Origin of the sequence: Mesorhizobium sp. 1M-11, from assembly GCF_001303895.1 — a bacterium.
Taxonomy (GTDB): Bacteria; Pseudomonadota; Alphaproteobacteria; order Rhizobiales; family Rhizobiaceae; genus Mesorhizobium.
The window spans coordinates 1-54,264 of record NZ_LJSD01000019.1; the positions used below are offsets into that span (position 1 = coordinate 1).

A 54,264-nucleotide genomic window follows, 5' to 3' on the forward strand; every position below is an offset into this window, starting at 1 on the left:
GCCAAGTTCGCGCAGTACGGCGATGCCTTGCGCGGCGAACGCCTCGTTGAGTTCGACGACATCGAAGTCCTGCGGCGTCAGGTTGAGCCGGGCGCAGAGCTTTTGGGTGGCCGGCACCGGACCGATGCCCATGATGCGGGGCTCGACACCGGCCGTGGCAGCACCCAGGACACGCGCGATCGGGGTCAGCCCGTATTTGGCGACAGCAGCTTCCGACGCCACGATCAGCGCCGCCGCGCCATCATTGACGCCCGACGCGTTGCCCGCCGTCACCGTGCCGCCCTCCTTGCGGAACGGCGTTCCGAGCTTCGCCAGCGTCTCCACCGTGGTGCCGGCACGTGGGTGCTCGTCCTTGGAGACCACGATCGCATCGCCCTTCCTCTGCGGGATGGTGACGGGGACGATCTCCCTGGCCAGCCGGCCATTGGCCTGTGCGGCAACCGCCTTCTCCTGGCTGCGCACCGCAAAGGCATCCTGGTCGGCCCGGCTGACGCCGAACTGTTCGGCGACGTTCTCGCCGGTCTCCGGCATGGAATCGATGCCGTACTGCTTCTTCATCAGCGGATTGACGAAACGCCAGCCGATGGTGGTGTCGTGGATTTCGGCATGGCGCGAGAAGGCCGTCTCGGCCTTGGGCATGACGAAGGGGGCGCGGCTCATCGATTCCACACCGCCGGCAATCATCAGTTCGGCTTCGCCGGCCTTGATGGCGCGCGCGGCAATGGCCACCGCATCCATGCCCGAGCCGCACAGCCGGTTGATCGTCGAGCCCGGCACCGAGACCGGCAGGCCGGCCAGAAGCAGCGCCATGCGGGCGACATTGCGGTTGTCCTCGCCGGCCTGGTTGGCGCAGCCATAATAGACATCGTCGACCGCATCCCAGTCGACACCGGCATTGCGGGCCACCAGCGCCCTGATCGGCTCCGCGCCGAGGTCATCCGCACGCACCGAGGCAAGCACCCCGCCGAACCGGCCGATCGGCGTGCGAACATAGTCGCAGATATACGCTTCGCTCATGTCGTGATTCCTTCCCTCGCCCGCGCCGGCCGGCGCAGAGCCATCCGATTGCGTCGGATTGTCTTGGTTTCAGCCCACCAGACGGCGAGCAGCGGTTTCGGCCATGGCCTCGGCTAGGCTCATCGACCACTGCGCGCGACAATAGGCGCGGAAATCGAAACAGGGCAAGCCGGGGCAGACCTCGAATTCGATCAGATGAACCGTATCGTCGGCATCGACACGCAGATCGATGGAAAAGACGTCGCGCAGGCCAAGGCCATTTATCAGCTTCGCGGCGATGCGGCGAATCTCGGCGTCCGCCGCGGGTTGGGTTGCAGCGAGCGGAACAAGCGCCGGCTCGACATAGGCGCCGGTCGCCCTGGCGTCGGCGCCGGTGTCGCCGTAAAGCGCCAGACTGTCGGCCATGGTCTGGAAATCACCGCCGGAATCGACCAGGAAAACCCCCAGCGACGACATATCGGCGTGTCCCGTCACGTCGAGAAAGCTGGCCCGCACATTGCGGCCGGCGACATAGGGCTGCACGACGACATCGTCACGGTAATGCGAGAAGACGCGGCGGCTCAACTCCAGGGCATGGCCGAGGTCGCGAGAGTGCGAATCCGGCCAGATGCCTATCTTGGCGCCGAGCCGGTTCGGTTTCACGAACCAGCCGTTCTCGCAGGCCGGCGGTTCGACCAGCCAGCGGCCGTCGCGCGCCAGGCCGGCTTGCGGTACAGGCAGACCCAGAGCCGCAAGCACCGCGCCGGAGCGGAACTTGTCCTGGCAGAGCGCAAAGAGGGAATCGTCTGCGCCGAGTGTTCTTGAGTTCGCGAGCCGGGCCAGGGCAGGGGCGCTCCCGCCCCGGAAATAGGCGATGCCATCCGTCAGCGTCCAGACGAGCGAGGTGGCAGGATCCGCGCTGGTGATCGCAGCGGCTGCCTGGTCCAACTCCAGGGGCGTGAAGGTGATGCCGCGCTTTGCCGCCTCGCGCCAGATCTCGGCAAATTCAGGCGCGAGATCGGTCGATTGGGCGAGATAGGATGAAATCTCCGCCGCTCGCTCCGTCGGATATCCTTGGCTCACCAGCCGGTCAAGGCAGGCTTTTTCCGGTTCGTAGACGAGGAAGAGACGCGGCTGCGGCATGGTGGCTGAGACCAGTGAGTTTGGTGCCAGTCTCGCTGCCGGACTGTCGCTCGGGTCTGACGAAACCGACCTGTGCCGCGACGCCAGCGACCAGAGCGGAATGCGGCCGAGATGTTGGCCGTTCAGATCAGCACACGTGGCTCAAACCGACCTCTGACCGGGAAATCGATCAGGAAGGTCTTGCCGGCGTCGGGGTCGGCGGCACGCTGCGCTTCATCCTGGTCTGCCCATGCCGAAGTCACAGCCAACCGGTCGGCATCCGCACCGATAAAGGCCGGGCAGGATGGCTGGGTGACTGGCATCGGTATTGAGCGCACCAGCTTGCCGTCAGGTGCAAAGGCGTTGACGGCCGAAGCACCCCAGCACGCATTCCAGAGGATACCGTCGCGATCGACGACTGAGCCATCGACATTGCCGACATTCTGCCGATGATCGCCGAAAAGCTTGGGCTCACCCGTCGGCAGGCCTGTAGCCGGATCGCAGTCGACCCGCATCAGCAGCTTTTCCTCGCTGTCGACGTAATAGGCGACAGTTCCATCTTCGCTGAAGGCAATGGAGTTGGGCACGGTGATGCCATCATAGAGTTTGCGCAGCTCACCCCTGAAGAACCAGTAGATGGCGCCCGCTTTCTTCTCGTGTGTCTTGCTCATGGTGCCCAGCCAGAAGGCGCCGCACGGATGCACGCGCGCATCGTTGGAGCGGGTGCCTTTGTTCTCAGCCTCGACCGGCGTGTGAAGCGTGAGTTTGCCGGTCGCGGCATCCCGTACATGCAGGCCGGTTTCCGTGAAGACCAGCTGCCGCTTGTCGTCGATGGTTGCGATGGCGCTCGCCATCTGGCCGAGGTCGTGGGCTTTGGTGGCGCCGCTGCGGCCGCGCTCCAGCAACTGACCATGCACGATGTTGAACCAGTAGAGCGTTCCGGTCGCCTGATCGTAGCTCGGGCCCTCGCCGAGTTCGCAGACGTAGTCGGACAGGACCGAGACGATGCCAGTCATTTCTGCTCTCCAAAAACCTGATCCCAGACCGCGACAGCAGCTTCGGCGCGCGTGGCGACGTCGGTCACCGTCATGCCCGGCTTGAACAGGCTGGAACCCAGCCCGAAGACACTGACGCCTGCCGTCTTGTAGCCGGCGAAGTCCTTTTCGGAGACGCCGCCCACCGCTCCCACCGGCGTATCGGCCGGCAGGACCGCGCGCATCGCGGCAATGCCGCCCGGACCGAGCACGCTGGCCGGAAAGAACTTGAGCGCCGAGGCGCCGAGCCGGATCGCCTGGAAGGCCTCTGTCGGCGTGAAAACCCCCGGCATGGTGACCATGCCGTGATGCGCGGCGCGGCGCATGACGTCGGCATCGATGTTCGGACTGACCAGAAGCCGCCCATCTGCAAGCTTCAACGCGTCGACATCCTCGGCGGTCAGCACCGTGCCGGCGCCAACCAATGCTTCATCGGGCAATGCCTTCACGATCGCCGCGATGGACACGAACGGATCGGGCGAGTTCAGCGGCACCTCGATGGCCTCGATGCCGGCCCGGTAAATCGCCTCGGCAACGGCCACCGCTTCGTTCGGACGCAAGCCGCGCAGAATGGCGACGAGACCGCGCTTCAGTTTCGGAAACGGTGCGGTGAGGCTCATGTGGTTCCTTTCTCGCCGGCAATCATGCCGTTTTCTCGCGCAGCGGCAAACAGACCGGCGCGCACGGCGGCTTCCGCATCGACGGATCGAACCTGAAGTCCGGCCAGTTCCAATGCCTCGGCATAAAGTGCGCCGAGTGCCCCCGATCCCACCAGCACCACCGATCCACCGCCAGTTCCGTAGCGGCGCTGGGCCGAAGCGATCTCGCCGCCGATGAGCAGTCCGGACAGGCGCGCGGCGGCATTGTCCGGCTTCAGATCCTGCAGCAGCCCTGCGGCGCGGATCGCAAACAGCCGCGACGAGACGTCGCCACCATCTTTTAGCGCCTGCTGGCACCAATGGCGGAACTGCTCGTTTCCGGCAGCGACCGCGGCCGGATGCTCGCCGAGCGAATGGCGCAGGATCGAATGCGTCGCCAGTATCGAAAACAGTTCACCGGTCGGCCAGGTGCCGAAGCCGGTCACCGCACGGTCTTCCACCACGACCCACTTCGAATGCGTGCCGGGCATGCAGACGATATGCCGTCCTTTGGCCGGAAGATCCGCGCCGGCCAACTGTGTCTCCTCGCCACGCATCACATCCGGCGCATCCGCCAGCCGCTGTGCCAGGCCAGGGACGATACGCACGTCCCGCGCTGTATCGGGCACGCGGATGGCGCCCCGCAGGATGGCGTCGATGGGTGCCGCTACATCGACATAGGGTGCCTCGATCCAGCCCTGGCGCGAGCCGGCCATACCGCAGATGACAACCGGCAAGGTTGCAGGAGCGCCCATGGCGGCGAGGTGCCGCTCAAGCACGTTTGAAAAGCCGGTTTCACGCGCCGTGATCAGGCCGTCATCGCCACGCCGCTCGGCCAGCACCTTGCCGTCGCCGGCAAGCAGCCAGGCACGCAATCGGGTTGTGCCCCAGTCGATGGCGGCAATCGCAGGTGTCGTGCTCACAGCAGCCCTCCGTCGACGATCAGCGTCTGCGCCGTCAGCATGGCCGAGGCGTCCGAGGCCAGGAACAGGCACGGCCCAACCATGTCATCCGGATGCATTTCGCGCGGGATTGCCTGGCGGGCGATATGGGCTTCGAGCTTGCCGGGTGCGACCCAAAGTTGCCGTTGGCGCTCGGTGATGACCCAGCCGGGCGCGATTGCGTTCACCCGGATGCCGTCCTTGCCGTAGCGGCCCGCAAGCCCCTTGGTCAGGCCGATGATGCCGGCTTTCGCGGCCGTATAGGCCGGCATGTCGCCGATGTTCAGCATGAAGGACGTCGAGGTGAAGTTGACGATGGCGCCGCGACCCAATTTCTGCATTCCGGGCACGACCGCCTGGACAGTGAAGAAGTGCGGCCGGAGGTTGATCGACAGATTGTCGTCCCATTCGTCGACGGTCACCGTCTCGGCGGCATGGCGGATGTCGTTGGCGGCGTTGTTGACCAGTATGCTGACCGGCCCATGCGCCTGTTCGGCGGTCTTCACCGCCGCCCGGAGGGCCTCGATGTCGCGCAGATCGGCGTTGAGGAACAGCGGCTTCCGGCCAGTCAGGCTTGCGATCTCATCACACAGCGCCCGGCTCTGTGATTCAGCGATATCGACAAAGGCTACTTTCGCACCCTGGCGGGCAAAGCCTTCCGTCAACCTGGCGCCGATGCCCGTGCCGCCGCCGGTGATCAACACCGACGCACCTTCCAGATCGGCGAACCGCGCCGATGGCATCATTGTGGTTTCCTCCCTCGCGCATCGGCCCGAAAATCGGGATCGATTTCGGAAAGCACGACGCGCAGCTTCAAAAAATGTCAGAGCGTCCTTTGCGCGTCCGAAAGGACGCGCGGCGCTCTGGTCCGACGGCGCCGCATCCTAGCCAGCGGCTTGGCCGGGGCAAGCGCGAAAATGCTTATCGCATCATTTTGTCAGACAAATGGGAAAACCAGAAGAAATGCCGCCATTCTGTGCAGACCGGCGGCCTGGCAACGTTTCAGATTTCAGATCGCCCTGGCACGCAATGCGCCGCGAAAGGAATCCCGCAGATAGCCGAGCGTGGCATCGGCATTGGCCGGCTTGCCGAACAGATAGCCCTGGCCTCCGGCACAGCCGAACTGCACGAGGCGGTCGGCCTGTGCCTCCTGCTCGATGCCCTCTGCCACGACATCCATGCCAAGACCCTCGCACATGGCAAGAATGGCGCGGATGATATGTTCGGACGGCCGATCTTCCAGGATGGAGGAGACGAAGGCGCGATCGATCTTGAGCTTGTCGAAATTGAATTCGCGCAAGCGACCGAGCGATGACTGGCCGGTGCCGAAATCGTCCAGCGAAACGCGGATCCCGACCCGGCGCAGGTCCTCGACGATCTTCTCGGCAGAGATCGGATCGTTCATCAGACCCGTCTCGGTGATCTCGATCTCCAGCCGGCGCGGATCAAAACCGGTGCGCTCCAGGATCGACAGGATGTGCAACCCGGTATTCTGGTCGACGAGTTGTGACGGCGACAGGTTGAAAGACAGGAAGAGATCGCCTGGCCAGCCGCGCGCCGCTTCGGTGGCCTTGCGCAACACCAGTTGCGAGAGCGGACCGATGATGCCGCGCTCTTCTGCAATGGGAATGAAAACGGAGGGGGAGACGGGGCCGAGATCCGGATCCGACCAGCGCGCCAGGGCCTCGAAACCAATGGTGCGACGGGTACCGAGATCGACGATCGGCTGGAAATGTGGCTCGACTTCGCCGGCCGACACCGCGCGGCGCAAAGCCTGTTCGATGCGGGTGACGCGCTTGGCAGCCTCTTCCATCTCGCGGGTATAGACGACGACCTTGCCGCGGCCGGAGCGTTTGGCGTGGTAAAGCGCAGTCTCGGCTTTGTTGATCAGGATGTCGGTCGTCTCCTCGCCGGAATAAAACAGCGAGCAACCGGTGGAAGCCGAGAGCCTGGCGGTGCGTTCGCCGACATCGTAAGGCGCCGACAGGATCTCGATCAGCATACGCGCCCGCTCGGTGGCGGCCTCTTCGCTGAACACCATCGGATAGAGGAAGGCAAATTCATCGGCGCCGATGCGGCAGACGGTGGAATGGCTGTCCATCGAAGCGCGCAGACGCATTGCCACCTGGATCAGGATGTCGTCGCCGGCCTTGTGGCCGAACAGGTCGTTGATGGGTTTGAAGCCGTCGAGATCGAGTATGCCGACGGCAAAGGGGGCTGGGTCGTCCGAGCGGTCCGCGATGAGGCGCTCCACCTTGTCGAAGAAACGACGGTGGTTGCCGAGGCCGGTCAACGGATCGGTGAAGGCCAGATCCGTGTTTTCCCTGTTCGTCTGCCCGGTGCCAAACGACGTTTGCATCGGCGTCCCTGTTCTTATTCTGGAATTTCCTGCCAGAGTGACAGCAAACCGTTTAAGAAAGGTATCTCGAATATAAGCCGGCGCTTTCGCATCAGGCCAAGATGATGGCGCCGAAGGTTAGCCGGATTTGACCCGATAAAGTTCGAGCGGTTCACCTGCGGTCTCCGGGATCGGTTCCAACCAGGTTGGCGGTTGGCCCTTGATCAGGGAGGCCAGGAAGCCGTCCGGCGCTCGCGTTGCGAGTAGCTTGGTCTCGGCGTTACCCGGGCAGAGTGCGACAATACCGACCCTGTTTGCCTTGATTATCGCCTTGGCGTCGGCCTCCGATCCGAGGAACGCGTCGAGTGCGAGCAAATTGCCCACGACGTTGCGATGATACAGCGACGCGAGAGCACGATGATCCGTATACATCACGATCGGCGACCCGAGGTTGGAAACAGCGAGAACAGTGGTCGCCGGCTCTGTTGCAAGCCTGAGAAACTGCTGCCTGCCATCGCAGCTTGCTGCGGAGGCGGCATCGAGTTGCGGTTCCATCCTATCTTCAATGGAGACCGCTGCTGCAGCTGCGACCGTCCAGCTGAAGTTGAAAGAAATGATCCAGGCTGCGGCCATGCGCAATGAAGCAAGCCCGGAAGGATGTTTTTGAGCGTGTTGGCGCCAGACCCCGATCCAGGCCGAAAGCGGTATTACGGCAAAAGCAATCGAGAAGGGTGATCCCCGCACCTGCCAGGCGCTCACGACGAAGGCGACAATCAGCAACGCCGCAACCAGCGTATCCTCACGCCGCCAGTCGTCGCGGCGGCGGCGCAGTGCCATCAGTATTAGAGCCGCAGCGGGTGTCGCGTAGCGTCCCGCCACCGAAATCCAGTCGTCCGCCAACAGTTGCCAGAGCGACCGTGCCTCGGTGATGTGAGCGAACCAGAATTCCCTCAGTCTCGGGTCAAGGTCACCATACGGCGCTGCCAGGCATTGCGGGAAGAAGACGAGCATGACGGCACCGAGCGTGATCGCCATGCAAACGATCGAAATGGAGCGTCGCCAGATTGTACCGCTCAGCATTTCCAGGCTGCATAGAGTGGCGAGGCCACCACCTGCAAGCACAGCGAGGGTGAACTGGAAGCTGGAAAAAGCATCACATCTCGCATCCCCTGTACCCCAAGAGGAGGTCGGAACGGTGAGGATGAAGACGAGCGCCGAGGTGCCAGCAAAACCCAGGCCAAAATTACGGGCGATCGGCCGTTCGTGATCGCCGTCGATGAGAAACATCACCGTCAGCGTGAGACCTAACGTTGCCACGTAGGGCGTGGTTTCCATACCCACCGCCAACATCAAGGCGGCACATATACCGGATCCGATTGCCGCTCGGCTCTTTCCTGGCGCTATCATCGCCAGATAAAGGGCACCACAAGCCAGCGTGAGCTGTACATTGTGATGATCGAACGAATTCGGCGAAAAAGTGCCGATGAAATAAAGCGCTGTGCCACCAATCACTATTGCCGGAAGCACCGCGCCCGCTCCACCGTAGAAACGAGCGGCTCGAATCAGGATGAAAATGCAAGCGAAATAGAGCAGGAGCGGCCAGATGCTCCCCGCGAGAATCTCCGCCGTGGATTCGCTGGCGCCGAATGCACTGGCGGCCAGAATGATAGCGGCTATTGGCGCGTCGACCAATCGCGACCAATGCATCACAAAACCGCCTTCCGGCCCCATACGATACTGATGCAGGTCGAACCAACCTTGGCCACCAAGAAAATCCCGCACCTCGACCAGCCTGAGCAGGCTGTCATTGTCACCGTGAGCGTTGGAAAGAGATGGAAAGCCGATAAGCGCCGTTGTCATCAGAAAGAAAAGCATCGCGCAAGCCGCGAGTAGAAGATGATGCCGGCTTTCGGGGTGAACCTGAGATTTCACGAGTCATTCGCAATCGGTGAACTGCTTTCCTAAAGGAAAGGGTACACCAGCAGCCTTCAATAAACTGTAAAGTGGCTTCCTGGTTGGCCGGGTCTCCATGGCTGGCTCCGTGCTGTCACAGCCGGCCCTTCCATGCGAACCGAGCGAACTTGGTCTTAACGCATTTGGAATAGGTCTTGGTGCGATCGCACGGCCGAAGACGTGATGTGGAGCCTCGACATGGAAGGTCAGATATCCCAGGTGAGCATGCTGAAGACCGCGGAGAAGAGGCTTCTCAATGCGGTGCATGGTCGGGCCGTGTTCCGGCGCCGTGTTCGGATTCTGGCAGCACGCCTGGCGGAAGAACTCGGCAGCTCGGGCAGTGTTCTCGATCTCGGCTGCGGCGACGGATCAATTGCGCGCGCGATCATGGACATCAAGCCGGGGCTGACCTTTCGTGGCATCGACGTGATGTTACGGCCGCAAACGCATATTCCGGTCGAGCGCTTTGACGGCGAAATCATCCCTGCCGGCGAAAACACCTTTGATTGGGTGACGATTGTCGATGTCCTGCACCACACCGACAACCCAGGCCGACTTCTCGCGGAGGCCGCGCGCGTGGCGCGCAAGGGCGTGGTCGTCAAGGATCATCTGCGCGAAGGTTTCGCCGCATACACGACGCTGCGTGTCATGGATTGGGTGGGCAACAAGGGACACGATGTCCGCCTGCCCTACAATTATCTCAGCCGTGCCGAGTGGGACGAGGCATTCCATGGCGCCGGCCTCGAGATACAAAGCTGGCAGCAGAGCCTCCGGCTCTATCCCATGCCGGTAGGGCTCGTCTGTGATCGGAATCTGCATTTCATCTCGACACTGCGATAGTCAGCTCTCGCTGCTGACGAAGACCCAGTATTTGGAGAAGGCATAACTCATGATGGCTGCCGTGGCCGTAACGGCCATCGAGGTCTCCAGGGGCGCCCAGGCCAGGGTACTTCCGCACAGCTTCCCGACAAGACCCGCCGCGGTGGCGCAAACGACTTGCGCGACAGCGTAGCGCGACAAGGTCGAGCCGCCGCTGCTGATGTCTGAAAAAGTCCAGTCTCGTTGTGCCAGATAGGCTGCGCCGAATGCGACTGCGTAGCCGACCACGCTTGCCGTAAGAGCGGGTACGCCGAAATGCAGCAGCGTGTAGGTCAGCATGAGCAGCAGGAGATTGGCTCCCGCACCGACAACAAGGAAACGCAACAACCGGCCTTTGACCGGTCGCCGCCCGGTTGCGATGGTTTCTCTACCCTTGGCCAACGAGCGCCTCGTCGCTCTCTGTTATCCTGCGTTTTAGCGGGATCTCCAGTACCCCAAGCAGGAAGGCGGAAAAGAAAAGCTGGAGCGAGATGACCACAAGGCTGAGGCCGAGCACCACGATGCGCGGAATTTCCGAATCGTTCAGTGGGCCGAAGCTCAGAAGCGCCCAGCGAACGGTTGCGTAACCAAAGAATAACGCCCCAGCGGTGAACAATATGCCTGCGTTGACCGCCAGCCTGTCGGTGCTGAGATAAGCCAGCAGCCAGTCGGACCGACGGTTCTTGGGCAGGATACCGGTCAGATCAGCGTAGCGGCGGGAAATGGCACCGCAGGTGATCAATTGAACACCGGTGACGACCGCGAAACAGGCAGCGACGAAGGTGTTGAGGTCGAGTGACAGATTGTCGATGACCCTGAGCGGCCCGAACGCAAGAAGCGCCGCGAACATCAGGCCGATGCCGGTAAGGAACATGCCGGGAATAAAGAATAGCCAACGCGGATTGTACATCAGCAGGAATTTCAGATGTCGCCAGCCATCCCGCCACGTGCGCAGGTGTGGAGGCCTGCTGCGCCCGTCGGGCTTCAGCGTGGTTGGCACTTCCTCGATGCGCAGCTTTGCCAATGCTGCGCGCACCACCATCTCGCTGGCGAACTCCATACCCGTCGTCTGCAGATTCAGTTTGCGGACAGAGTCCGTGCAGAAGCCACGAAGCCCGCAGTGGAAATCGCCTATTCGCAATCTGAAGAATAGCCTTCCAAGAAAAGACAGCACAGGATTGCCGAGGTAGCGATGCAACTTTGGCATGGCTCCCGGTGCGATGCCGCCCTTGAAACGATTGCCCATGACGACATCGGCGCCGCCGCGCAAGTGTTCTACAAAAAGGTCGAGCCGTTCGAAATCGTAGGAATCGTCTGCGTCGCCCATGATGATGAAGCGGCCACGCGCGGCGGCTATACCGCCGATCAGTGCGGCACCATAGCCTTTCTCCGCGACGGGAACCACGCGGGCACCGAAGGTCGTTGCAATATGTTGTGAGCCGTCGGTACTGCCATTGTCCGCGATCAGCACCTCACCCACTATCCCCGACCGGCCGAGAAAATTTTTCGCCTTGAGAATGCACGTCGCCAGCGTCTCGGCCTCGTTGAGGCAAGGCATGAGGATGGTTAGTTCAACTGTCTCCAACGTCGGTTCGACAGCGAGAGATCTATCGGTCTCGCGAAACTTCTTTGCTTGCACGCCCATTTTACTACCCCACCAGACCAAGCGGGGAGGACTATGCGTGGCAATGCCTTAAGATTTCGATGAAAGGTCGGTTGGGGCCGACGGATTGGCAGCCTGTGCGCTAGACGCTACATCATTGGCCATCGACAACAATGCGCTCAGCGGAGTCTCTGCATGTCCCTCAAAGTCGCCGTCCAGATGGATCATGTCTCGACCGTCAGCATCGCCGGCGACACATCTTTCGCGCTCTCTCTGGAAGCGCAGCGGCGCGGCCACCGATTGTATCACTATACGCCGGACCGGCTGTCGCTGCGCGACGGCAAGGTCTTCGCCCGCATCGAGGAGATGCAGGTGCGGGATGTGAAGGGCGATCATTTCACGCTGGGCGAGGCTGTGTGCACGGACCTGTCGGAAATGGACGTGGTCCTGCTGCGCCAGGACCCGCCCTTCGACATGAACTACATCACCACCACCCATATGCTGGAGCGCATCCACCCGCAGACACTGGTGGTGAACGACCCGGCCTGGGTGCGCAACAGCCCCGAGAAGATCTTCGTCACCGAATTTGCGGACCTGATGCCGGAAACGCTGATCACCAAGGATCCGCTGGAAGTGGCCGCGTTCCGCAAGGAGTTTGGCGACATCATCGTCAAGCCGCTCTACGGCAATGGCGGCGCCGGCATCTTCCATCTGCATGAGGCCGACCGCAATCTGGCCTCGCTGCTGGAAATGTTCGGCCAGCTGTTCCGCGAGCCCTATATCGTCCAGCGTTACCTGAAGGACGTGCGCAAGGGCGACAAGCGCATCATCCTGATCGACGGCGAGCCGGTCGGCGCCATCAACCGCGTGCCTGCTGAATTCGAGTCGCGGTCCAACATGCATGTCGGCGGCCGCGCCGAAAAGACCGAGCTGACCGCGCGCGAGCGTGAGATCTGTGCCCGCATCGGTCCATCGCTGAAGGAGCGCGGCTTCATCCTCGTCGGCATCGACGTCATCGGCGACTACATGACCGAGATCAACGTCACCTCACCGACAGGCATCCGCGAAGTGAAGCGCTTCGGCGGTGCCGACATCGCCGCCCTGTTCTGGGACGCGGTGGAAGCCAAGCGCGGCTAGAGCTTTCGCCGTTTCACGGAAACAACGACTTTGCCTGCAAAATCGGCAGCAACCCGGTTGCATCTCATATGGTTGTTTGTTCCCGTATTGTTCTTGATCTGACCTGAAAACCATGCTTTTCTTGACCCGTGGCCGCTCCGGCCATGCGGGTAGGGTGCCCGCCTGGGGGCTCAGATGGTTTCGCGCGTTCGCACGGTGGCGTTCCAGGGCATAGAGGCCGTGCCGGTCGACGTCCAGGTGATGATTGCGCCCGGCAAGGTCGGCATGTCGATCGTCGGCCTGCCGGACAAGGCCGTGGCCGAAAGCCGCGAACGCGTCCAGGCGGCTCTTCATGCCTCCGGCCTGTCGATGCCGGCACGCAAGGTCACGGTCAATCTCGCGCCGGCCGATCTGCCGAAGGAAGGCAGCCACTACGACCTGCCGATCGCGCTCGGCCTGATGGCCGCCCTCGGCGCCATTCCCGGCGATATGCTGGCATCCTATGTCGTTCTTGGTGAACTTTCGCTGGACGGTACGATCGCTGCGGTCGCCGGTGCCCTGCCGGCGGCGGTCGGCGCCAATGCCGACGGGCGCGGGCTGATCTGTCCGCACGCCTGCGGTCCCGAAGCGGCCTGGGCCGGTCCCGACATCGATATCGTCGCGCCGCGCAGCCTGATTGCCATGGCCAATCATTTTCGGGGCACGCAGGTGCTGTCACGCCCGCAGCCCGGCGTGCATCAGAGCGCGCGCAATCTGCCGGACCTTGCCGATATCAAAGGTCAGGAAAGTGCCAAGCGTGCGCTGGAGGTGGCAGCGGCCGGTGGGCACAATCTGCTGATGGTCGGCCCGCCGGGTTCCGGCAAGTCTATGCTGGCGCAGCGCCTCCCCTCGATCCTGCCGCCGCTGGCGCCGAAGGAGTTGCTGGAGGTCTCGATGATCGCTTCGGTCGCCGGCGAACTTGCCGGAGGCAAGCTGACCGACCGGCGGCCATTTCGCGCACCGCATCACTCGGCCTCGATGGCGGCAATGGTTGGCGGCGGCGTGAGGGCGCGTCCGGGAGAGGTCTCGCTCGCCCATCACGGTGTGCTTTTCCTCGACGAATTCCCGGAGTTCTCGCCGCAAACGCTCGATGCGCTGCGCCAGCCATTGGAAACCGGCGACTGCATGATCGCCCGCGCCAATCATCGCGTCACTTATCCGGCGCGCATCCAGCTGATCGCGGCGATGAACCCATGCCGTTGCGGCATGGCTGGCGAGCCCGGCTATCGCTGCCTGCGCGGCGATCGTTGCCGTGTCGACTATCAGGCGCGGATCTCGGGTCCGCTGCTCGACCGGATCGATCTCAGGGTCGATGTACCGGCCGTCTCGGCCAGCGATCTGATCCGGCCGGATCGGACGGAGCCGAGTGCCACGGTTGCCGAGCGCGTGGCGCTGGCGCGAAACATCCAGCTCAAGCGTTTCGAGGCTCAAGGCGTCACCGGAATTGCGCTCAACGCCCATTGTTCGCCAGCCATGATCGAGGCGATTGCGGCACCGGATGCGGCAGGGCTCGCACTGCTCAGCGAGGCCAGCGAAAAACTCGGCTTTTCCGCGCGCGCCTATCACCGCGTGCTGAAAGTGGCGCGCACCCTGGCCGATCTCGACGATTGCGAAACGGTCGGGCGCATCCATCTCGCCGAGGCGATCTCGTACCGCATGGCATCGGGACGCTTGTCGCAAGCGGCTTGAAACAGCAACCGCGTACGGAGTTGTGAATTATTGAACAGCGCCGACCAGCACCTGCTGGCCATCGCGGATCGAGACCCAGCGGCCGGTGTTGTCGATGGCCTGGCGCTTCAGGAAGCGATAGCCGCTCTGATCCCAGGGCTTGACCTTGTCGGTCAGGTTGTCGAGCACGAAATCGCCCTTGTCGGTGCGCACGGTCAACACCGCATGGCCTTCGCCGTCCGGCTTGCGGACCACCGTCACCAGCAGGTTCGCCAGCGAAACGCCCTGCCTGGCCAGCCGGCGGCGCTTTTCAAGCACATAATCCTCGCAATCGCCGACACCCTTGTCCGGGTAGGCCCAGACCTCGTCCTTGCCGTAGATTTCCAGGTCGCTCAGCGGCTTGACCGCGGCATTCACTGCAGCCGTGACCCTGCCAAGTTTGTTCAAGAGCGCTGTGGTCAACCTGGCCGGCGCCAGGTCCTTGGGACGAACGGAACATTCGGCAGGACGTGTCTTGCAGAATTCGTAGTGTCCGATCGGCTGCGTGGTCGCTCCGCCCGTGGCCATCGCGCCGGCGGCCGACGCGGATGGCATCGCCCAGATCGCTGCAGCCAGCCCAATCGCCGCCGCCGCAAAGACACGCAAACCTTGCGTCGCTGGTGAGGAGTTCATCGTCCCCCGCTCGCCCCTGTTATTAACGAAACGTTAATGAGGATTTACATGTCGTGTCAATTCATCCTGATGGCGGATTCGCCGAAAGGGTTAATCGCGGCCCGGTCATTGCGGTGATTGCGCAACAGTCAGCGCCGTCAATTTCGTCTGGATGGCAGGCCAGGGACAAAATGGGAGCGTGGCGGCTCGTTTCTTGAAACAAACCGTTCGCCACGCGGGTCTAAAAGATCGCGTTCAAAAATACGTGATCAGGATCGTGCCTCAAGCCTGAGTCGGCTTGGTGGCCTTCCGCTTCACCACCACCTTCTCGGTGCGGCCGTAGCTGGTGATGAAATCGACGATGCGCGGCACGATCTCGGCGCGGAAGCGTGAGCCGTTGAAGACGCCATAATGGCCGACCGCCGGCTGCATGTAGTGTGCCTTCATGTCGGCGGGAACATTGACGCACAGGCGATGAGCGGCTTCTGTCTGGCCGAGACCCGAAATATCGTCGTTCTCGCCCTCGACCGTAAACAGCGCGACATTGCGAATGGCGCCTGGATCGACCTTCGTGCCGCGATGCTTCATCTGACCCTTCGGCAGGGCATGGCGCACGAACACCGTTTCCACGGTCTGCAGGTAGAACTCGGCGGTCAGGTCCATCACCGCCAGATATTCGTCGTAGAACTCGCGGTGCTTCTCGGCGCTGTCGCCGTCGTTCTTCACGAGGTGCATGAAGAAGTCCTTGTGGGCGATGATATGCCGGTCAAGGTTCATGCTCATGAAGCCGGAAAGCTGCAGGAAGCCCGGATAGACGTCACGGCCGAAACCCGGCACCGGCCATGGCGCTTGCATGACGACGTTGTCGCGGAACCAGTCGATGCCCTTTTCCTCGGCAAGGAGGTTGACCGCGGTCGGGTTGCAGCGCGTGTCGATCGGTCCGCCCATCAGCGTCATGGTGGCTGGCGCGAAGCGATCGCCGCGCGCTTCCATCAGCGCCACGGCAGCCAGCACCGGCACCGAAGGCTGGCATACCGCCATCACATGGGTGTCCGGCCCAAGCGCATGCAGCATGTCGACCACGTAGTCGATGTAGTCATCGAGATCGAAACGACCGGCCGAGACAGGCACCATGCGCGCATCGACCCAGTCGGTGATGTAGACATCGGCATGAGGCAGCATCGCCTCCACCGTGCCGCGCAACAGCGTTGCGTAGTGGCCCGACATCGGCGCCACGATGAGAAGCTTAGGGTCGGTGCGGCGGCCGGCGGGCACCTCGCGCTGGAAATGGATGAGGTTGCAGAACGGTTTCGACCAGACGACGCGCTCCGTGACCGGCACGGTCTTCCAGTCGACCACGGTCTTGTCGAGGCCGAAGGCCGGCTTGCCGTAACGGCGTGTGGTGCGCTCGAACAATTCCGCAGTCGCGGCCACCGAACGGCCCCAGGGCGTGTGCGAAAACGGATTCAGCGGATTGGTGTAGAGAACCCGCACCGCCTCGGCATAGGCGCGCGCCGGCTGCAGGGCAGCATGGTTCATCTCGTAGAACTGGTAGAACATCAAATGGTCTCCGCTGCCCTCGGAACGAAGGGCTAAGAGCAATTCCAGGAAAAGTGTGTAACGGTTTTCCGTCCGGAATTGCGCAAAAACAAAGAGTTAGGGCGTTTCCGCGTTTCCGTGAAACGCTCTAGAAGCGACCCAGTCACTTCACTCTGTCGCAACGAAGTTAACAAGAAATTGTTGCGGCGCAATAGATCACGTTGGGTGAGTTATCCCCATACTTTAGGCCAAAGCCTTGAAAAAGGCCGGTCAGCAGGCCCAGTCGGCTATGGGTGCAGGTGCGAAGGCGTCTCATTGGCAAGTGAGCCGGCGGTGAATGCCGGCCTCAAGCGAATCAAAGAAAAAGCGCCGCAACGAGGCGGCGCTTTTCATTTCATCCATTGCCAATGACCGGATCAGACCCTGGCCATGCAAACAGCGGCGTGGCCGGAGCTGACGAAGCCCAGCTGGCGGGCGGCCCCGCGCGACAGATCGAGCACCCGACCCTTGATGAAGGGGCCACGGTCATTGATGCGTACGACGACGGTCTTGCCGTTGTTTTTGTTGGTAACCTTGAGCCGGGTGCCGAAAGGCAGGCTGCGATGAGCGGCAGTCAGGGCTGAAGGGTTCATGCGCTCGCCCGACGCAGTCTTTGAATGCAGGGCATACCAGGAAGCGCGACCGCATTGTGCAGCGGCGGAGGAGGTGGACGCGCCGGCGACAAGGCCGACCGCGACAGTGACCGCGGCAAGCGCGGCCTTCTTGTTGTTGATTGTCATTCCGAGGGAACGGCTCCGTTGATCGATAGGAGGCCGTTAGGGTGAAATGCGGCGGCAAATCTGGCGCGTTTCGGGCGATTCTGTGGCGAACGGACACGTTTTGAAACGCCGGGAAACAGTCTGTCAGAATATTGTCCGACAATCGCGCAGTTCAGATTACGAATCACACCGCCAGGAGACAGAATCGCTTTAGCCCGCGTGATTCTGATCTCCAAGTACAATTCCGGAATTTGTCAGTGTAATCTCAGCCATCACGCAATCATGCTATGGCCAGCGCAAGGCGAATTGTCCGCTAGCATAAAACGCGCTGCACTCTTCAGTCGCCGGATAAATTCAACTGATGCCATGGGGTCCACCACTCGGCAGCGGCACGTGGCGCGTGTGGGAAAGAGGACAAATAAAAAAGCCCGGCAATGCCGGGCTTTTTTGAAATGCTCACCACTTCATGTCGAAGCAGTGCGGAAACTTGGTGCCCAGAAGAGGACTCGAACCTCCACGCCTCGCGGCACACGGACCTGAACCGTGCGCGTCTACCAATTCCGCCATCTGGGCTGGTGGGCGCTCATGTAAGCGGGCAGGCCGACCCTGTCAACGCGCTTTTTTCAAGCAATGCAAAGGCTCGGCATAAATGTCGCTTGCTGGCGCCGGCAAAATGTCCCACCGCATCGTGCCCGCCGAAAGCCGGAAGCGATTTTCGGCAAGCGCGACACACGGATTCCCAATTCAGCCGGCCAGAACTTCCTTCGAAGCGACGCTCGAATCGGCGTTGAGCTTGTAGATGACCGGCACGCCGGTGCCGAGCTCCAGCTTGACGATCTCCTCGCCAGTCAGCCCGTCCAGCGCCATGATCAGCGCCCGCAGCGAATTGCCGTGGGCCGCGACCAGAACGGTGCCGCCAGCCAGCACGTGCGGCTGCAGCGTGTGCAGGTAGTAGGGCCACACACGTGCGCCGGTGTCCTTCAGGCTCTCGCCGCCGGGTGGCGGCACGTCATAGGAGCGGCGCCAGACATGCACCTGGTCTTCGCCCCATTTCTGGCGGGCGTCATCCTTGTTGAGGCCGGACAGTTCGCCGTAGTCGCGCTCGTTCAGCGCCTGGTCACGCACCGTCTTCAGGTCGCTCTGGCCGACGGCATCCAGGATGTGCTGGCAGGTCTTCTGGGCGCGCTGCAGGGCCGAGGTGAAGGCGATGTCGAACTTCAGTCCGCGTGCCTTCAGCTTCGCCCCGGCGGCCTTGGCTTCGGCATGCCCCTGTTCGGTCAGGTCGACGTCGCGCCAGCCGGTGAACAGGTTCTTCAGGTTCCAATCGCTCTGGCCGTGGCGCACGAGCACGAGAGTTCGCGACATGTTTTCTCCTTTACTGGAGCGTTTCCGGCAAAAGCGGAAACGCTCTAACGACGTTCTGATCTTCGTTCAGGCGTCCCGGCTAAGGCCGAGCACGTCCCGCATGGAGTAGAGACCTGGCTTGCGCCCATGCGCCCAGAGCGCCGCCTTGACGGCGCCACGGGCGAAGATGGCGCGGTCCTCGGCGTGGTGGCTGAGCGTGACGCGCTCTCCGGGGCCGGCAAGGAATACCGAGTGTTCGCCGACAACCGAGCCGCCGCGCAGCGTGGCGAAGCCGATGGTCTTCGTCTTGCGTGCGCCGGTGTGGCCGTCTCGGCTCCGCACGCTGTTTTCGGCAAGCGCGATCTCTCGGCCCGCCGCCGCGGCCTCGCCGAGCAGCAGGGCGGTTCCGGAGGGAGCATCGACTTTCTGGCGATGATGCATTTCGAGGATCTCGATGTCGAAATCCTCCGGATCAAGCGCCCTGGCTGCCTGCTCGACAAGAACCGCGAGCAGATTGACGCCGAGGCTCATATTGCCTGACTTGACGATGGTGGCGTGTCGCGCTGCGGCGGCGATTGCCGCGTCATCCTCGTCCGAGCAGCCGGTTGTGCCGATGATGTGCGCAATGCGCGCCTGGGCCGCATAGCCGGCGAATTCGACGGTGGCGGCGGGCGACGTGAAGTCGAGCACGCCGTCGGCCTTGGCGAAGGCCGGCAGCGGATCGTCGCCGATCGCCACGCCGATCGGACCGATGCCGGCAATCTGTCCGACATCCTTGCCGACATGAGGCGAGCCCTTTCGCTCGATCGCGGCGGCGACGGTTGCTCCGGGTATGGTGGTGATGGCGCGGATCAGGGCCTGGCCCATGCGGCCCGCGGCACCCACCACCACCAGCTTCATTTCGCTCATGCGCTATCCTCCGGTCGTTCCATCGGCTCTATTCGCCATCGCTTCTGCCTCACCGTCATCGACAAGGCCAAGCCCCTGTCCGCCTTGCAGGTTGTGGAAGCGTGCATAGGCGCCGCCCGGCCTTGCGATCAGCTCGGCATGCGTGCCTTCTTCCACCAGCTGGCCCTGTTCCAGAACGACGATATGATCGGCATTGACCACTGTCGACAGCCGGTGCGCGATGACGATGGTGGTGCGCCCCTGCACGATGGTGGTGAGCGCCTGCTGGACACGCGCCTCCGATTCATTGTCGAGTGCCGATGTCGCCTCATCGAGAAGCAGGATCGGCGCCTGGCGCACGATGGCGCGTGCAATCGACAGGCGCTGGCGCTGTCCGCCGGAAAGCGTCACGCCGTTTTCGCCGACCGGCGTGTCATAACCCTGCGGCTGCTGGCGGATGAAATCGTCCGCGGCGGCCTGGCTTGCCGCGAACTGGATGTCGCTGTCGTTGGCGTTCGGCCTGCCGTAGCGGATGTTGTCGCTGATCGTGCCTTCGAACAGATAGGGCTGTTGCGAAACGAAGGCGATCGACTGGCGCAGCGACTGCTTGGTGACCTTGGAGATATCCTGGCCGTCGATTTCGATCGAACCGTCGTTCACGTCGTAGAAGCGCTGCAGCAAGGCAACCAGCGTCGACTTGCCGGCGCCGGAGGCGCCGACGATCGCGGTCGTCTTGCCGGCCGAGGCCGTGAAGGTGAGGTTGCGGATAACCGGCAGGTCGGGGACGTAGCCGAAGGTCACATTCTTGAAGCGGATCTCACCAGCCTCGATTCTGGCATCCTTGGCATCCTGCGCATCGCCCTGGCGCGGCTCGAGGTCGAGCAGTTCGTAGATCATGCGCGCATTGACCATGGCACGCTCGACATTGACCTGGGTGCGGGCGAGGCGCCGTACCGGATCATAGGCCAGCATGAAGGCGGTGATGAACGACATGATGTTGCCGGGCGGTTGGCTGCTATAGGCCGAACGGTACATCGAATAGGCAACGACACCGGCAATGGCGAAACCGGCAAGCATCTCGGTGACCGGGGCGAGGCGTTCCGAAACGCGGGCGATCTTGTTGTAGCGGGATTCCGCCCTGTCGACCAAATCGCCGATCTTGCGGGTCAACTGCTCTTCCATGGTGAAGGCCTTCACCACGGCGATGCCCTGCACGGATTCCTGCATGGCGCCGATCAGATGCGAGTTGATCTCGACCGATTCACGCGTCACGCGGCGTACGCGCCGCATGATGTAGCTGACTGCCCAGACCAGCGGCGGACCGATCAGGAAGATGCTCGCAGCCAGAAATGGCGCCTGGTAGACCATGACGACCACTAGGCCGATCAGGGCCACGAGGTCGCCGGCGATCGATTTCAGCGTCATCGAGAACAGATCACGGATGCCGGCGACGTTTTCGTTGATACGCGCCGCAAGCTGGCCTGAGCGCGTTTCGCTGTAGAAATCGACGCCCAGCTTCATCAAATGGGCGAAGACGCGCTTTTGATAGTAGGCAACGATGCTGTTGCCGATCTTGGCCAGCGTCACGCCGGCGCCGTAGGTGGCAAGGCCACGAACCAGGAAAATGCCGACGATGGCGCCGCAAATGACAGGCACCAGATCATAGCGGTGCTTGTAATAGAGCTCATCGACCATCGGCTGCATGATGTACGCCGCGCCGCCGGTGGTTGCGGCCAGGGCGATCAGACAGAATGCCGCCATCCAGTAGGATTTCAGGTGCCCGCGGCCGGCCTCGTCATAGATGCGCCGCAACACAGCGAAGACTTCGCTGGGGTCAGCCTTTCTTTTTGGTTCGTTGGAGGCCAAATTTCAGTCCGCTACACTGCGTTCATCGGTCGCCCGTTGGCGTCCGGCACCTATTAGCCTCATCGGCTGTCCTTGCCTATGGCCAATGGGCAACGCGCGAAAAATGCTTGGACGTAACTCCAGGAAAAGTGTGTGGCGGTTTTCCGCCCGGAATTGCGTGAAGACAAAGAGCTGGAGCGTTTCCGTTAAGACGGAAGCGCTCCAGCGCGCTCAAGCGCTCCAGCGCCGGCCATCGGTCTCGACGCCGAACAGGGATGGTGCCCGCGCATAGGCGGCAAGTCCGGCCAGCGCTGCCAGCGGATGCGTAATGACATAGACGGGCATGGACCGCATCATCTCGCTGTGCGGCGCCTTGTCTTCGAAGGCGGCGCGGAAATTGCCTGCCTGCAGCGCCGGTACGATCTTCTGCGCAATGCCGCCGGTGAGGAAGACGCCGCCGCGGCTCTTGAAAACCAGCGCGAGATCGCCGGCGGTGCGGCCAAGGCAGGTGACGAAGAGCGAGAGCGCTTCTTCCGCCACCGGATCGGATTTCGCCAGCGCCGCCGCCGTGATTTCAGCCGGCTTGACGAAGGGAGCGGTCTTGCCGTCGGCTTCGGCGACGGCGCGGTAGACATTGACCAGTCCGCGCCCGCACAGGATCTGCTCTCCGGAAATACGGCCCTCGATCTTTTCGATGTGCGGAAATACCTGGAAGTCGCGTGGCGTGCGCGGGCCGATGTCCATATGCCCGCCTTCGCCCGGTACCGGGATCCAGTGCCCAAGCGCGTGGATCAGCCCGGCGACGCCAAGACCGGTGCCCGGGCCCAGTACGACGCGGCTGGCATTCGGCTCGGGCTCGCCGCCGCCGATCTTTTCCATATGCTCTTCGCCGAGCGCCACCACGGCAAGGGCCTGCGCCTCGAAATCGTTCAGAACGACGACCTCGCTGAAGCCGAGGTCCCGCAGCATCACCTTGGGCCGGATCACCCAGGGACAGTTGGTGAGCGGAATTTCATCGCCGTTGACCGGGCCGGCAATGGCCAGCACCGCTGAATTCGGCCGCACCGCGGAGCGGTCGAGAACGGCAGCCTGGATGGCGGCATCGATCGTCTCGAAGTCGGCGGTCTGGACGATATGGGGCTCGCCGGCTTCGGCATTCGCGTCGAGCACGACGGAGAAGCGCGCATTGGTGCCGCCGATGTCGCCGATCAGGATCGGGAATCTCAGCACGCCGCTTCCGTCAGTCATTCCCATCCCCGGTCCGATGTGGCGATGGCTCGCCTCGTGTTCTCAACAGTGCGGCCAGGGCATTGCGCATTCATTCGGACGCGCAAGGACGCTCTGACCGTTTTAAGGCTGCGCATCGTGCAGTCTTCACGCCGATTCGGTCGCCTGCAACCTTCTCAATCGATTGAATGCTATAAACAAACAAAAGCGCCCCTGAAAGGGCACTTTTCAGGCCACAGCCTAGAACCGAAGGTTTTCGCAATCGATCTGAAAAGCGCCCGGGAAAGGGCACTTTTCAGGCAGGAATCGAAGGGCTTGCAACTGATCTGAAAAGCACCCTCTCGCGGGTGCTTTTCGTGTCCGCTTGCTACCGGCGTCAGTTGCCGGGGCGCGGACGCGGCAGCGGAATGCCTATCTTCGGCGTCGGCGCGAAGGCATTGGCTGTCACCGGCGTGAGCGGCGCTTCGCCGATTGTCGCCGGGGGGGTTGGAGCCGCTTCCGGCGATGCGGCCACCGCGACCGGCGGCCGGCCGTTGCCATAATAGGTCGCTGCCTCCGCCGACACCGGTCCCGGCGCCTGCAGCACCAGCCGGCATTCCTTCGGCAGGCTCGCCATGGTCATGATGTCGCGCGCCTTGGGGGCGTCCGGATTCTTGTTCGGGCGCCATGGCTCCTCGGTGAACCACCAGGCCAGCGACTTGTCGCAGCCGTCGCCCGGCGCCGTTGCCGCCTGTTCCTTGCAGCCGTGCGATCCCGGCTGGCAGCCGATGCGGACATGGAAATGATAGTCGTGGCCCCAGAACGGCCTGATCTTGCGCAGCCAGCTGCGGTCGCCGGTCACGGTATCGCAGAGCTTCTTCTTGATGCCGGGATTGACCAGGATGCGCTCGACTTCCGGGTAGCTCGCCGCGCGGCGCAGGAGCTGGGTATGCTGGGGGGTCCACCGCTGGTCGTAGACGAGATGCGTCTTCGGGTCGACCATCAGCCTGGCGCTCTTGTTCTCGCGCTCAGCCATGGTCAGGTCGCGGCTCGGTTTTGGCGTCAGCCAGATGTCGGCATCGAGGCCGATCTGGTGCGAGGCGTGGCCGGTCAGCATCGGGCCGCCGCGCGGTTGCGAGATGTCGCCGAGCAAAAGGCCCGGCCAGCCATCAGCCTCGGCGTCGCGCGAGAATTTCTCGAGCAGCGCGATCATCGTCGGATGGCCCCAGCGACGATTGCGCGAAGGGCGCATCACCGTCCAGGTGTCGCCCTCCAGCGGAATGGCAACGCCACCCGTGAAACAGCCTTTCGAATAAAAGCCGAAGGATTGCGGCTCGGTCGCAGCCGGCAGTTTTTCGGCGCCGAACAGGTTCTTGGCCAGTTCCTCGGCCATAGCCGGACGCGCCTCGAATTCGAGGGCGCCAAGAAGCGTGGCCAATCCCGCCAGAACAAAGGTCGCCTTGCGGGCAATGGTTCGCAGCCGTTTCGTCACTTACCCTCTCCCTGCTTTCGCAGTCCCTTCAATCCGACGCAGGCCGAATCATACCATGCCTCGGCCGTCTCCTGCGATCACGAGCGCTTCATCGGGCTGCGCGCCGCTCCCTTGTCCCAGTCTCCACTCGCCCACATCTGGTCGAAGGCGGCGTGGTAGTCGGGAAAGCGGAACGCATAACCCGTAGCCTTGATCTCCGCGTTGGAGACGCGCTTGTTCTCGCCATAAAAGGACCGCGCCATGGGCGAAAGTTGGGCGGTGGCGAAATCGGTCTCCGGCGGAGGCGGTACATTCATCAACGTGGCGGCATAGGTCACGACGTCCTGCGGCGGTGCGGGCAGGTCGTCGGTGATGTTGAAAATGCCGCCGAGATCGCCCTCTGCGAGATGTAGAAGAGCGCCGGAAATGTCATCGCGATGAATGCGGTTGAACACCTGATCCGGCTTGATCAGCCGTTTGGCGGTGCCGTCGGCGAGATTGACGAAGGCGTTGCGGCCTGGGCCGTAAATGCCGGAAAGGCGCAGCACGGCGACAGGCCGCCCGATCTCGTGGCCGAGAGCCTGCCAGGCCTGTTCCGCCTTGAGTCTCAAGGTGGAGCGTTCCGACACCGGGCGGCATTCGGCTTTTTCATCGACCCAGGCGCCGCCATGATCGCCATAGACGCCGACCGTCGACAGATAGCCGATCCAGCGTAGCGCCGGCATCCGGGTCACGATCGTGTCGTGAGCCGCTCGCAGCACCGGGTCGCCAGCCGTCTCTGGCGCGATCGAGATCAACAGATGGGTGGTTTCGTTGAGTGCGGCTTCGATTTGCGGTGTGAGCGTTCCGTCGAAGATCAAGGGCTCGATGTCGGCCTGCCTGAGGGCTTCGAATTTTCCCTGCGAGCGCGTCGTGCCGGTAAAGCGACCGAAATCATGGTTCTGGCCGGCGAAAGCCTGGGCGGAGTAGCCGGCTCCGAAAATGAAAATCCTGTTGCCGCTCATGCTGCCCTTCCGTTGTTTTCCGCCTCGTCGATGGCCCGGCGCCACTCGTCCCGAACGGCCGTGTCATCTTCGTGCGGCAACGCCGTTGCCGCCAGCTCGCGCACTGTATCGCCTGCAATCAGCCGCGACAGTGCCCACACCGCCGCACCCCGAACCAGCGGCGAAGCATCGTCGAGCAGCTCTCGCACCGGCGTGACAAGGCTCTGATCGCAGGAATTGCCGGCAGCGATCAGCACGTTGCGGATGAAACGGTCGCGGCCGATTCGCTTGACCGGCGAGCCGGAGAAGAGAGTGCGGAACCCTGCGTCGTCGAGCTTGAGCAGATCGGCCAGCGCCGGCTCGCGCAGATCGGCTCTCGCAACGAGCTTCGCTTCGGAGGCAGCCTGCGCAAACTTGTTCCAGGGGCAGGCCGCCAGGCAATCGTCACAGCCATAGATGCGGTTGCCGATGGCGGCGCGGAATTCGCGTGGGATCGGCCCTTTATTCTCGATGGTGAGGTAGGAGATGCAACGGCGGGCATCGAGCCGGTAAGGGGCGGGGAACGCATCGGTCGGGCAGGCGTCGAGGCAGGCGCGGCAGGAGCCGCAATGATCCTCTTCGGCTGCATCGGGCTCGAGTTCCGCGGTCGCGAAGATGGTGCCGAGAAACAGCCACGAGCCGTGCTCGCGACTGACAAGGTTGGTGTGCTTGCCTTGCCAGCCGAGCCCCGCCGCCTCGGCCAGGGGCTTTTCCATCACCGGCGCGGTGTCGACGAACACCTTCACGTCGCCGCCGGCCGCAGCCGCGATCTTGCCGGCGATTTCCTTCAGCCGACCCTTGATGACGTCGTGATAGTCACGGTTCCGGGCATAAACGGAGATCGCGCCCCGATCAGGCTGCTGCTGAAGTGCCCGCGGATCGTGATCGGGGCCGTAGTTCATCGCCAGCACGACGATGGAACGGACATCCGGCCACAAGACGGAAGGATCCGCGCGGCGCTCCAGCGTCTCCGCCATCCATCCCATCGAGCCGTGAAAGCCGGCCGACAGGAATTCCGCCAGACGCACCGGCGCCTGCGGAATGGCGTCCGGCGTGGTGATGGCGACCGCGTCGAAACCAGCGCGCCGCGCTTCACGGTCGATCAGCCCACGCAGCTTGGTCGGGTCAGAAATCGAGGTCCGCATAATGCGACACCGGCGACAGGCCACGTACGCGGTCGGCCAGCAAGGGGCGGAAAGAAGGCCGCGACTTCACGCGCGTGTACCATTCGCGCGCCGCGCCATGTTCGCGCCATTCGATCTCGCCCAGATAATCGAGGACGGAGAGGGTGGCTGCGGCAGCCAGATCCGCGTAGGTGATGCGGCTGCCGGCCAGCCAATGACGCGTGCCGGCCAGCCAGTTGGTGTATTTCATATGCTGGCGGATGTTCGCACGCGCCGCGCGGATGGCAGTCGAGTCCGGGGAGCCGCCGCCGGCATCCGACGGCATCTGCGGCTTCAGCACCCGCTCGCGCACCAGATGGCGCGTCACTTCGCTCTCCGCCTTGATGAGATACCAGTCCGTGAGGCGGCGGATTTCCGCACGCTCCATCGGCCCTTCCACGAACAGGCGCTTGTCGCGCTTCAACACGCCACGTGTCTCGTCCAGATATTCGGCAATCACGCCGGCGCCGATGATCGGCACGTCGCCTTCCGCAAGCAGGATCGGCAGCGTCCCGGCCGGGTTGAGCGCCAGGAACTCCTTGCGCCTGGTCCAGGGCTTCTCCTCGATCAGCGCAAGCTCCTCGCCATATTCGCCGAAAGCGAGGCGTACGAAGCGGCAACTGGCGAACATGGGGTGGTGGAAAAGCGTCAGCATCGTCCCGGATGATATATGCGCTGGCGAATCGCTGGCCGCGCCGATAAGTCTTTCTTGCCCGATTCCACGGGTTGGTCAGGGTGCTGCGAGCTATAGGAGCAGTTGAGCACGCTGACAAGCAAGCCCCGACGCTGCATTCGTCACAGTTTTGCAACTTTGACAGTGTGTCTAAGCGCCGGTTCGACAGATTCGAACGCGAGCGGACGCAAAAGATCGGGTCCCGCTTTGCCGATCGCACTGCCCGTGAGGTACTTATGAATTTCCAGACATTGGTGGAAGCGCTGTTGCTCGGCCTGCTTGAGGGGCTGACCGAATTCCTCCCCGTCTCCTCCACTGGCCATATCCTGCTGGCCGGTCATTTTCTCGGTTTCGAATCCACCGGCAAGGTTTTCGAGGTGCTGATCCAACTCGGTGCCATTCTCGCCATCCTCAGCCTCTATGCCGGCAAGATCTGGGCCTTCCTGCGCCGCCCGGGCGCCTTCGGCCTGCTGATCGAGGCTGCGATCGGCGCCATCGCTTCGCTGATCTGGCTCGCCGGCTGCGCCTTCGAACTGGTTGCGGCGACGGTCAGGCGCCGGCGCGTCAACATGTTCGTTCCCCCGGAAATCTCGAACGACCACAGCGTGCGCCTGCTGGTCGGCGTGTTCCTGGCCTTCATGCCCGCTGCCGTCATCGGCATGCTGGCGCATGACTTCATCAAGACGGTGCTGTTCGAAACGCCGAAGCTGATCTGCATCATGCTGATCCTGGGCGGCATCGTGCTTTTGTGGCTCGACCGGCTGGACCTGAAACCGAAATATCACGACGCCTCGGAGCTACCGCTGTCGATGTGCCTGAAGATCGGCCTGTTCCAGTGCCTGGCGATGATTCCCGGCACCTCACGCTCGGGTGCCACCATCGTCGGGTCGCTTTTGATGGGTGTCGACAAGCGGGCAGCTGCCGAATTTTCCTTCTTTCTCGCCATTCCGACCATGCTCGGCGCCTTTACGCTCGACCTGATCAAGAACCGCCACCTGCTTTCAGGCGGCGATTTCCCGATCATCGCGGTCGGCTTCCTCGCCGCCTTCTTCACCGCCGTCATCGTGGTGCGCAGCCTGCTCGGCTACATTTCGCGGCACGGCTATTCGCTGTTCGGCTGGTGGCGGCTGATCGTCGGCGCCCTTGGGCTCGTTGCGCTGTTCATCTGGGGCTGACGGCAAGAGCAGTTCCAGAAAAAAGTGTAGCGGTTTTTCCTTCGGAATTGCGCCAGACAAAGAAAAAGAGGCCGGATTTCTCCGGCCTCCAATTGGCAAATCGATGAGAAAAGATCAGGCAGCCGGCCTGCGCTGATTGAATTGGCCGGTGGCCCGGAAGCGCCAGAGGTAGCTCGGCAGGATGGCCCCAAGTGTCCGAGGCGTGATGCCGGTCGCGGCAAAGGTGCGGCCTTCCTTGACCGCCTCTTCGGAAACAACGTTGTCGGACTGCAACTGCGTGACCTGGTCGTTGGTGAGCAGCGGCTTCGGCAGCAGGCCCAGGATCGAGGCCTGGAGCCTGGCCATCCACCACGGCACCGGAACCAGCATGCGCTTGCGTTCGATCACCGCCAGCATTTCCTGCATGCATTCCTTGAAGGTCAGCACCTTCGGTCCGCCAAGCTCGTAGATCTTGCCGCCCTCGACAGCACCATCGACCGAACGCGCGATCGCCTCCGCGACATCGCCGACATAGACCGGCTGCAGGCGTGTCTCGCCACCGCCGAGCAGCGGCAGGGCCGGCGAAAAGCGCGCCATGGCGGCGAAACGGTTGAAGAACCCATCCTCCGGACCGAAATTGATCGAAGGCCGATAGATGACGGCATTCGGCACGGTCTCGAGAACCGCCTTTTCGCCGAGCGCCTTGGTGCGGGCATAGGCGGATTCGGAATCGACGCTGGCGCCGAGTGCCGAGACATGGGTCAGACCGGCACCAGCCGAACGGGCAGCCTCGGCGATGGCGCGGGCGCCGAAATCCTGCACGGCGCCGAAACGCTGGCGGCCGCTTTCATAGAGAATGCCGACAAGGTTGACGACATGGTCGGCGCCCTGAACGGCATGGTCGACCGACCAGCGCACGCGCACATTGGCCTGGACAGGCTGGATCTGGCCGACATTGCCGAGCGGCTGCAGATGGCCGGCAAGGTCGGGACGGCGGCAGGCGACCCGGATGCGATAGCCGCGCTTGGCCAGCGCACGCACGACATGCCGCCCGACAAAGCCGGAACCGCCGAAAACGACGACAAGCTTGGGGGTCTGCAGGATTTCGGTCATGGCTGGCTCCGGCGCTCTAAAGCCGTTTCATAGTCGGTTTCTCGCCAAAGGCAAAGGGCGACAGGAGGTCGCCGCGACTTGGTCTACGCGAGCTCGGCGGCATTCGCCATCTGCCGGCGATAACCGGGCCCAGACCCTGGGCTTCAGCGCTTGTGCCGTTCGGCGAAATCGGCGATGCGCTCGACGATTTCCTTGGAAACGGTGATGCCGCGCGCGCTGGCTTTTTCAGTTGCCGCCGCCTTCGAAAGCCCCGGTATATGAACGCCGTAATGGTGGTTCAGCCGGTGGAGTTGATCCTTCATGCGCTTCTCGAAATCGGGATCGAGCAGCTTGGGCTCGATCGCCAGCACGAACAGGCCGGTACCGGGGCTGTCGGATCCGCCATCGAACCAGGGTGCGTCGAGCGACCAGTTCGCGCCGGAAAGCCCTGCCGCCAGCACCTCGACCATCAAGGCGATGTTGGCGCCGCGCGAGCCGCCAAAGGCCAGCAGCGCGCCCTTCATGGCCGCTGTCGCGTCGGTCGTCGGATTGCCGCTGGCATCGAGCGCCCAGCCTTCGGGGATAGCCTTGCCGTCGGCGGCCGCCGTGCGGATGTTGAGGAAAGCGGTTGCGCTGGACGATTGGTCGACGATCAGCGGCCCGCCGTCGGCCTGCGGGCAGGCGAAGGACATCGGATTGGTGCAGTAGACCGGTTTTGTCGAACCGGAACCGGCAAGCAGGGCCGGGCCATTGGTGGCGGCGAAGGAAACGAGACCCTGCTCTGCGAGGCGGCCGGTGAAATAGCCGAGCGCGCCGGCGGTGTAGGCATTTTTCTGCGAGAAGATCGTCACGCCGAAGAGCCGCGCCGTCTTGGCGATATCTTCAAAGACGCGGTCGAAGCCGGTATGGGCGGCTCCGCCTTGCGCGTCTGAGAGATAGACGGCGAGCGCCGGTCGGGTGATCACCGGTTCCGCCTTGCCACGGATGCGGCCGGCCTCCAGCGCTTCCAGATAGTCGATGTAGTGGGACAGGCCGACGGCCGTGTTGCCCTCGGCTTCGGCGGCAATCGCTGCGGCTGCAATGGAGCGCGCGGTTTCGTCGCTGGCGCCGGCGCCCAGTGCCGCCATCCGGCAAAGCGCTGCGGCCTGTTCGAGACTGAGCTGCATTTCCTTTCACCCCTAGAGCGTTTCCGTTTCCACGGAAACGCGGAAACACTCTATCTCTTTGTTTTTACACATGATCTCTATCCGAAAAGTCTGCAACTTTTCGGGATCATGCTCAAGCTGCGTCCGTAGCTCATATCTACGTCGCGATCCGGGCCGGAATTCGGCTAGCCTAGCCTTGCCGGGATGCGCGCTTCGATCTTGCGGAACGCAAATACGATAACCCCGGTAATGGCCATATAGACCAGCGCGAGCAGCAGCAAGGGTTCATAGGTGACGAAGGTCTCCTGGCGTACCCGCGAGGCGACGGAATAGATGTCGACCATGGTGATGGTCGCCACCAGCGGCGTCGCCTTGAGCTGCAGGACCGTCTCGCCGGCCAGCGTCGGCAGAGCCCGCCTCAGCGCCTGCGGCAGCCAGATGCGGCGGAAAGCGGTCCAGCGCCGCATGCCGAAGGCGCGGGCCGCTTCAAGCTGCCCCTTTGGCACGCCGGCGAAGGCGCCGCGCATCACCTCGCCTTCATAACCGGCGTAGGAAAGCGTGAGCGCCAGCACACCGTAAGGCCAGGCCTGCCTGAGATAGGGCCAAAGGAACGATTCCCGGATCCAGGGGAATTGCGGGAACAGCGAGCCCAGCCCGTAATAAAGTAGCCACAGCTGCAGCAGCAGCGGCGTGCCGCGGATGACCGTGCAGAACACGCGCGCCGGCACCGCCAGGAAAGCGGGACCTGCGGCTTGCGCGAAGCCGATCGGGATCGCCAGCGTGATGCCGAGCGCGGCGGTTACGACGAGCAGCCAGATGGTGCGCCATATGCCTTGCAGGGCGAGCGGCAGATAAGCCGGCAGCCAGTCCCATCGCATGAGGAACGCACAAGCCAGGACGATCGCCGCCGCGACGATGATCAGCACGATGCGGTGCGGTTGCAGCCATTCCGATGTACGGGCAATGGTCCTCGTCATGGCCATCAGCGCGTCTCCATCACCGATGGCATGCCGCGCCGCGAGTAACGCTCGAAACGGGAAATGATGATGTTCGATACCAGCGTCAGCGCCAGATAAAGCACGCCGGCGGCGAAGAAGAAGGTGAAATACGCCTTGGTGGCGCCGGCGGCGAGCCGCGTGGTCTGGGTCAGCTCGTTGAAGCCGACGACGGCAAGCAGCGCCGTATCCTTGGTGGCGATCAGCCAGAGATTGGCGAGGCCGGGGATGGCGTAAGGCGCCATGGCCGGCAAGGTAATGCGCCTCAGCTGCAATATAGGCGACATGCCGTAGGCGCGCGCGGCCTCGATCTGGCCCTGAGGAATGGCAAGGATGGCGCCGCGCAGCACTTCCGTCGAATAGGCGCCCTGGACGACGCCGAGCACGCAGATGCCGGCGATCAGGCCGTTGATGTCGACCGGTGCATAGCCGAGCAGCGTCAGAAGCCTGTTCACCAGGTCGGTGCCGGCGAAATAGAGCAGCAGGATCAGCACCAGCTCCGGAACCGCGCGCACGATGGTGGTGTAGAGGCCGAAGAGGTCGCGCGCCATCGGGCTGCCATAGAGCTTGCCGTAGGCGCCGCAGATGCCGATCAGCAAGCCGAGCCCAAACGAGCCGCAGGCAATTCCGACGGAAGCAAGCAGGCCACGCAGCAGGTTTCCGCCCCAGCCGGGTGGATCGAATGCCAGAAGTTCGGCGAGACCGGCCGCCGAGGCCGAAAGGAAGATGTCTGTCAGCGTCCTCACTCCGACTGAGGCGATTTCGAAGAATTACAGCGCCGCGTACCGCCGCTGGAGGGCTACGCAGATTCAAAGGGTTGGAGCGTCCTTGCGCGTCCGAGGAACGCGTGGCGCTCTGTCTCGAATGAGCCGGCGCGCCCCCCGACGTGCCGGCTCACGATCCGGCCTGGCGCGGAACGCCGGCCGGATGGCGCGTCGCCTCTCGGGGGCGCCGCGCGTGACCCGTTACATCGGGATGCTAGTTCGACTGCACCTCGTCGCCATAGACGTCGAAGTCGAAGTACTTCTTGGTGATCTCGCCATATTTGCCATTGGCGCGGATGCCCTTGATGGCGGCGCTGATCTTGTCCTTGAGTTCGGTGTCGCCCTTGCGCACGCCGGCGCCGACGCCGGGCCCGAGCACTTCGAGATCGGGTGCCACGGTGCCCTTCATGTCGCAACAGCCCTTGCCCTGGTCGGATTTCAGGAACGCGTCCAGTGCGATCTGGTCGGCCTGGGTGGCGTCGATGCGGCCGGCGGCGAGGTCCTGATTGGCCTCATCCTGTGTCTGGTATTCCTTGATCTCGGCCGCGGTCGAAGCGAAGTGCTTCTTGGCGTAGGCGGCATGGACAGTCGACACCTGCACGCCAAGCACCTTGCCCTTGAGCCCTTCCGGCGAGGCGTCGAACTTCTGGTCCTTGGCACCGACGATCGAGGTCGGGGTGTTGTAGTACTTGTCCGAGAAGTCGATCTCCTTCTGGCGTTCCGCGGTGATCGACATCGAGTTCATGATCGCGTCGATCTTCTTGGTCTTCAGACCGGGAATGAGGCCATCCCAGGGAATCGGTGTCAGCACGCAGTCGAGCTTGGCCTCGGCGCAGATCGCCATGGCGATGTCGACTTCCCAGCCACCCCATTTGCCGGACGAATCCTGCGAATAGAAAGGTGGATAGGCTTCCGGCGAAAAGCCCACCTTCACCTGCTCGGCACTGGCCGAGAAGGTTCCCGCCAGCGCGATCGCGGCAGCGGCAACCGCTGTCTTCAGAAATGTTTTCATGCCCTGTTCTCCCGTTGTTTTTGACTGTCCCGTTGTCTTCTTCCTGCTTTCGCCGGCCCCTCACCAGTCAGCCGACATTGCGCAGAAACTGTTTCAGCCGTTCGGATTTCGGTGCGCCGAACACCCGTTCCGGCGGTCCTTCTTCCTCGACCAGCCCGTTGTGGAGGTAGATGACGTGTGTCGCGACCTCGCGGGCGAATTTCATTTCATGCGTGACCAGCACCATGGTGCGGCCCTCGCGCGCCAGATCGCCGATCACCTTCAGCACTTCGCCCACCAGTTCAGGGTCGAGTGCAGAAGTCGGCTCGTCAAACAGCATGACCCTCGGCTGGATGGCAAGCGCCCTGGCGATCGCCGCGCGTTGCTGCTGGCCGCCGGACAGGAAGTGCGGGTAGACGTCGCGCTTTTCGGCGAGCCCGACACGCGCGAGCAGCTTTTCGGCGGTGGCGATGGCCTCCTCGCGCTTCACGCCGAGGACATGCACGGGCACTTCGATGACGTTCTGCAGAAGCGTCATATGGCTCCACAGGTTGAAGCTCTGGAATACCATGCCCAGCCGCGAGCGGATGCGTTCGATCTGGCGGCGGTCGGCGGGAACCGTGTGGCCATGGCTGTCGGCCTTCAGCTTGATCTCCTCGCCATTGACGCGAATGATGCCGCTGGTCGGGTTTTCCAGACAGTTGATGCAACGAAGCAGCGTCGACTTGCCCGAGCCGCTGCCGCCGATGATGGCCACGACCTCGCCGTCGCGCGCAGACAGCGACACGCCCTTCAAGACGTGAAGGTCACCAAATTTCTTGTGCAGGTTTTCGACATGGATGGCTTCGGCGGCGCTCTTCCGCGCCTCGCCGGATGGGATTGCGGCAGCTCCAGCCGCGCTCACCGGGTGACCTCTGTGCGGTCGACGGCAGTTCGTCGAACGACTATCCGGCTAATCAACATACGCTGTACTGTCCCGCTCCTGACTTCAGCATGGACCCGGCAGCGCGAGCCCGTCAATCCCGCTCATTACGGCACTTGCGGCCTTGTTGTGCAAGTGTATAAATAGCCCCCGATGAAATTTTCTCGATTTTTTTCAGCTTAAAAGGGCATCGATGAGCGCTTTCGGATCACAGTCCATGGCGGCGCCGCTGCGGCGGGTGCTGATGCGGTCGGCGGCCAACGCGATGCGTGGCGCTGACAGAGCCGCCTGGCACTATGGCCCGGGTTTCGACCCGGCGAAAGCAGCGGTACAGCACGCGGCTCTCGCCGAGCTCGTGGCAGCTTCCGGCGCCGAAATCGAATGGATCGAAGACAAGGCCGACGGGCTTTCGGATTCGGTGTTCACGCACGATCCGTCGCTGATGACGGACCGTGGCGCGTTGATCCTGTCCATGGGCAAGCCGCTGCGTGCGGGGGAGCCCTCCCTGCACGAGGAAACCTACAAGCGGCTGGGCATTCCGATCCTCGGCCGCGTCGAGGCTCCCGGCCAGGTCGAGGGCGGCGATTGCGTATGGGTGGATGCCCGTACGCTGGCGATCGGGCGCGGCGTCCGCTCAAACCAGGAAGGCATCCAGCAGGTTTCCAACCTGCTGACACCACTTGGCATCTCCGTCTACGGCTTCGACCTGCCGCTGTGGCAAGGCGAAGAGGCCTGCCTGCATCTGATGTCGGTGATCAGCCCGCTGGCCGACGATCTCGCACTGGTCTATTCGCCCCTGCTGCCGGCGCCGTTCTATCAGATGCTCAGGGCGCGAGGCATCCGGCTGGTCGAGGGCGATGCCGAAGAGTTCGCCGCTTCCAATGGTCTCAGCCTGAACGTTCTGCCGACCAGCCCGCATAATGTCATTGCGGTTGCCGGCTTCCCCAGGACAAAGGCTGCGATGGAGGCCGCTGGCTGCGCCGTCGAAATTTTCGAAGCGGATGCGCTCTGCATCGCTTGCGAAGGCGGGCCGACATGCCTGACGCGGCCGATCTTGCGTCAATGAATGTGCCGTCCCGTCGCAAGTTCCGCCGCGAGGGCGAGGAGCGGCGGCGACAGGATCTGATCGAGGCAACCCTGGACAGTGTGGCCGAACATGGCCTGCAGGGTGCCACCTTGCGCGCCATCGCATTGCGCGCCGGCGTCACCGCCGGGCTGATCCGGCACTATTTCCCGGGCAAGGAAGAGTTGCTGCAGGAGGCCTATGCAACGTTGGTTGGCCGCATGACCGAGCAGGCGAAAGCCGCACTGGTCATGGAGGATGCCTTGCCGCGTCAGCGCCTCGCGGCTTTCGTCACCGCCAATCTCAACGCGCCGATCATCGATGCGCGGGTGTTTTCACTGTGGGCAACCTTCATCGGCCGCGCCAGTGCGGATCCAGCTTTGGCCCATGCCCACCGCGAAGGCTATCTCGGCTTTCGCAACGAGGTGGAAGCGGTCGTCGCCGAAGTGCTCGCTGCCGAACGGCGCAAGGCGGACGCAAGCCAGCTGCGCCACCATGCCATCGCGATCAACGCAATCATCGATGGGCTCTGGATCGAAGGCAGTCTGGCCGGCGAGATGTTCTCGCCCGGCGAACTGGCGGCGATCGGCATCAGGGCTGTCGAGGCCGAGCTCGGCCTTGCGCCGGAAGAAGGAGGAAGCCAATGACCACCGTCGGCGAGGCGTTGATTTCGCTGCTCGAAGCGCATGGCGTGGATACCGTCTTCGGTATTCCCGGCGTGCACACTGTCGAGCTTTATCGCGGCCTTGCCGGCTCGCGCATCCGCCACATCACGCCGCGCCACGAACAGGGCGCCGGTTTCATGGCCGACGGCTATGCACGTGCTTGCGGAAAACCAGGCGTCGCCTTCGTCATCACCGGGCCGGGGCTCACCAACACCATCACCGCCATGGGCCAGGCCCGTGCCGATTCCGTGCCGATGCTTGTCATCTCAGGCGTCAACGCGACGCCCACTCTTGGTCTAGGCCTGGGTTATCTGCACGAATTGCCGGACCAGCAGGGTATGATGGCCAAGGTGGCGGCGTTCTCGGAGCGCATCACCGACCCTGCCCGACTGCCCGCCGTTCTCGGTCGTGCTTTCGATCTTTTCCGCTCGGCCCGACCCGGTCCTGTTCATATCGAAATTCCTCTGGATGTCATGGGCCTGCCGGTGGAGGCATTGAAGGCCGTGTCCTCCGCAGCGCAGCCCCGGACGCCCGATCCCGCCACGATCCAGAAAGCAGCGGCGCTTCTCGCCGGTGCCGGGAAGCCCCTGCTTCTCGCCGGCGGCGGCGCCCGCCACGCCGAGGCGCCGCTGCGGCAGTTGGCTGAACGCCTCGATGCGCCGGTTGTCCAGACCGCCAACGCGCGCGGCCTCATGCACGGTCATGCGCTGACCGTTCCCGCCAGTCCCAGCCTCAAGGCGGTGCGCGCACTGATTGCGGACAGCGATGTCATACTGGCCGCCGGCACCGAGTTCGGCCCGACCGACTATGACATGTATGGCGACGGCGGTTTCGCGGTACCGGCCCAACTGGTGCGCATCGATATCGATGCAGGCCAGCTCCAGCGTCACCCGGCCACGATCGCCATCGAAGCCGATTGCGGGGAGGCGCTCGAAGTGCTGGCGGCTGCAATCGATCGGTCGAAAGGCCCGGCCAGCGGCGCCGAGCGTGCCGCGGCAGCACGATTGGCTGCCTTTGCCGAGATCGGTCCCGCCATGCAGGCGCAGGTGGCGGCCGTCGAGACCATCCGCGCGAGCCTGCCTGGCGCCATCATCGTCGGGGATTCGACGCAGCCGATCTACGCCGCCAATCTCTATTATGATCACGACCGTCCGTCCGGGTGGTTCAATGCGGCCACCGGCTTCGGTGCGCTGGGCTATGGCCCGCCCGCGGCGATCGGCGCAGCCCTGGCTGTCCCGAGCGCACCGGTGGTATGCCTTACCGGCGACGGCGGCTTCCAGTTCACCTTGCCGGAAATCGCCGCTGCGCTCGACTCGGAAGCGCCGGTAACCTTCGTGGTCTGGAACAATCGTGGCTATCGCGAGATCGAAACCTCGATGCGCGATGTCGGCGTTGAACCAGTCGGCGTCTCGCCTGCACCGCCGGATTTCTGCAAGCTGGCTGATGCTTATGGCATCGGTTCGCAGAAGTTGCAGGGCCCTGCCGGTCTTGCGCAGGCACTCGGCAAGGCGCGGGCGACAAAAAAGCCTTTCCTTATCGAGATTTCGGTTGAGTGAGAGCGCGAAAGGCGCGACTTTCAGGTATCCTACAAATGACTGAGCAGGAGTTGTCGCGGATGGCGGCTACGCTGGACCAAAAACATGTCGTCGTCACCGGTGGAACCGGCGCACTGGGCAGTGCCGTGGTGGCGCAGCTTCTGCAGGAAGGCGCCATCTGTCACGTGCCGAACAGCCATGCCGCGGCGCCTGCCCATTTCCCCTTCACCAAACACGAGCGCGTGCATCTGGTGAACAACGTCTATCTGGAAGACACCGAAGCCGTTACCGCCTTCTATGCCGGCGTGCCGGACTTGTGGGCCTCGATCCATCTGGCCGGCGGTTTCGCCATGGCGCCCGTCGATAAGACCGAATCGGCCGCCTATAACGAGATGATGGACACCAACGCCCGTACTGCCTTCCTGTGCAGCCGGGCTGCCGTGCGTGCCATGCTTGCCTCCGGCACGCGGGGGCGCATCGTCAACGTTTCGGCGCGCGCCGGGCTCGACCCCCGGCGGGGTGCCGGCATGGTTGCTTATGCCGCCAGCAAGGCGGCCGTGGCAGCGATGACTGTAGCCCTTGCCGAGGAATTGAAGAGCAAGGGTATCCTGGTCAATGCGATTGCTCCTTCCACGCTCGACACCCCGGCCAATCGAACCGACATGCCCGACGCCGATTTCACGAAATGGGTAAGCCCGGAGGCCGCGGCCGAGACGATCGTCTATCTCGCCTCGCCGCGCAACGAGGCGATGAGCGGAACCCTGGTGCCGCTCTACGGACGCGCCTGAACGGCATTCCGCTGGCGCGGTGACTGTTTCCGGGCATTTGCCGACTTGCAAGGCCGCCCTGCGCGGCGCTGCCAACAAAAAACCCGCCGGATCGCTCCGGCGGGTCTTTTGGTTTTAGTGCGCCGCGCAGGCGGCGCAAGGGCTGGCTTAGTTGCCGCCCTGCTTCTTCAGCGCGGCACCCAGGATGTCGCCCAGCGAAGCGCCGGAGTCGGTCGAGCCGTACTGAGCAACGGCTTCCTTCTCCTCGGCGATTTCCAGCGCCTTGATCGAGACCTGCAGCTTGCGGGTCTTCTTGTCGAAGGCGATGACGCGAGCGTCGACCTTCTGGCCGACGGTGAAGCGTTCCGGACGCTGCTCGTCACGGTCGCGCGACAGGTCGGAGCGCTTGATGAAGGTGTCGATGCCGCTTTCGACCAGCCGCACGTCCAGACCGCCATCCTTCACACCGGTGACTTCGCAGGTGACGACGGCGTTCTTGCGCAGTTCGCCCGAAGCGGCGGCATCGCCGGCCGCGTCGCGCTCAAGCTGCTTGACGCCGAGCGAGATGCGCTCCTTGTCGATGTCGACGTCGAGAACCTGGGCACGGACCATCTGGCCGCGCTGGTACTCTTCGATGACCTGCTCGCCCGGACGGTTCCAGTCAAGATCCGACAGGTGCACCATGCCGTCCACGTCGCCGTCGAGGCCGATGAACAGACCGAACTCGGTCTTGTTCTTGACTTCGCCTTCCACGGTCGAGCCGACCGGATGGTTGGCGGCGAAGGCATGCCACGGGTTCTCCAGCGTCTGCTTGAGACCGAGCGAGATGCGGCGCTTGGCCGGATCGACTTCCAGCACGACAACGTCGACCTGCTGCGTGGTCGACAGGATCTTGCCCGGATGCACGTTCTTCTTCGTCCACGACATTTCCGAAACGTGGATGAGGCCCTCGATGCCCGGCTCCAGCTCGACGAACGCGCCGTAGTCGGTGATGTTGGTGACGGTGCCGGTGATCTTCTTGCCGATCGGGAACTTGGTGCCGATATCCGACCACGGATCGCTCTCGAGCTGCTTCATGCCGAGCGAGATACGGTGGGTTTCCTGGTTGATGCGGATGATCTGCACCTTGACCGTCTGACCGATGTTGAGGATTTCGGTCGGATGGTTGACGCGGCGCCAGGCCATGTCGGTGACGTGCAGCAGGCCGTCGATGCCGCCGAGGTCGACGAACGCACCGTAGTCGGTGATGTTCTTGACCACGCCCTCGACCACCTGACCCTCTTCGAGGTTCTGGACGATCTCGGAGCGCTGCTCGGCACGGCTCTCTTCAAGCACGGTGCGGCGCGAAACGACGATGTTGCCGCGACGGCGATCCATTTTGAGGATCTCGAACGGCTGCGGGTTGTGCATGAGCGGGGTGACGTCGCGGATCGGACGGATGTCGACCTGCGAACGCGGCAGGAAGGCCACGGCGCCGTCCAGATCGACGGTGAAGCCGCCCTTGACCTGGTTGAAGATGACGCCTTCGACGCGCTCGCCCTTGGCGAACTTCTCTTCCAGCTTGACCCAGCTTTCCTCGCGGCGCGCCTTGTCGCGCGAGAGCATGGCTTCGCCCAGCGCGTTTTCGATGCGCTCGACATAAACTTCGACGGTATCGCCGACCTTGAGGCCGCCGTCCTTGCCCTTGGCGCCGAATTCCTTCAGTGCCACGCGGCCTTCGACCTTGAGGCCGACGTCGATGATGGCCATGTCCTTTTCAATCGCGGTGACGATACCGCGCACGACCTGGCCTTCGCCCGAGTGACCGTCCGAGAACGATTCTTCGAGCATGCTCGCGAAATCGTCGCGAGTAGGAATAGCTTGAGACATATTTTCTCCTGAAAAGCCTCTCCTGGAGGCTGGCGCCGTGGGTTAGCGTTGCGATGACCTGCCGGTATTCCGGGTCAAGACCCTGTGCCGCATTGAAGCGGCGGTTCGGCGCAAAGAATGCTGGCAGGCCGGTTTTGCTCGATATGGGTATCTTCGCGCAGCACGCAACAGCGAGCGGCAAAAATGCTTGATCAGGCTTTGTCTCCATTGGCCAGAACGTCGTCAACGATCGTCTTGGCCGCCAGAAACGCGGCTTCTATAGACATTTGCGACGTATCAAGCAAGTGCGCGTCGACAGCGGGCCTGAGCGGCGAGTCGGCGCGGCCCATGTCGCGCTCGTCGCGGCGGTTGATGTCGGCAAGGATGATGGCGAAATCACCGGTGCCGTCATTGGCCTCGATTTCCGACAGACGGCGGCGTGCGCGCACTTCCGCGCTGGCGGTCACATAAAGCTTCACCTGCGCGTCCGGGCACACGACGGTACCGATGTCGCGCCCATCCAGAACCGCGCCTCCCGGCTGCGCGGCGAAGGCCCGCTGCTTCTCGACCAGTATGCGGCGCACTTCGGGAATGACAGCCACTTTGGACGCCGCCTCACCGACCGCATGCGCCGAAAGCACCGAGCGGTCGAGATTGCCGAGGTCGATCAGACGGGCGGCCTCCACCGCATGCGGCTCGTCGCCGAGCGGCCAGCCTTTGACGAGCAGCATCTGCGCCACCGCGCGATACGTGAGCCCGGTGTCGAGATGCGGCAGATGGTAATAATCCGCCAGCCGTCGGGCGAGCGTTCCTTTGCCGGCGCCTGCCGGACCGTCGATTGCGATGGTGAGAGATCGAGGCATGGCTCTGCTTCAAGCCGAGACGCCGGCAGAAAGCAAGGGCGCTCCCGGCCAAACTTTTCACGCCAGGATCTTTCCGCATGGGAACGACAGAATGTCAGGCCGGCGGAATTTGGGTAAGCTGCGCACCGTTATCGTTATTGTTGCGTTCTTTCCGGCTTCCCATCGATGGAGGGCAGAATGAGGAAAGTCATCATCACCGAGTTCATCAGCGCAGATGGCGTTGCCGAGGTCGAAAAACTGACCGGTGTCGCCTGGAACGCCGAGATGGACAGGTTCAAGGAAGAGGAACTCGCAGACAGCGGCGCCATGCTTCTCGGACGCGTGACATTCGAGATTTTCGCCGGGTCCTGGCCCTCGGAAACGGGGGATTTCGCCAACAGGTTCAATGCATTGCCGAAATATGTCGCAACGACGACGTTGACAAAATTCGATTGGAAACCCGCGGAAAAGCTGGAAGGTCCCTTGCCGGAGGCGGTCAGGAAACTGAAACAAGGCGCGGGTGGCAACATCTATGTCCACGGCAGCATCAGCGTGGCCCAGCAATTGCTGTATCATGGTCTCGTCGACCGCATCCGGCTGCTCAGCTATCCCATCGCAGTCGGCCAGGGAAAGCCGTTTTTCGTCCCTGGCGAGCAGCAGAAATTCGAGCTCATTTCAGCCGTACCCTTCAGCAACGGCGTCGTCGCATTGGAATACGAGCCGGGATAGCGGCAGCCGCCGAAGGGGCCTTCCATTGTCCGGCCTCGATCGGCGCGGATGCACCGCCATGCCAGCTGTCGAAGCGATCGCACCATCCTGCGCGAGAGCAGAGATATTTCATGATTAAAATATTGAAGATTGAAATATCTCGCCTCTCATGCGACGCTCTTGGATGGTGGGGTGCGCAAGGATCTGGTTATGAGACGAGAGACGGACGCCATCGATGGACCCGCAGTTGGTGCGGGGCACGAGATTTCCCCGGCCAAAAGCTATCTTGTCGTAGCGCTATGTTGGTTTGCCATCTTCGCTGAAGGCTACGATATCGGCGTTTTGGGCGCTATTTTGCCAGCCCTTTCAACCGACCCCGATTGGAACCTGACGCCGCTACAATTGGGCGCGATCGGCAGCTATACGGTGGTCGGCATGCTGATCGGCGGCATCGTTATTGGCACGTTGAGCGAGATCTACGGCCGAAAGCCGCTCTTCCTTTTCTGCCTGACACTGTTTGCGGCCTGTATGCTGCCCAGCGCTTTCGCGCCCACGCCCTTTTGGTTCGGCGTGTCCCGTTTCATCGCCGGCCTTGGTCTCGGCGGGATCATCCCGATCGCCGCAGCCATGACCATCGAATACTCTCCCAAGGCCCGCAAGAGTTTCAACTACGGGCTGATGTACTCGGGCTACTCGGTGGGAATTCTGGTGGCCGCGTTGTGTGGACGAGCATTTCTTGCCGATTATGGCTGGCGCGTGATCGTCCTCATTGGAGCGGCTCCACTGATCACGGTGCCGCTGTTGTGGAAGCTGTTGCCGGAGTCGGTGGAGTCGCTTGTTTCTCGCGGCAAGCAGCAGCAAGCCAGGGAAGTGGCTGCGCGCATGGGCGTCCCGATGCCTGTTCAACAGGTTACGTCGAAAGGCAAGGCCGGATGGAAACAGGTCCTGGCGGAAATTTTCTCGCTGCACCGCGCCTTTGAAACGATCTGTTTCTGGGTCGCCTTGTTCATGGGCCTTTTGCTGGTCTACGGGCTGGCGCAATGGCTCCCGCAGATCATGCGAAAGAACGGCTATGCTCTCGGTGACAGCCTGATGTTCCTGGCCGTCTTCAGTTTCAGCTCTGCCATCGGCGGTATTGTCCTCGGTTCATGGGCCGACCGCTTCAACGTGAAAACGACAGTTGTGCTGTCATATCTGATGGGTGGTGTCGGCATCGCGGCGCTGGCGATCAAGGCGCCGCTGCTTGTCAACTATCTGTTCGTCGCGATCGCCGGCTTCGGCACGATTTCCGCGTCGCTGATCCTGACAGGTTTTCTCGCCCAGAGGCTCGACGCTTCAGTGCGTTCTGCCGGAACCGGCTGGGCGCTCAGCTTCTCGCGCATCGGAGCGCTGTCGGGCCCTCTGTTGGGAGGTTACATCGCAAGCCTGAATATCGAGCCGGCCTGGAATTTCTATGTTTTCGCCGGAGTAGCCCTGCTGGCCGCGCTTGCCGTTCAGCTCATACCGGCGCGGCCCGAATAGGAGATATCGAAAGGCACCGAACGGCAGCGGGAGCTTATCCGCGCAGGCCCGGCGCTTCCTGCCCCGTGCGTTCGACATATTCGGTATAGCCGCCGCCATAGGCGTGCATGCCTTCTTCCGTCAGCTCCAGCACGCGGTTGGAAAGCGCGGCCAGGAAATGGCGGTCGTGGCTGACGAACAGCATCGCTCCCTCGTAGCGCGAAAGCGCCTCGATCAGCATCTGTTTGGTGGCGATGTCGAGGTGGTTGGTCGGTTCGTCGAGCACCAGGAAGTTCGGCGGATCGAACAGCATCTTGGCCATCACCAGCCGTGCCTTCTCGCCGCCCGAAAGTACCCGGCACTTCTTCTCCACTTCGTCGCCGGTGAAGCCGAAGCAGCCGGCGAGCGCGCGCAACGGCGCCTGGCCGGCCTGCGGGAAGGAATCCTCCAGCGATTCCAGCACGGTGCGCTCGCCCTCGAGCAGTTCCATGGCGTGCTGGGCGAAGTAGCCCATCTTGACGCTTGGGCCGCGCGACACCGTTCCATCGTCCGGCTCGGAGGCGCCGGCCACGAGTTTCAGCAATGTCGACTTGCCGGCGCCGTTGACGCCCATGACGCACCAGCGCTCGCGCCGGCGCACCTGGAAGTCGAACCCGTCATAGATAGTGCGGCTGCCGTAGCTCTTGGAGACATTCTTCAGCGTGGCCACGTCCTCGCCCGAGCGCGGCGCCGGCTGGAATTCGAAACGCACGGTCTGCTGGCGCTTGGGCGGTTCGACCTTGTCGATCTTCTCCAGCTTCTTGACGCGGCTCTGCACCTGCGCGGCATGCGATGCGCGTGCCTTGAACCGCTCGATGAAGGCGATCTCCTTGGCCAGCATCGCCTGTTGGCGTTCGAACTGGGCCTGCTGCTGCACTTCGGCGACGGCGCGCTGCTGGCGGTAGAATTCATAGTCGCCGGAATAGCTCGTCAACGCTCCGCCATCGATCTCGACGATCTTGCCGACGATGCGGTTCATGAATTCGCGGTCGTGCGACGTCATCAGGATCGCGCCGTCGAACCCCTTGAGGAAGTTCTCCAGCCAGATCAGGCTTTCGAGGTCGAGGTGGTTGCTCGGCTCGTCGAGCAGCATGGCGTCGGGCCGCATCAGCAGGATCTTGGCGAGCGCGACGCGCATCTTCCAGCCACCCGACAGCTTGCCGACGTCGCCGCTCATCATCTCCTGGCTGAACCCAAGCCCGTCGAGCACTTCGCGGGCGCGGCCGTCCAGCGCATAGCCGTCCAGCTCGTCGAAACGGCCCTGCACCTCGCCGTAGCGGGTGATGATCTCGTCCATGTCGTCGGCCCGGTCGGGGTCGCCCATGGCTGCTTCCAGTTCGGCCATTTCGGCCGCCAGCGCGCTGACGGGGCCGACGCCGTCCATCACCTCGGCCACGGCACTGCGGCCGGCCATGTCTCCGACGTCCTGGCTGAAATAGCCGATCCGCACGCCGCGATCGATCGCGACCTGACCCTCGTCCGGCAGTTCCTGGCCGGTGATCATGCGGAACAGCGTTGTCTTCCCGGCGCCGTTGGGACCGACGAGCCCGACCTTCTCGCCACGCTGGATCGTGGCCGAGGCCTCGATGAAGACGATCTGCTTGCCGTTCTGCTTGCCGATATTTTCGAGGCGGATCATGGTTTCAGGCTCTGAACGTTCTTTAACAATGCCGGGCTGCTGCTGCGGGTCCCGGCAGGGAACAGGAGAGCATGGGCCGGGCTTGTAGCACCCGGTCCATGACAGGATGGAGGCGTGGCTGTCAGTCGATCTCGGCGCCCAGACGCGCCATCAGCCCCATGAATTCCGGGAAGCTGGTGGCGATCATGGCGCGGTCGTCTACCGTGACCGGCTTCTCGGTGGCAAGCCCCAAGATCAGGAAGCTCATCGCGATGCGGTGGTCGAGATGGGTCCTCACCGCCTCTCCCTTCGCTTCGCCGCCCAGACCCTTGCCACCCGGAACGCCGCGCACCGTGAGCGAAGCCTCGCCTTCCGTGCAGTCGACGCCGTTGAGCTTGAGCCCGTTGGCAACGGCGGCAAGCCGGTCGCTTTCCTTCACCCGCAGCTCTTCCAGGCCCTGCATCACCGTTTCGCCCTCGGCGAAAGCGGCGGCGACCGCCAGGACCGGATATTCGTCGATCATCGACGGCGCACGCTCGGCCGGCACGGTGACGCCTTTGAGTTCCGAATAGCGCACGCGCAGGTCCGCGACATCCTCGCCGCCGGCATTGCGCGGGTTGAGGATGTCGATCCGCCCGCCCATTTCCTGCAGTGTCAAAAGCAGACCGGTGCGGGTCGGGTTCATCAGCACGTTCTCGATGGTGATATCGGAGCCCGGCACGATGAGCGCGGCCACCAGCGGGAAGCCTGCGGACGACGGGTCGCCCGGAACGGCTATGATCTGGCCGGTCAGCTTGCCCTGGCCTTCGATGAAGATGTGGCGCACGCCGCGCTCATCGGTCTCGACGGAAAGGTTGGCGCCGAAGCCCTTCAGCATCTTCTCGGTATGGTCGCGCGTCATCACCGGCTCGATCACTGTGGTGATGCCCGGCGTGTTGAGACCGGCCAGCAGCACGGCGGACTTCACCTGCGCGGAAGCCATCGGTACGCGGTAGGTGATGGGAGCGGCATGTTTCGGTCCGCGCAAGGTGATCGGCATGCGATCGCCAGGTGCGGCCTGCAGCACCTGCACGCCCATCTGGCGCAGCGGCTCCAGCACACGGCCCATCGGGCGGCTGGACAGCGAGGCGTCGCCGATGAAAGTGGTTTCCATGTCATAGGTGCCGACGAGCCCCATGGTGAGGCGCGAGCCGGTGCCGGCGTTGCCGAAATCGAGTGGCGCTTCCGGCTGCAGCAACGCGCCGTTGCCGGTGCCGCGGATCACCCACTCGTTGCCATGTTTCTCGACATGGGCGCCCATCGCCTTCATGGCTTGTCCGGTGCGCATCACGTCTTCGCCTTCGAGCAGGCCGGTAATGCGGGTTTCCCCGGAGGCCAGTCCGCCGAACATGAAGGAGCGGTGCGAGATCGATTTGTCGCCGGGCACGCGTGCGGTGCCGGAAAGCGGCGGCGAGCGCCGCGCGGTCGCAGGTTGTGGTGTGGCGTCATGCGCCATGTCGAATGTCCTGGATTTGTCGGGCCGAGCTTGGCTCGAGGCCTTGGGTGGTCGTTTTTGCAAGGAAGTTCCTAACACGCCCGTTCCATGCCGTCATCCTGAAAAAGGCGACGAAACGGCACATCGGAAAGCATTGGCTTTTGGCTTTGACAGCGCCGCAAACTGCGATTAAGGGGACCAATCTTTCTGTACGAGGCTTGCCGTGGCAAAAGCAGAACTTGGCACAAAACGCGTTGACCCCGAAACGGGTCGCAAATTCTATGATCTGAACAAGGATCCGATTGTCTCTCCCTATACGGGCAAGAGCTATCCTCGTTCCTATTTCGAAGACAGCAAGGCCTCTTCTCCGATCGAGGAAGAGGACGAGGTCGAGGACAAGGAAGCCGACAACGAGGAAGAAGGCGCCGAGATCGTATCGCTCGAGGACGCCGACGACGAAGCCAAGGGTGGCGGCGACGACTTGCCGGATCTCGGCGACGACGACGATGATGATGTCGACCTGGGCGACGATGACGACGACACCTTCCTCGAAGACGAGGAAGAAGAAGACGACGACGTTTCCGACATGATCGGCGTCGGCGACGACGACGACGACGTCTGACATTGCGGCGGGTGGAAAGCGCCCGCCGATTTTCGAGCCGGCTTTGCGAAAAAAGCTGTTTCGAAAGACTTGCTATTGCGGCAAGGCGGCGCTAGAAGCCGCCCTGCACTGACCGGCGGGGTCCCAACCTCGCCAGAAGTTCCCGCCGAAAACGGCGGCCGGCCGAAGCCGGAGTGGGGCCATAGCTCAGTTGGGAGAGCGCTTGAATGGCATTCAAGAGGTCGTCGGTTCGATTCCGATTGGCTCCACCAAATCTTCCCCGGCATTGATCGATCGGCGTAAGGTTCGTTGCCCTCCACGTGCTGATCTGCCCCTTGGCTGTCTGAAAAGCAATCGCCGCGATAGGCCGCATCTTGCGTGCCACCCTCACGTCACGCTTTGTTGGCGCTACACGAATCGGAGCGCGTGATGGACACGGTTACTTTCAAGGCGAAGGGCATTTCAGTCTCGATCGACACGGCCGTCGGCCATATCGCGGACCTGACCATCGAATCCGGCGGCCGTACTCTCAAGCCGCTGCACCGGGCGCCCTGGATCGACGAGCCGCGGGACACGCTGCCGCAAGGCTTGCCCGACGGCGTGGCGCGGCTTTCCGGCGACTTCCTCTGTGCGCCATTTTCGCGCAGCGACGTCGAGGAAGCGCCCCTGCATGGCTGGCCCGCCAACAGCCCGTGGGATCTCATGGAAAGCGCCGCGATAGCGGGCGGCTGGAGGGCAACGTTCCGCCTCCAGCGTCCTGTCATGGGCGCGGTCGTCGAAAAAATCCTCACACTGCGCGACGGCCACCCGTTCCTCTACCAGGAGCATGCCTTCATCGGCGGTGCCGGCGCGATCTCCGTTGCGCACCATCCCATGACAGTGATGCGCGAGGGCGGACATCTCGCCTTCTCGCCGAAGCGTGCGGCGGTGACGGACGGCGATCCGCCGGAACCTGATCCGGCGCGCGGCCGCTCCCTGCTTGCCTATCCGGCTCGCAGGGAGGATCTGCATCATTTTCCGGACAAGGACGGTACGGATGTCGACCTTACCCATTATCGGATGGACCGGCGCCATGAGGACTTCATCACGCTGGTCGAAGCCGATCATGGTGGTCCCGGCTGGGCTGCTGTTTCGCGCACCGCCGAAAAAGACGTCGTGATGATCCTGAAGAATCCGGCCGAACTGCCGGTCACCATGCTGTGGATCTCGAATGGCGGGCGCGACTATGCCCCATGGAACGGTCGCCATCGCGGCGTGATCGGCATCGAGGACGGACGCACTGCGGTCGGTCATGCCGCGTCGCTGGGCGACAACTGGCTGAAGCGGGAAGGCATAGCGACAGCCTTCGAACTCGGCCCGGATCGGCGCGTTGCCTTCCGGCATGTCATCGGTGCGCTTCCGGCGGAAACGGGCAGGGCGGTTCGCGATGTTTCCGCGGCTGCGGACCAGTTGCGCCTGACGACTGCTGAAGGCGCCGTACTGGACGCGCCTTATGACGCGGCCTTCCTGCGCATTGGCCGTATCGGCTAGCCGGACATTCTCCCGTCACAGGAGATTTGAAAGTTTCGCGGATGGCCGGCAAGATGCCGGCGTATCGGCCCAAAATCGGAAATGGCAGACAACGGAGCGCCGCATGTCCGAGATTGCCACCATTGCCGCCACGATCTTCAAACGCGCGGCCAAGGCGAAACGCTTTGTCGTGGCCATCGCCGGTCCGCCCGGCTCAGGCAAGTCGACGCTTTCAGCGGCTCTTCATGACGTGTTGCCGGATGGCGCGGCGGAAGTGGTGCCGATGGACGGGTTCCACTACGACGATGTGATTCTCGATAAACGCGGCCTGCGTGCCCGTAAGGGCGCGCCAGAAACCTTCGATTTCGCCGGCTTCGAAGTGCTGCTCAAGCGTATCCGCGCCGGTGAGCCCGATATCGCCATTCCGGTCTTCGACCGCAACATCGAACTGTCACGGGCGGCAGCGGGGATCGTTGGCGGCGACACCCGTTTCATCCTGGTGGAAGGCAATTACCTGCTGCTGGACGAAGAGCCGTGGTCACGGCTGGCGCCGCTGTTCGATTTCACCATCTTCGTGGAGGTGACCCGCGGCGAGCTTGAGCGCCGGCTGCGCCAACGCTGGCACGAACATGGCCGCACAGACGAGGACGCGATCGCCTGGATCGCGTCCAACGACATGCCCAACATCGAGCGCGTTCTGGCCCGCCGTCGATCGGCGGACCTGGTCATCCAGCAGGATTGACGGGCGTCAGGGCTTGGCGGGGATGGCAAGGCCACGCTGTACGGCCGGTCGTGCGAGGCCGCGCTCCAGCCAGGCGGCGACATTGCCGAAATCGGCAAAGCCGACCAACTCGCCGGCTTCATAGAAACCGACGAGGTTGCGTACCCAGCCCAGCGTGGAAACATCGGCAATGGTGTAGTCGTCGCCCATGATCCACTTGCGTCCTTCGAGGCGCTTTTCGAGCACCCCGAGCAGGCGGCGTGATTCGCCACGGTAGCGCTCGAGCGGGCGCTTGTCGGCAATCTCGCGGCCGGCGAATTTGTGGAAGAAGCCGAGCTGGCCGAACATTGGGCCGATCGACGCCATCTGGAAGAACACCCACTGGATGGTCTCGTAGCGCAGTGCAGGATCCTCAGGCAGCAACTTGCCGGTCTTTTCGGCGAGATAAAGCAGGATGGCGCCCGATTCGAACAGCGGCAGCGGTTTGCCGCCCGGTCCGTTAGGATCGATGATGGAAGGGATCTTGCCGTTCGGGTTGAGCGACAGGAACTCGGGCGTCCAGGTCTCGTCCTGGCCGATGTTCACGTAGTGCGGTTCGTAAGGCAGGCCGATCTCTTCCAGCATGATCGACACTTTCACGCCGTTCGGCGTAGCCGTCGAATAGAGCTGCAGGCGGTCCGGGTGCTGCGCCGGCCAGCGCGAATTGATCGGGAAAGCGGAAAGATCGGTCATTGTTGCCTCGGGAAAGGGCGGCGCGAACGCCCGCCTGGGTGGGTTTGCAAGACTTAGACCCGCTGATGCCGCATTCAAGGGGTGCCAAGGCAATTCAGCAAAGGCGCGCAGCGGTCTTGCGTTCGGAATCGTATAGAGACAAGGAGCTGGAGCGTCTCCCCGTTTCCGTGGAGAACGGACGCTCCAGGATCACACCGCCTTGAACGCAAGCACTGCGTTGGTGCCGCCGAAGGCGAAGGCATTGCTGAGAGCGGTGCGAACAGGGCGCTCGCGTGCGACATTCGGCGTGACGTCGAGGTCGCAATCCGGATCCGGCTCACGGTAGTTGGCCGTCGGCGGCACGATGCCGTCGCGGATGGCCATGACACAGGCGATCATCTCCAGCGCGCCGGACGCGCCCAGCGCATGGCCGTGCATGGACTTGGTCGAGGAGACCGAGAGTTTGTAGGCATGATCGCCGAAAGCGCGCTTGATTGCGGCGGTCTCGATCTGATCATTGGCCTTGGTGCCGGTACCGTGCGCGTTGAGATAGTCGACATCCTCCGGGTTGAACCCGGCATCGGCGAGACAGAAACGCATCGCCGCTTCAGGCCCCTCGACGGTTGGCGCGACGATATCCGACGCATCCGCCGAAATACCGACGCCGGCGATCTCGCCGAGGATGGTGGCGCCGCGCGCCATGGCGTGTTCGTAGCTTTCCAGCACGGCCATGCCGGCGCCTTCGCCCATCACCAGCCCCTGCCGATCAGCGGAGAACGGGCGGCAGGTATCGGGGGAAAGGACTCGCAAGGCCTCCCAGGCCTTCATGATGCCCCACACCAGCGGGGCATCCGAGCCTCCAGCCAGCATGACGTCCGCCCTGCCGAGCCGGATCTGATCAACGGCCGAGGCAATAGCATGGTTGGCGGAAGCGCAGGCCGAGGTGACACCGAAGACCGGGCCGCGCAGGCCGAATTGCATGCTGATCTGGCCAGCTGCCGCACCTGGCATGACCTTGGGCACGGAAAAGATATCGGCTCTGCTTCTGCCATTCAGCAGCAGCGCTCGGTAATTTTCCTCGACAGTTTCCCAGCCACAGACGCCGACGCCGACGGTTGCGCCGATGCGATAGGTGTTTTCGGCGCCCACGGTGAGGCCTGACTGCTGCATGGCTTCCGTGGCGGCGATGATGGCGAGAAGGCTGAAGCGGTCGAGGGTGACCAGCCGCTTGCGCTCCAGGCCATGTTCCGGCAGCGTCTTGATCTCACTGCCGACCTGGACTTTGAGTTGATGCAGATCGGCGCTGACAACCTGTCCGATCGCCGGACGGCCTGCCTTCATCTCGCTCCATATGGCGGCGGCGTCGGTGCCAAGCCCGCAGATGCCGCCAATGCCGGTGATAACGACACGTGTGCGCATAAGGCCTCGGTCAGGCTTTCTTCGCGATCAGCGCGCGAACGGCCTCGACCATGTCACCGACATTCTTGAGATTGCTCCAGGCATCGACCGTATTCATTTCGATTTCGATGCCATAGGCTTCCTCGAGATCGAAGATGATTTCGGTGAGCTCCAGCGAATGGATGCCGAGCGCCGTCAGCTCGGTATTGGTCGTGATCTCTTCGCCGCCGGGCTCGGCATGAGCCTTGATCTTGGCGATGATCTCATTTGCCAATTCGTCAGCCATTCGAAGTCCTTCCCCCAAATCCGCATTTCGTGCCTGGAGGGCGCCTCGACGCCCCTGTTCTCATTGCTCCCGACAGAAGCATCGTCGCGTAGAGCCGCCTGTTGTGGCGGCATCAAGGCTGCCTCCTCTATAGAAACCGAAACCGGGTGAGGCAACAACCGATATGGACAAAGCCGCTCCATACTTAACTTGCGCGACCGCTAACTTTCCTCGACAAATGTCAAAAGCTGGCTTGGGCCGTTGAAATCCGACGATTGGGAGAACGAAATGCTCGAATTGCGCCCCGGATGCGAATGCTGCGACAGGAATTTGCCGCCGGACGCCGCCGACGCCATGATCTGCACCTTCGAATGCACCTTTTGCGCGGACTGTGTCGAAACCGTGCTGAAGGGCATTTGTCCGAACTGCGGCGGCAATTTCTCGCCACGCCCGATCCGTCCGTCAGCACTGCTGCATAAATATCCGGCTTCGACCAAGCGTGTGTTCAAGGCCGAGGGCTGCGCACCGCGCGCTGATGCAGCCTAGAGCAATTCCAGGAAAAGTGTGTAATGGTTTTCCGTCCGGAATTGCGTAAAAACAAAGGGTTAGAGCGGTTCTGCCTTTCCGTGAAAAACGAAAACGCTCTAGTGACAAAAGCAGATAACGCGAAGGATTTCACATGGCGATGAAGAAATATCACGGCAGCTGCCATTGTGGTGCGGTGAAATACGAGGCAACGGTCGATCTCGATCACACCGTATCCTGCAACTGCTCGCGATGCGGCAGGCTGGGCAGTATCCTGACCTTCGCTCCAGCAGAGAACTTCACGCTCTTTTCGGGCGAAGACGTGCTGACCGACTATCTGTTCAACAAGCATGTCATCCATCATCTGTTCTGCCGGGTCTGCGGCATCGAATCCTTCGCCCGCGGAACCAAGCCGGATGGCACGGCGTCGATTGCCATCAACGCACGCTGCCTGGAAGGCGTCGAGCCCGATGCGCTGACGCCGCAGAAGTTCGATGGGCGCAGCCGCTAGCCGGCAACGGAATCGCAGCTAAGAGACGGTGAGCCTCGATGGAGCAGCCTCTATCCCAAGCGCATGACATTTTTCCGCATCTGCGCATCGTCATGGGCATGGTGATCGGCCTTGGCGTCACGCGCCTGCTTTCAGGTGTCGCCCGCATCGTCCAGCACCCCAAGGCCTATAAGCTCTATCCGGTGCATCTGGCTTGGGTGGCCTCGCTGCTTTTGATGCTGGTGCATTTTTGGTGGTGGGAATTCGGCCTCTACCAGATCGTCCACTGGACCTTCGGCAAGTACCTTTTCATCATCGGCTATGCGGTGACACTCTATCTGTTGTGCGCCTTCCTGTTCCCCGATTCTATGCAGGATTACCGAAGCTACGAGGACTATTTCTTCTCTCGCCGCAGCTGGTTTTTCGGCCTGCTGGCCGCGACCTACCTGCTCGACGTCGTCGACACCTTGCTGAAGGGCGAGGCGCATTTCGCGCGTTTCGGTCACGAATATCTGATCCGCACGCCGCTGTTCGTCATCCTGTGTGGCATTGCCATGTATACGACAAACCGGCGCTTCCACCTCGCCTTCGTCGTCTTCACTCTGGTCTATCAGGCGTGGTGGATCCTGCGGCTCTTCGACACGATCGTTTGAGGTTGCTTGGGCGAATGCCGGTGATGATCTAGACTCGGCAACGTTTGGAAGGAGGCGCGGCATGTACAAGGCTGTCGGATCACGCGGGTCGCGGGTGTCCCGCGTGGTGTGGATGCTGGAAGAACTGGGCGAGCCCTATGAATTCGTTCCAGTGAAGCTGCGCTCGCCCGAAGCCTATGCGCTGAATCCCTCCGGCAAGGTGCCGATCCTGATCGACGATGACTTCACCCTCACCGATTCGGCAGCGATCTGCATCTATCTGGCCGACAAGCACGCGGACAAAGGCATGGGCGCCAATACCGGGCTGACCGGGCGGGCGGAAATGGATTCCTGGATGCATTTCGCGCAGTCCGAGTTTGAAGCGCCGCTGTGGAACAAGCTGCGTCACCGCTTCATTCTGCCAAGCGACATGCGCGTCGATGTCGGTCCCGCGGCGGCCTACGACTTTGCTTCCGAGGTGAAGGCGCTGGACCGTCGCCTGGGCGAAAAACAGTATGCGCTGGGCGATCGCTTTTCCGCCATCGATGTTCTGCTGGGCGATATGGGCGCCTGGGCGCGCGCCGGCAAATTCCCGATCGCGTCCGACAGCGTCAACGCCTACATGGATCGCGTTCTGGAGCGACCTGCACGCACGCGATCGCAAGCCGCGTGCGGCTTTCAATAACCGCTCAATTCCGTCAACTGCCCAATCCGAGCAGCCTGTATATGATCATCCTCGCCTTCGCGCTTTCCGCAATTCTGCTCCTCATCACCGCCCTGCATGTCTATTGGGGCATCGGTGGCATCTGGCCTGGTCATGATGCGGCTTCCTGCGCTCGCGCCGTCGTCGGAACGCGCGGTGTCAGCGAGATGCCTTCGACGTTTGCCTGTTTCGCCGTTGCCGCCTGCCTGGTGCTGGCGACCTTGTGGCCGCTGGCGTTGATGGGCGTTTTCGCGACGCCGTTCCCACAGCAGGGCCTGGCCGCCACATCGGTGATGATCGCTTTTGTTTTCCTTGGTCGAGGTGTGCTTGGCTTCACGTCCTGGTGGCGACGCCAGACCCCGGAGCAGCCTTTCGCGCGGCTCGACCGGAGCTTGTATTCGCCGCTCTGCCTGCTGGTCGGTGCAGGGTTCGCGATCCTCGGCATCTCGCAATTCCCGACCTGATCCAACGCATCGGCCCGAAAATCGGGATCGATTTTCGGAAAGCACGATGCGCAGCTCAAAAGTGTTAGAGCGTCCTTTGCGCGTCCGAAGGGACGCGCGGCGCTCTAACGCATCGGCCCGAAAATCGGGATCGATTTTCGGAAAGCACGATGCGCAGCTCAAAAGTGTTAGAGCGTCCTTTGCGCGTCCGAAGGGACGCGCGGCGCTCTAACGCATCGGCCCGAAAATCGGGATCGATTTTCGGAAAGCACGATGCG

52 protein-coding genes and 2 tRNA genes are annotated in these 54,264 nt (G+C 62.8%); 19 read left to right on the plus strand and 35 right to left on the minus strand.

Annotated features, from left to right (window positions below):
* From AO692_RS10685 to AO692_RS10720, 8 genes are all read right to left on the minus strand, one after another.
* Positions 1-1,017 (minus strand): thiolase family protein (locus tag AO692_RS10685; protein WP_054310056.1); only part of this gene is annotated, 1,017 nt, incomplete at its 3' end.
* 69 nt (positions 1,018-1,086) lie between these two features.
* Positions 1,087-2,139, minus strand: a complete 1,053-nt coding sequence (locus AO692_RS10690) for a D-alanine:D-lactate ligase-like protein (protein ID WP_054310057.1) — start codon at positions 2,137-2,139, stop codon at positions 1,087-1,089.
* A gap of 122 nt (positions 2,140-2,261) precedes the next feature.
* Positions 2,262-3,134, minus strand: coding sequence for an SMP-30/gluconolactonase/LRE family protein (locus tag AO692_RS10695; protein ID WP_054310058.1), 873 nt, complete (start codon positions 3,132-3,134; stop codon positions 2,262-2,264).
* On the minus strand, positions 3,131-3,772 hold the full coding sequence (locus AO692_RS10700) for a 2-dehydro-3-deoxy-6-phosphogalactonate aldolase (RefSeq protein WP_054310059.1): 642 nt from the start codon (positions 3,770-3,772) through the stop codon (positions 3,131-3,133). The genes AO692_RS10695 and AO692_RS10700 overlap by 4 nt, the downstream gene beginning before the upstream one ends.
* Positions 3,769-4,713 (minus strand): 2-dehydro-3-deoxygalactonokinase, encoded by a 945-nt coding sequence (locus AO692_RS10705; RefSeq protein WP_054310060.1) that lies wholly within the window; start codon positions 4,711-4,713, stop codon positions 3,769-3,771. The genes AO692_RS10700 and AO692_RS10705 overlap by 4 nt, the downstream gene beginning before the upstream one ends.
* Positions 4,710-5,477 (minus strand): SDR family oxidoreductase, encoded by a 768-nt coding sequence (locus AO692_RS10710; protein ID WP_054310061.1) that lies wholly within the window; start codon positions 5,475-5,477, stop codon positions 4,710-4,712. Before AO692_RS10710 ends, AO692_RS10705 begins: the two co-directional genes overlap by 4 nt.
* Positions 5,478-5,740: 263 nt before the next feature.
* Positions 5,741-7,090, minus strand: coding sequence for an EAL domain-containing protein (locus AO692_RS10715; protein ID WP_054310062.1), 1,350 nt, complete (start codon positions 7,088-7,090; stop codon positions 5,741-5,743).
* Between the two features lie 117 nt (positions 7,091-7,207).
* Positions 7,208-8,944, minus strand: coding sequence for a GtrA family protein (locus AO692_RS10720; protein ID WP_244483323.1), 1,737 nt, complete (start codon positions 8,942-8,944; stop codon positions 7,208-7,210).
* 276 nt (positions 8,945-9,220) lie between these two features.
* Here AO692_RS10720 and AO692_RS10725 point away from each other — a divergent pair, with 276 nt between their 5' ends.
* Positions 9,221-9,862: a class I SAM-dependent methyltransferase gene (locus AO692_RS10725; protein WP_054310064.1), complete on the plus strand. Its 642-nt coding sequence runs from the start codon at positions 9,221-9,223 to the stop codon at positions 9,860-9,862.
* On the opposite strand, the gene AO692_RS10730 is transcribed toward AO692_RS10725, so the two are convergent.
* Together AO692_RS10730 and AO692_RS10735 are read right to left on the minus strand one after the other, a co-directional pair.
* Positions 9,863-10,282 (minus strand): GtrA family protein, encoded by a 420-nt coding sequence (locus AO692_RS10730; RefSeq protein ID WP_054310065.1) that lies wholly within the window; start codon positions 10,280-10,282, stop codon positions 9,863-9,865.
* Positions 10,269-11,546 carry a glycosyltransferase family 2 protein gene (locus AO692_RS10735; protein ID WP_244483324.1) on the minus strand — a complete coding sequence of 426 codons (1,278 nt, stop codon included), beginning with the start codon at positions 11,544-11,546 and terminating at the stop codon, positions 10,269-10,271. The genes AO692_RS10730 and AO692_RS10735 overlap by 14 nt, the downstream gene beginning before the upstream one ends.
* A 132-nt stretch (positions 11,547-11,678) precedes the next feature.
* Here AO692_RS10735 and gshB point away from each other — a divergent pair, with 132 nt between their 5' ends.
* Both gshB and AO692_RS10745 read left to right on the plus strand, forming a co-directional pair.
* Positions 11,679-12,620: a glutathione synthase gene (gene gshB, locus AO692_RS10740; protein ID WP_054310067.1), complete on the plus strand. Its 942-nt coding sequence runs from the start codon at positions 11,679-11,681 to the stop codon at positions 12,618-12,620.
* A gap of 174 nt (positions 12,621-12,794) precedes the next feature.
* Entirely contained in the window at positions 12,795-14,327 is a 1,533-nt protein-coding gene (locus AO692_RS10745) for a YifB family Mg chelatase-like AAA ATPase (RefSeq protein ID WP_054310068.1), read from the plus strand.
* 27 nt (positions 14,328-14,354) lie between these two features.
* Here AO692_RS10745 and AO692_RS10750 read toward each other — a convergent pair whose 3' ends face one another.
* From AO692_RS10750 to AO692_RS10805, 12 genes are all read right to left on the minus strand, one after another.
* Entirely contained in the window at positions 14,355-14,978 is a 624-nt protein-coding gene (locus AO692_RS10750; RefSeq protein ID WP_054310069.1) for a transglutaminase-like cysteine peptidase, read from the minus strand.
* Positions 14,979-15,239: 261 nt separating this feature from the next.
* Positions 15,240-16,517 (minus strand): polyhydroxyalkanoate depolymerase, encoded by a 1,278-nt coding sequence (locus tag AO692_RS10755; protein WP_054310070.1) that lies wholly within the window; start codon positions 16,515-16,517, stop codon positions 15,240-15,242.
* A gap of 395 nt (positions 16,518-16,912) precedes the next feature.
* Complete coding sequence (locus tag AO692_RS10760) at positions 16,913-17,275, minus strand: septal ring lytic transglycosylase RlpA family protein (RefSeq protein WP_054310071.1); 363 nt, start codon at positions 17,273-17,275, stop codon at positions 16,913-16,915.
* A 467-nt stretch (positions 17,276-17,742) separates the two neighbouring features.
* Positions 17,743-17,827 (minus strand) — tRNA-Leu (locus tag AO692_RS10765).
* Between the two features lie 171 nt (positions 17,828-17,998).
* Positions 17,999-18,619, minus strand: a complete 621-nt coding sequence (locus AO692_RS10770; RefSeq protein ID WP_054310072.1) for a 2,3-bisphosphoglycerate-dependent phosphoglycerate mutase — start codon at positions 18,617-18,619, stop codon at positions 17,999-18,001.
* A gap of 66 nt (positions 18,620-18,685) precedes the next feature.
* Positions 18,686-19,507, minus strand: coding sequence for a 4-hydroxy-tetrahydrodipicolinate reductase (gene dapB, locus AO692_RS10775; RefSeq protein WP_054310073.1), 822 nt, complete (start codon positions 19,505-19,507; stop codon positions 18,686-18,688).
* A gap of 3 nt (positions 19,508-19,510) precedes the next feature.
* Positions 19,511-21,247 (minus strand): ABC transporter ATP-binding protein, encoded by a 1,737-nt coding sequence (locus AO692_RS10780; protein ID WP_082407313.1) that lies wholly within the window; start codon positions 21,245-21,247, stop codon positions 19,511-19,513.
* 315 nt (positions 21,248-21,562) lie between these two features.
* Positions 21,563-22,579: a glucokinase gene (locus tag AO692_RS10785; protein ID WP_054310105.1), complete on the minus strand. Its 1,017-nt coding sequence runs from the start codon at positions 22,577-22,579 to the stop codon at positions 21,563-21,565.
* A gap of 355 nt (positions 22,580-22,934) precedes the next feature.
* Entirely contained in the window at positions 22,935-23,984 is a 1,050-nt protein-coding gene (mepA, locus tag AO692_RS10790) for a penicillin-insensitive murein endopeptidase (RefSeq protein ID WP_244483326.1), read from the minus strand.
* A 122-nt stretch (positions 23,985-24,106) separates the two neighbouring features.
* On the minus strand, positions 24,107-25,012 hold the full coding sequence (locus AO692_RS10795; RefSeq protein WP_054310076.1) for an SDR family oxidoreductase: 906 nt from the start codon (positions 25,010-25,012) through the stop codon (positions 24,107-24,109).
* Positions 25,009-26,175, minus strand: a complete 1,167-nt coding sequence (gene queG, locus AO692_RS10800) for a tRNA epoxyqueuosine(34) reductase QueG (RefSeq protein ID WP_054310077.1) — start codon at positions 26,173-26,175, stop codon at positions 25,009-25,011. The genes AO692_RS10795 and queG overlap by 4 nt, the downstream gene beginning before the upstream one ends.
* Complete coding sequence (locus AO692_RS10805; RefSeq protein WP_054310078.1) at positions 26,156-26,848, minus strand: glutathione S-transferase family protein; 693 nt, start codon at positions 26,846-26,848, stop codon at positions 26,156-26,158. The genes queG and AO692_RS10805 overlap by 20 nt, the downstream gene beginning before the upstream one ends.
* Positions 26,849-27,102: 254 nt before the next feature.
* Between AO692_RS10805 and AO692_RS10810 the strand changes: the two genes are divergently transcribed.
* Positions 27,103-28,041: an undecaprenyl-diphosphate phosphatase gene (locus tag AO692_RS10810; RefSeq protein WP_054310079.1), complete on the plus strand. Its 939-nt coding sequence runs from the start codon at positions 27,103-27,105 to the stop codon at positions 28,039-28,041.
* Between the two features lie 114 nt (positions 28,042-28,155).
* On the opposite strand, the gene AO692_RS10815 is transcribed toward AO692_RS10810, so the two are convergent.
* The 6 genes from AO692_RS10815 to AO692_RS10840 form a co-directional block, all read right to left on the minus strand.
* Positions 28,156-29,133, minus strand: a complete 978-nt coding sequence (locus tag AO692_RS10815; protein ID WP_054310080.1) for a complex I NDUFA9 subunit family protein — start codon at positions 29,131-29,133, stop codon at positions 28,156-28,158.
* Positions 29,134-29,276: 143 nt separating this feature from the next.
* Positions 29,277-30,278, minus strand: a complete 1,002-nt coding sequence (locus AO692_RS10820; protein WP_054310081.1) for an Ldh family oxidoreductase — start codon at positions 30,276-30,278, stop codon at positions 29,277-29,279.
* A 164-nt stretch (positions 30,279-30,442) separates the two neighbouring features.
* Entirely contained in the window at positions 30,443-31,240 is a 798-nt protein-coding gene (locus tag AO692_RS10825) for an ABC transporter permease (protein WP_054310082.1), read from the minus strand.
* Positions 31,240-31,989, minus strand: coding sequence for an ABC transporter permease (locus AO692_RS10830; RefSeq protein ID WP_054310106.1), 750 nt, complete (start codon positions 31,987-31,989; stop codon positions 31,240-31,242). The genes AO692_RS10825 and AO692_RS10830 overlap by 1 nt, the downstream gene beginning before the upstream one ends.
* Positions 31,990-32,230: 241 nt before the next feature.
* Positions 32,231-33,028 carry a transporter substrate-binding domain-containing protein gene (locus AO692_RS10835; RefSeq protein WP_054310083.1) on the minus strand — a complete coding sequence of 266 codons (798 nt, stop codon included), beginning with the start codon at positions 33,026-33,028 and terminating at the stop codon, positions 32,231-32,233.
* 67 nt (positions 33,029-33,095) lie between these two features.
* Entirely contained in the window at positions 33,096-33,911 is an 816-nt protein-coding gene (locus AO692_RS10840; protein ID WP_054310084.1) for an ABC transporter ATP-binding protein, read from the minus strand.
* A gap of 211 nt (positions 33,912-34,122) precedes the next feature.
* Here AO692_RS10840 and AO692_RS10845 point away from each other — a divergent pair, with 211 nt between their 5' ends.
* Genes AO692_RS10845 through AO692_RS10860 form a run of 4 tightly spaced genes read left to right on the plus strand, consistent with a single transcriptional unit; the run spans position 34,123 to position 37,980 of the window.
* Positions 34,123-34,995: a dimethylarginine dimethylaminohydrolase family protein gene (locus AO692_RS10845; protein ID WP_054310085.1), complete on the plus strand. Its 873-nt coding sequence runs from the start codon at positions 34,123-34,125 to the stop codon at positions 34,993-34,995.
* Positions 34,965-35,639 (plus strand): TetR family transcriptional regulator C-terminal domain-containing protein, encoded by a 675-nt coding sequence (locus tag AO692_RS10850; RefSeq protein WP_082407315.1) that lies wholly within the window; start codon positions 34,965-34,967, stop codon positions 35,637-35,639. The genes AO692_RS10845 and AO692_RS10850 overlap by 31 nt, the downstream gene beginning before the upstream one ends.
* Entirely contained in the window at positions 35,636-37,213 is a 1,578-nt protein-coding gene (locus tag AO692_RS10855) for a 5-guanidino-2-oxopentanoate decarboxylase (protein WP_054310087.1), read from the plus strand. The genes AO692_RS10850 and AO692_RS10855 overlap by 4 nt, the downstream gene beginning before the upstream one ends.
* Positions 37,214-37,272: 59 nt before the next feature.
* Complete coding sequence (locus tag AO692_RS10860; RefSeq protein WP_054310088.1) at positions 37,273-37,980, plus strand: SDR family NAD(P)-dependent oxidoreductase; 708 nt, start codon at positions 37,273-37,275, stop codon at positions 37,978-37,980.
* Positions 37,981-38,127: 147 nt separating this feature from the next.
* Here the strand turns inward: AO692_RS10860 and rpsA are convergent, their stop codons facing one another.
* Positions 38,128-39,828: a 30S ribosomal protein S1 gene (rpsA, locus tag AO692_RS10865; RefSeq protein ID WP_054310089.1), complete on the minus strand. Its 1,701-nt coding sequence runs from the start codon at positions 39,826-39,828 to the stop codon at positions 38,128-38,130.
* A 191-nt stretch (positions 39,829-40,019) separates the two neighbouring features.
* Entirely contained in the window at positions 40,020-40,670 is a 651-nt protein-coding gene (gene cmk, locus AO692_RS10870; RefSeq protein WP_054310090.1) for a (d)CMP kinase, read from the minus strand.
* A 177-nt stretch (positions 40,671-40,847) separates the two neighbouring features.
* Here cmk and AO692_RS10875 point away from each other — a divergent pair, with 177 nt between their 5' ends.
* A complete protein-coding gene (locus tag AO692_RS10875; RefSeq protein WP_054310091.1) occupies positions 40,848-41,378 on the plus strand; it encodes a dihydrofolate reductase family protein in 531 nt (176 codons plus the stop codon).
* 129 nt (positions 41,379-41,507) lie between these two features.
* Positions 41,508-42,878, plus strand: a complete 1,371-nt coding sequence (locus AO692_RS10880; RefSeq protein ID WP_244483325.1) for an aromatic acid/H+ symport family MFS transporter — start codon at positions 41,508-41,510, stop codon at positions 42,876-42,878.
* A 34-nt stretch (positions 42,879-42,912) separates the two neighbouring features.
* Here AO692_RS10880 and AO692_RS10885 read toward each other — a convergent pair whose 3' ends face one another.
* Together AO692_RS10885 and aroA are read right to left on the minus strand one after the other, a co-directional pair.
* A complete protein-coding gene (locus tag AO692_RS10885; RefSeq protein WP_054310092.1) occupies positions 42,913-44,535 on the minus strand; it encodes an ABC-F family ATP-binding cassette domain-containing protein in 1,623 nt (540 codons plus the stop codon).
* A 121-nt stretch (positions 44,536-44,656) separates the two neighbouring features.
* On the minus strand, positions 44,657-46,009 hold the full coding sequence (aroA, locus tag AO692_RS10890) for a 3-phosphoshikimate 1-carboxyvinyltransferase (RefSeq protein ID WP_054310093.1): 1,353 nt from the start codon (positions 46,007-46,009) through the stop codon (positions 44,657-44,659).
* 202 nt (positions 46,010-46,211) lie between these two features.
* On the opposite strand from aroA, the gene AO692_RS10895 reads away from it, so the two are divergent.
* The 4 genes from AO692_RS10895 (at position 46,212) to AO692_RS10910 (ending at position 48,840) form a co-directional block, all read left to right on the plus strand.
* Positions 46,212-46,610, plus strand: a complete 399-nt coding sequence (locus AO692_RS10895; protein WP_054310094.1) for a TIGR02300 family protein — start codon at positions 46,212-46,214, stop codon at positions 46,608-46,610.
* Positions 46,611-46,785: 175 nt separating this feature from the next.
* A tRNA-Ala gene (locus AO692_RS10900) sits at positions 46,786-46,861 on the plus strand.
* Between the two features lie 157 nt (positions 46,862-47,018).
* Positions 47,019-48,119, plus strand: a complete 1,101-nt coding sequence (locus AO692_RS10905) for a hypothetical protein (RefSeq protein WP_054310095.1) — start codon at positions 47,019-47,021, stop codon at positions 48,117-48,119.
* A gap of 103 nt (positions 48,120-48,222) precedes the next feature.
* A complete protein-coding gene (locus AO692_RS10910; protein WP_054310096.1) occupies positions 48,223-48,840 on the plus strand; it encodes a nucleoside triphosphate hydrolase in 618 nt (205 codons plus the stop codon).
* Positions 48,841-48,846: 6 nt separating this feature from the next.
* Here AO692_RS10910 and AO692_RS10915 read toward each other — a convergent pair whose 3' ends face one another.
* From AO692_RS10915 to AO692_RS10925, 3 genes are all read right to left on the minus strand, one after another.
* Positions 48,847-49,551, minus strand: coding sequence for a glutathione S-transferase N-terminal domain-containing protein (locus AO692_RS10915; RefSeq protein WP_054310097.1), 705 nt, complete (start codon positions 49,549-49,551; stop codon positions 48,847-48,849).
* Between the two features lie 189 nt (positions 49,552-49,740).
* Positions 49,741-50,949, minus strand: a complete 1,209-nt coding sequence (locus AO692_RS10920; protein ID WP_054310098.1) for a beta-ketoacyl-[acyl-carrier-protein] synthase family protein — start codon at positions 50,947-50,949, stop codon at positions 49,741-49,743.
* 10 nt (positions 50,950-50,959) lie between these two features.
* On the minus strand, positions 50,960-51,214 hold the full coding sequence (locus AO692_RS10925; RefSeq protein ID WP_054310099.1) for an acyl carrier protein: 255 nt from the start codon (positions 51,212-51,214) through the stop codon (positions 50,960-50,962).
* Positions 51,215-51,481: 267 nt separating this feature from the next.
* Between AO692_RS10925 and AO692_RS10930 the strand changes: the two genes are divergently transcribed.
* The 5 genes from AO692_RS10930 to AO692_RS10950 all read left to right on the plus strand — a co-directional run bounded on the left by AO692_RS10930 (position 51,482) and on the right by AO692_RS10950 (position 54,007).
* On the plus strand, positions 51,482-51,739 hold the full coding sequence (locus AO692_RS10930) for a DUF1272 domain-containing protein (protein WP_054310100.1): 258 nt from the start codon (positions 51,482-51,484) through the stop codon (positions 51,737-51,739).
* Between the two features lie 133 nt (positions 51,740-51,872).
* Positions 51,873-52,229, plus strand: a complete 357-nt coding sequence (locus tag AO692_RS10935; protein WP_054310101.1) for a GFA family protein — start codon at positions 51,873-51,875, stop codon at positions 52,227-52,229.
* A gap of 38 nt (positions 52,230-52,267) precedes the next feature.
* Positions 52,268-52,861, plus strand: a complete 594-nt coding sequence (locus AO692_RS10940; protein ID WP_054310102.1) for a hypothetical protein — start codon at positions 52,268-52,270, stop codon at positions 52,859-52,861.
* Between the two features lie 61 nt (positions 52,862-52,922).
* The gene (locus AO692_RS10945; RefSeq protein ID WP_054310103.1) at positions 52,923-53,525 is read left to right on the plus strand and encodes a glutathione S-transferase family protein; all 603 of its coding nucleotides are present in this window, start codon (positions 52,923-52,925) and stop codon (positions 53,523-53,525) included.
* Between the two features lie 41 nt (positions 53,526-53,566).
* Positions 53,567-54,007 carry a DUF3995 domain-containing protein gene (locus AO692_RS10950; protein WP_054310104.1) on the plus strand — a complete coding sequence of 147 codons (441 nt, stop codon included), beginning with the start codon at positions 53,567-53,569 and terminating at the stop codon, positions 54,005-54,007.
* Positions 54,008-54,264: the final 257 nt, after the last annotated feature.

Bases quoted from the DNA above. Each gene is read 5' to 3' on its own strand.
- AO692_RS10690 (WP_054310057.1), bottom strand. From the start codon at position 2,139: ATGCCGCAGCCGCGTCTCTTCCTCGTCTACGAACCGGAAAAAGCCTGC.
- AO692_RS10695 (WP_054310058.1), bottom strand. From the start codon at position 3,134: ATGACTGGCATCGTCTCGGTCCTGTCCGACTACGTCTGCGAACTCGGC.
- AO692_RS10700 (WP_054310059.1), bottom strand. From the start codon at position 3,772: ATGAGCCTCACCGCACCGTTTCCGAAACTGAAGCGCGGTCTCGTCGCC.
- AO692_RS10710 (WP_054310061.1), bottom strand. From the start codon at position 5,477: ATGATGCCATCGGCGCGGTTCGCCGATCTGGAAGGTGCGTCGGTGTTG.
- AO692_RS10715 (WP_054310062.1), bottom strand. From the start codon at position 7,090: ATGCAAACGTCGTTTGGCACCGGGCAGACGAACAGGGAAAACACGGAT.
- AO692_RS10720 (WP_244483323.1), bottom strand. From the start codon at position 8,944: ATGCTTTTCTTTCTGATGACAACGGCGCTTATCGGCTTTCCATCTCTT.
- AO692_RS10725 (WP_054310064.1), top strand. From the start codon at position 9,221: ATGGAAGGTCAGATATCCCAGGTGAGCATGCTGAAGACCGCGGAGAAG.
- gshB (WP_054310067.1), top strand. From the start codon at position 11,679: ATGTCCCTCAAAGTCGCCGTCCAGATGGATCATGTCTCGACCGTCAGC.
- AO692_RS10745 (WP_054310068.1), top strand. From the start codon at position 12,795: ATGGTTTCGCGCGTTCGCACGGTGGCGTTCCAGGGCATAGAGGCCGTG.
- AO692_RS10750 (WP_054310069.1), bottom strand. From the start codon at position 14,978: ATGAACTCCTCACCAGCGACGCAAGGTTTGCGTGTCTTTGCGGCGGCG.
- AO692_RS10755 (WP_054310070.1), bottom strand. From the start codon at position 16,517: ATGTTCTACCAGTTCTACGAGATGAACCATGCTGCCCTGCAGCCGGCG.
- AO692_RS10760 (WP_054310071.1), bottom strand. From the start codon at position 17,275: ATGACAATCAACAACAAGAAGGCCGCGCTTGCCGCGGTCACTGTCGCG.
- AO692_RS10770 (WP_054310072.1), bottom strand. From the start codon at position 18,619: ATGTCGCGAACTCTCGTGCTCGTGCGCCACGGCCAGAGCGATTGGAAC.
- dapB (WP_054310073.1), bottom strand. From the start codon at position 19,507: ATGAGCGAAATGAAGCTGGTGGTGGTGGGTGCCGCGGGCCGCATGGGC.
- AO692_RS10780 (WP_082407313.1), bottom strand. From the start codon at position 21,247: ATGGCGGCATTCTGTCTGATCGCCCTGGCCGCAACCACCGGCGGCGCG.
- AO692_RS10785 (WP_054310105.1), bottom strand. From the start codon at position 22,579: ATGACTGACGGAAGCGGCGTGCTGAGATTCCCGATCCTGATCGGCGAC.
- AO692_RS10795 (WP_054310076.1), bottom strand. From the start codon at position 25,012: ATGAGCGGCAACAGGATTTTCATTTTCGGAGCCGGCTACTCCGCCCAG.
- queG (WP_054310077.1), bottom strand. From the start codon at position 26,175: ATGCGGACCTCGATTTCTGACCCGACCAAGCTGCGTGGGCTGATCGAC.
- AO692_RS10805 (WP_054310078.1), bottom strand. From the start codon at position 26,848: ATGCTGACGCTTTTCCACCACCCCATGTTCGCCAGTTGCCGCTTCGTA.
- AO692_RS10810 (WP_054310079.1), top strand. From the start codon at position 27,103: ATGAATTTCCAGACATTGGTGGAAGCGCTGTTGCTCGGCCTGCTTGAG.
- AO692_RS10815 (WP_054310080.1), bottom strand. From the start codon at position 29,133: ATGACCGAAATCCTGCAGACCCCCAAGCTTGTCGTCGTTTTCGGCGGT.
- AO692_RS10820 (WP_054310081.1), bottom strand. From the start codon at position 30,278: ATGCAGCTCAGTCTCGAACAGGCCGCAGCGCTTTGCCGGATGGCGGCA.
- AO692_RS10825 (WP_054310082.1), bottom strand. From the start codon at position 31,240: ATGGCCATGACGAGGACCATTGCCCGTACATCGGAATGGCTGCAACCG.
- AO692_RS10835 (WP_054310083.1), bottom strand. From the start codon at position 33,028: ATGAAAACATTTCTGAAGACAGCGGTTGCCGCTGCCGCGATCGCGCTG.
- AO692_RS10845 (WP_054310085.1), top strand. From the start codon at position 34,123: ATGAGCGCTTTCGGATCACAGTCCATGGCGGCGCCGCTGCGGCGGGTG.
- AO692_RS10850 (WP_082407315.1), top strand. From the start codon at position 34,965: ATGCCTGACGCGGCCGATCTTGCGTCAATGAATGTGCCGTCCCGTCGC.
- AO692_RS10855 (WP_054310087.1), top strand. From the start codon at position 35,636: ATGACCACCGTCGGCGAGGCGTTGATTTCGCTGCTCGAAGCGCATGGC.
- AO692_RS10860 (WP_054310088.1), top strand. From the start codon at position 37,273: ATGGCGGCTACGCTGGACCAAAAACATGTCGTCGTCACCGGTGGAACC.
- rpsA (WP_054310089.1), bottom strand. From the start codon at position 39,828: ATGTCTCAAGCTATTCCTACTCGCGACGATTTCGCGAGCATGCTCGAA.
- cmk (WP_054310090.1), bottom strand. From the start codon at position 40,670: ATGCCTCGATCTCTCACCATCGCAATCGACGGTCCGGCAGGCGCCGGC.
- AO692_RS10875 (WP_054310091.1), top strand. From the start codon at position 40,848: ATGAGGAAAGTCATCATCACCGAGTTCATCAGCGCAGATGGCGTTGCC.
- AO692_RS10885 (WP_054310092.1), bottom strand. From the start codon at position 44,535: ATGATCCGCCTCGAAAATATCGGCAAGCAGAACGGCAAGCAGATCGTC.
- aroA (WP_054310093.1), bottom strand. From the start codon at position 46,009: ATGGCGCATGACGCCACACCACAACCTGCGACCGCGCGGCGCTCGCCG.
- AO692_RS10905 (WP_054310095.1), top strand. From the start codon at position 47,019: ATGGACACGGTTACTTTCAAGGCGAAGGGCATTTCAGTCTCGATCGAC.
- AO692_RS10910 (WP_054310096.1), top strand. From the start codon at position 48,223: ATGTCCGAGATTGCCACCATTGCCGCCACGATCTTCAAACGCGCGGCC.
- AO692_RS10915 (WP_054310097.1), bottom strand. From the start codon at position 49,551: ATGACCGATCTTTCCGCTTTCCCGATCAATTCGCGCTGGCCGGCGCAG.
- AO692_RS10920 (WP_054310098.1), bottom strand. From the start codon at position 50,949: ATGCGCACACGTGTCGTTATCACCGGCATTGGCGGCATCTGCGGGCTT.
- AO692_RS10925 (WP_054310099.1), bottom strand. From the start codon at position 51,214: ATGGCTGACGAATTGGCAAATGAGATCATCGCCAAGATCAAGGCTCAT.
- AO692_RS10930 (WP_054310100.1), top strand. From the start codon at position 51,482: ATGCTCGAATTGCGCCCCGGATGCGAATGCTGCGACAGGAATTTGCCG.
- AO692_RS10935 (WP_054310101.1), top strand. From the start codon at position 51,873: ATGGCGATGAAGAAATATCACGGCAGCTGCCATTGTGGTGCGGTGAAA.
- AO692_RS10940 (WP_054310102.1), top strand. From the start codon at position 52,268: ATGGAGCAGCCTCTATCCCAAGCGCATGACATTTTTCCGCATCTGCGC.
- AO692_RS10945 (WP_054310103.1), top strand. From the start codon at position 52,923: ATGTACAAGGCTGTCGGATCACGCGGGTCGCGGGTGTCCCGCGTGGTG.
- AO692_RS10950 (WP_054310104.1), top strand. From the start codon at position 53,567: ATGATCATCCTCGCCTTCGCGCTTTCCGCAATTCTGCTCCTCATCACC.